The 57671-nt window shown below is 64.3% G+C and carries 46 protein-coding genes (1 of these 46 running past the window's edge); 28 read left to right on the plus strand and 18 right to left on the minus strand.

The genetic code is table 11. The annotated features are described in order from the left end of the window. Positions 1-32: 32 nt before the first annotated feature. The 4 genes from ccoP to ccoN are packed head-to-tail and all read right to left on the minus strand — an operon-like array spanning position 33 to position 3217. Positions 33-974: a cytochrome-c oxidase, cbb3-type subunit III gene (ccoP, locus tag HU766_RS12715; protein WP_033699343.1), complete on the minus strand. Its 942-nt coding sequence runs from the start codon at positions 972-974 to the stop codon at positions 33-35. Further along, positions 971-1165, minus strand: coding sequence for a cbb3-type cytochrome c oxidase subunit 3 (locus HU766_RS12720; protein ID WP_033699341.1), 195 nt, complete (start codon positions 1163-1165; stop codon positions 971-973). Before HU766_RS12720 ends, ccoP begins: the two co-directional genes overlap by 4 nt. Before the next feature lie 5 nt (positions 1166-1170). Further along, positions 1171-1779, minus strand: a complete 609-nt coding sequence (gene ccoO, locus HU766_RS12725; protein ID WP_033699340.1) for a cytochrome-c oxidase, cbb3-type subunit II — start codon at positions 1777-1779, stop codon at positions 1171-1173. 13 nt (positions 1780-1792) lie between these two features. Then, on the minus strand, positions 1793-3217 hold the full coding sequence (ccoN, locus tag HU766_RS12730; protein ID WP_027592920.1) for a cytochrome-c oxidase, cbb3-type subunit I: 1425 nt from the start codon (positions 3215-3217) through the stop codon (positions 1793-1795). Positions 3218-3266: 49 nt separating this feature from the next. Here ccoN and HU766_RS12735 point away from each other — a divergent pair, with 49 nt between their 5' ends. Beyond that, on the plus strand, positions 3267-3959 hold the full coding sequence (locus HU766_RS12735; protein WP_186657181.1) for an alpha/beta family hydrolase: 693 nt from the start codon (positions 3267-3269) through the stop codon (positions 3957-3959). Between the two features lie 110 nt (positions 3960-4069). On the opposite strand, the gene HU766_RS12740 is transcribed toward HU766_RS12735, so the two are convergent. Together HU766_RS12740 and HU766_RS12745 are read right to left on the minus strand one after the other, a co-directional pair. After that, the gene (locus tag HU766_RS12740; RefSeq protein WP_186657184.1) at positions 4070-4354 is read right to left on the minus strand and encodes a pyrimidine/purine nucleoside phosphorylase; all 285 of its coding nucleotides are present in this window, start codon (positions 4352-4354) and stop codon (positions 4070-4072) included. Between the two features lie 74 nt (positions 4355-4428). Further along, positions 4429-4980 carry an exonuclease domain-containing protein gene (locus HU766_RS12745; RefSeq protein WP_186657185.1) on the minus strand — a complete coding sequence of 184 codons (552 nt, stop codon included), beginning with the start codon at positions 4978-4980 and terminating at the stop codon, positions 4429-4431. A 171-nt stretch (positions 4981-5151) separates the two neighbouring features. Between HU766_RS12745 and HU766_RS12750 the strand changes: the two genes are divergently transcribed. Together HU766_RS12750 and HU766_RS12755 are read left to right on the plus strand one after the other, a co-directional pair. Continuing rightward, entirely contained in the window at positions 5152-5952 is an 801-nt protein-coding gene (locus HU766_RS12750) for a transporter substrate-binding domain-containing protein (RefSeq protein ID WP_186657186.1), read from the plus strand. A 63-nt stretch (positions 5953-6015) separates the two neighbouring features. Further along, positions 6016-7029 carry a GNAT family N-acetyltransferase gene (locus HU766_RS12755; RefSeq protein WP_186657187.1) on the plus strand — a complete coding sequence of 338 codons (1014 nt, stop codon included), beginning with the start codon at positions 6016-6018 and terminating at the stop codon, positions 7027-7029. Between the two features lie 38 nt (positions 7030-7067). Here the strand turns inward: HU766_RS12755 and HU766_RS12760 are convergent, their stop codons facing one another. Beyond that, a complete protein-coding gene (locus HU766_RS12760) occupies positions 7068-7598 on the minus strand; it encodes an RNA polymerase factor sigma-70 (RefSeq protein WP_033699331.1) in 531 nt (176 codons plus the stop codon). Between the two features lie 304 nt (positions 7599-7902). Between HU766_RS12760 and HU766_RS12765 the strand changes: the two genes are divergently transcribed. Further along, on the plus strand, positions 7903-20856 hold the full coding sequence (locus tag HU766_RS12765; RefSeq protein WP_186657188.1) for a non-ribosomal peptide synthetase: 12954 nt from the start codon (positions 7903-7905) through the stop codon (positions 20854-20856). A gap of 72 nt (positions 20857-20928) precedes the next feature. Here the strand turns inward: HU766_RS12765 and dsbG are convergent, their stop codons facing one another. The 3 genes from dsbG to dsbD are packed head-to-tail and all read right to left on the minus strand — an operon-like array spanning position 20929 to position 24240. After that, positions 20929-21690 (minus strand): thiol:disulfide interchange protein DsbG, encoded by a 762-nt coding sequence (gene dsbG, locus HU766_RS12770; RefSeq protein ID WP_186657189.1) that lies wholly within the window; start codon positions 21688-21690, stop codon positions 20929-20931. Position 21691: 1 nt separating this feature from the next. Then, positions 21692-22528, minus strand: a complete 837-nt coding sequence (locus tag HU766_RS12775; RefSeq protein ID WP_186657192.1) for a TlpA family protein disulfide reductase — start codon at positions 22526-22528, stop codon at positions 21692-21694. Continuing rightward, positions 22528-24240 carry a protein-disulfide reductase DsbD gene (dsbD, locus tag HU766_RS12780; RefSeq protein ID WP_186657200.1) on the minus strand — a complete coding sequence of 571 codons (1713 nt, stop codon included), beginning with the start codon at positions 24238-24240 and terminating at the stop codon, positions 22528-22530. Before dsbD ends, HU766_RS12775 begins: the two co-directional genes overlap by 1 nt. Before the next feature lie 162 nt (positions 24241-24402). Here dsbD and HU766_RS12785 point away from each other — a divergent pair, with 162 nt between their 5' ends. From HU766_RS12785 to HU766_RS12795, 3 genes are all read left to right on the plus strand, one after another. Next, positions 24403-25086 carry a response regulator transcription factor gene (locus HU766_RS12785; protein WP_033699321.1) on the plus strand — a complete coding sequence of 228 codons (684 nt, stop codon included), beginning with the start codon at positions 24403-24405 and terminating at the stop codon, positions 25084-25086. Next, positions 25083-26405, plus strand: coding sequence for an ATP-binding protein (locus HU766_RS12790; protein ID WP_186657202.1), 1323 nt, complete (start codon positions 25083-25085; stop codon positions 26403-26405). The genes HU766_RS12785 and HU766_RS12790 overlap by 4 nt, the downstream gene beginning before the upstream one ends. Before the next feature lie 175 nt (positions 26406-26580). Next, positions 26581-27972 carry an aspartate aminotransferase family protein gene (locus HU766_RS12795; RefSeq protein ID WP_186657204.1) on the plus strand — a complete coding sequence of 464 codons (1392 nt, stop codon included), beginning with the start codon at positions 26581-26583 and terminating at the stop codon, positions 27970-27972. Between the two features lie 162 nt (positions 27973-28134). Here the strand turns inward: HU766_RS12795 and HU766_RS12800 are convergent, their stop codons facing one another. Next, complete coding sequence (locus HU766_RS12800) at positions 28135-29256, minus strand: cupin-like domain-containing protein (RefSeq protein WP_186657206.1); 1122 nt, start codon at positions 29254-29256, stop codon at positions 28135-28137. A gap of 142 nt (positions 29257-29398) precedes the next feature. Between HU766_RS12800 and HU766_RS12805 the strand changes: the two genes are divergently transcribed. Next, positions 29399-30367 (plus strand): alpha/beta hydrolase, encoded by a 969-nt coding sequence (locus HU766_RS12805; RefSeq protein WP_186657208.1) that lies wholly within the window; start codon positions 29399-29401, stop codon positions 30365-30367. Between the two features lie 35 nt (positions 30368-30402). Here the strand turns inward: HU766_RS12805 and HU766_RS12810 are convergent, their stop codons facing one another. Together HU766_RS12810 and HU766_RS12815 are read right to left on the minus strand one after the other, a co-directional pair. Beyond that, positions 30403-31683: an aminotransferase class V-fold PLP-dependent enzyme gene (locus HU766_RS12810; RefSeq protein WP_186657211.1), complete on the minus strand. Its 1281-nt coding sequence runs from the start codon at positions 31681-31683 to the stop codon at positions 30403-30405. A 16-nt stretch (positions 31684-31699) separates the two neighbouring features. Continuing rightward, positions 31700-33046 (minus strand): dipeptidase, encoded by a 1347-nt coding sequence (locus tag HU766_RS12815; protein WP_186657213.1) that lies wholly within the window; start codon positions 33044-33046, stop codon positions 31700-31702. Positions 33047-33244: 198 nt separating this feature from the next. On the opposite strand from HU766_RS12815, the gene HU766_RS12820 reads away from it, so the two are divergent. Next, positions 33245-34870 (plus strand): PvdJ/PvdD/PvdP-like protein, encoded by a 1626-nt coding sequence (locus HU766_RS12820; RefSeq protein WP_186657215.1) that lies wholly within the window; start codon positions 33245-33247, stop codon positions 34868-34870. A gap of 58 nt (positions 34871-34928) precedes the next feature. Here the strand turns inward: HU766_RS12820 and HU766_RS12825 are convergent, their stop codons facing one another. Genes HU766_RS12825 through HU766_RS12835 form a run of 3 tightly spaced genes read right to left on the minus strand, consistent with a single transcriptional unit; the run spans position 34929 to position 39473 of the window. Continuing rightward, entirely contained in the window at positions 34929-36332 is a 1404-nt protein-coding gene (locus HU766_RS12825) for an efflux transporter outer membrane subunit (protein WP_186657217.1), read from the minus strand. Positions 36333-36335: 3 nt separating this feature from the next. Beyond that, positions 36336-38300 carry a MacB family efflux pump subunit gene (locus tag HU766_RS12830; RefSeq protein WP_033699307.1) on the minus strand — a complete coding sequence of 655 codons (1965 nt, stop codon included), beginning with the start codon at positions 38298-38300 and terminating at the stop codon, positions 36336-36338. Then, positions 38301-39473 carry an efflux RND transporter periplasmic adaptor subunit gene (locus HU766_RS12835; RefSeq protein WP_047581288.1) on the minus strand — a complete coding sequence of 391 codons (1173 nt, stop codon included), beginning with the start codon at positions 39471-39473 and terminating at the stop codon, positions 38301-38303. It lies immediately after the preceding gene. Positions 39474-39704: 231 nt separating this feature from the next. Between HU766_RS12835 and HU766_RS12840 the strand changes: the two genes are divergently transcribed. The 5 genes from HU766_RS12840 (at position 39705) to HU766_RS12860 (ending at position 43012) form a co-directional block, all read left to right on the plus strand. Further along, a complete protein-coding gene (locus HU766_RS12840; RefSeq protein WP_033699303.1) occupies positions 39705-40181 on the plus strand; it encodes a sigma-70 family RNA polymerase sigma factor in 477 nt (158 codons plus the stop codon). A 167-nt stretch (positions 40182-40348) separates the two neighbouring features. Then, entirely contained in the window at positions 40349-40822 is a 474-nt protein-coding gene (locus tag HU766_RS12845; protein WP_033699301.1) for a response regulator, read from the plus strand. 69 nt (positions 40823-40891) lie between these two features. Further along, entirely contained in the window at positions 40892-42217 is a 1326-nt protein-coding gene (locus HU766_RS12850) for an MFS transporter (protein ID WP_186657219.1), read from the plus strand. Between the two features lie 94 nt (positions 42218-42311). Continuing rightward, positions 42312-42608, plus strand: a complete 297-nt coding sequence (locus HU766_RS12855; protein WP_186657222.1) for a type II toxin-antitoxin system MqsR family toxin — start codon at positions 42312-42314, stop codon at positions 42606-42608. A 53-nt stretch (positions 42609-42661) separates the two neighbouring features. Further along, positions 42662-43012, plus strand: coding sequence for a type II TA system antitoxin MqsA family protein (locus HU766_RS12860; RefSeq protein ID WP_186657244.1), 351 nt, complete (start codon positions 42662-42664; stop codon positions 43010-43012). Between the two features lie 70 nt (positions 43013-43082). On the opposite strand, the gene HU766_RS12865 is transcribed toward HU766_RS12860, so the two are convergent. Beyond that, positions 43083-44765 carry an electron transfer flavoprotein-ubiquinone oxidoreductase gene (locus tag HU766_RS12865; protein WP_186657247.1) on the minus strand — a complete coding sequence of 561 codons (1683 nt, stop codon included), beginning with the start codon at positions 44763-44765 and terminating at the stop codon, positions 43083-43085. 538 nt (positions 44766-45303) lie between these two features. Here HU766_RS12865 and HU766_RS12870 point away from each other — a divergent pair. The 9 genes from HU766_RS12870 to HU766_RS12910 all read left to right on the plus strand — a co-directional run bounded on the left by HU766_RS12870 (position 45304) and on the right by HU766_RS12910 (position 52386). After that, entirely contained in the window at positions 45304-46053 is a 750-nt protein-coding gene (locus tag HU766_RS12870) for an electron transfer flavoprotein subunit beta/FixA family protein (protein WP_033699291.1), read from the plus strand. Further along, the gene (locus tag HU766_RS12875; RefSeq protein ID WP_033699289.1) at positions 46054-46983 is read left to right on the plus strand and encodes an FAD-binding protein; all 930 of its coding nucleotides are present in this window, start codon (positions 46054-46056) and stop codon (positions 46981-46983) included. Between the two features lie 88 nt (positions 46984-47071). Further along, positions 47072-47893, plus strand: a complete 822-nt coding sequence (locus HU766_RS12880) for a transporter substrate-binding domain-containing protein (protein WP_186657249.1) — start codon at positions 47072-47074, stop codon at positions 47891-47893. A gap of 9 nt (positions 47894-47902) precedes the next feature. Continuing rightward, positions 47903-48256 (plus strand): DUF4398 domain-containing protein, encoded by a 354-nt coding sequence (locus HU766_RS12885; RefSeq protein ID WP_033699285.1) that lies wholly within the window; start codon positions 47903-47905, stop codon positions 48254-48256. Further along, complete coding sequence (locus tag HU766_RS12890; RefSeq protein WP_186657251.1) at positions 48253-49065, plus strand: OmpA family protein; 813 nt, start codon at positions 48253-48255, stop codon at positions 49063-49065. Before HU766_RS12885 ends, HU766_RS12890 begins: the two co-directional genes overlap by 4 nt. A 303-nt stretch (positions 49066-49368) precedes the next feature. Beyond that, positions 49369-50811 (plus strand): PLP-dependent aminotransferase family protein, encoded by a 1443-nt coding sequence (locus HU766_RS12895; protein ID WP_033699281.1) that lies wholly within the window; start codon positions 49369-49371, stop codon positions 50809-50811. 62 nt (positions 50812-50873) lie between these two features. Beyond that, complete coding sequence (locus HU766_RS12900) at positions 50874-51362, plus strand: hypothetical protein (RefSeq protein ID WP_186657491.1); 489 nt, start codon at positions 50874-50876, stop codon at positions 51360-51362. A gap of 130 nt (positions 51363-51492) precedes the next feature. After that, on the plus strand, positions 51493-51747 hold the full coding sequence (locus HU766_RS12905) for a YkgJ family cysteine cluster protein (protein WP_033699278.1): 255 nt from the start codon (positions 51493-51495) through the stop codon (positions 51745-51747). A 33-nt stretch (positions 51748-51780) separates the two neighbouring features. Continuing rightward, positions 51781-52386 (plus strand): START domain-containing protein, encoded by a 606-nt coding sequence (locus HU766_RS12910; protein ID WP_186657253.1) that lies wholly within the window; start codon positions 51781-51783, stop codon positions 52384-52386. A gap of 73 nt (positions 52387-52459) precedes the next feature. Here HU766_RS12910 and gltA read toward each other — a convergent pair whose 3' ends face one another. Then, on the minus strand, positions 52460-53749 hold the full coding sequence (gene gltA, locus HU766_RS12915) for a citrate synthase (RefSeq protein WP_019472041.1): 1290 nt from the start codon (positions 53747-53749) through the stop codon (positions 52460-52462). Between the two features lie 351 nt (positions 53750-54100). Here gltA and sdhC point away from each other — a divergent pair, with 351 nt between their 5' ends. The 5 genes from sdhC to HU766_RS12940 all read left to right on the plus strand — a co-directional run. Next, on the plus strand, positions 54101-54487 hold the full coding sequence (gene sdhC, locus HU766_RS12920; protein ID WP_077068487.1) for a succinate dehydrogenase, cytochrome b556 subunit: 387 nt from the start codon (positions 54101-54103) through the stop codon (positions 54485-54487). Next, positions 54481-54849, plus strand: coding sequence for a succinate dehydrogenase, hydrophobic membrane anchor protein (sdhD, locus tag HU766_RS12925; RefSeq protein ID WP_027592876.1), 369 nt, complete (start codon positions 54481-54483; stop codon positions 54847-54849). The genes sdhC and sdhD overlap by 7 nt, the downstream gene beginning before the upstream one ends. 3 nt (positions 54850-54852) lie before the next feature. After that, positions 54853-56625: a succinate dehydrogenase flavoprotein subunit gene (sdhA, locus tag HU766_RS12930; protein ID WP_027592875.1), complete on the plus strand. Its 1773-nt coding sequence runs from the start codon at positions 54853-54855 to the stop codon at positions 56623-56625. 11 nt (positions 56626-56636) lie between these two features. After that, positions 56637-57341: a succinate dehydrogenase iron-sulfur subunit gene (locus HU766_RS12935; protein WP_033699275.1), complete on the plus strand. Its 705-nt coding sequence runs from the start codon at positions 56637-56639 to the stop codon at positions 57339-57341. Positions 57342-57586: 245 nt separating this feature from the next. Then, positions 57587-57671, plus strand: the 5' portion of a protein-coding gene (locus tag HU766_RS12940; RefSeq protein ID WP_033699274.1) for a 2-oxoglutarate dehydrogenase E1 component. It continues 2747 nt past the right edge of the window; the window shows 85 of its 2832 coding nt (coding positions 1-85); it begins with the start codon at positions 57587-57589; the stop codon falls past the right edge of the window.

Here is a 57671-nt window from a genome sequence, read left to right on the forward strand (position 1 = left end):
ACCCCCGGGGCTGCAGAGCAGCCCCGGGGGTACTACTTGGAGGTCACGGTTTCAGCAGCGCTATCCTGCGACAGGCTATACACGTAAGCCGCCAGCAGGTGCACCTTGTCATTGCCCTGGATCTCGGCCTGCGCTGGCATCTGACCCTGGCGACCATAGCGGATGGTCTGCTGCAACTGGGCAAAACTCGACCCGTAGATGAACGCCTGCGGATGGGTCAGGTCAGGCGCGCCCATGGCGGGGGTACCCTTGGCCTCAGGCCCGTGGCAGGCCACGCAGTTGCCGGCGAAGATCTCCTTGCCCTTGGCCGCGTCAGCCTTGACCCCTTCCGGCAGGCTGCGGCCATCGAGGTTGGTCAGCACGAACGCGGCCACATCGGCCACGCCCTGCTCGCCAATCACCTCGGCCCAGGCTGGCATCACGCCGTGCCGGCCGTTCATGATCGAGGCCTTGATGGTCTCCGGCTCGCCACCCCAGCGCCAGTCCTGGTCGGTCAGGTTGGGGAAGCCATAGGCGCCCTTGGCGTCCGAGCCGTGGCACACCGAGCAGTTGGAGGCAAACAGGCGGCTGCCCATTTTCAATGCTTGCGGGTCCTTGGCCACTTCTTCCACTGGCATGGCCGCGTACTTGGCGAAGATCGGGCCGAACCTGGCGTCGGCCTTGTCCATTTCCTTCTGCCACTCATTGACCCCGGTCCAGCCGTTGTCATAGCCCGGCAGGATGCCTTTCCAGTTGCCCAGGCCCGGATAGAGGATCAGGTAGCCCACCGAGAACACCAGGGTGCCGACGAACAGCCAGAACCACCACTTGGGCAGCGGGTTGTCGTATTCCTCGATGCCATCGAAGCTGTGCCCCATGGTCTGGTCGGTGGTGTCGTTGGCCTGGCCCTTGCGGGTCGACAGCAACAGCCAGGTGAGGCCGATCAAGCTGCCGATGGTCAGTACGCTGATGTACGTACTCCAGAACGTGGTCATTGCCCGGAACTCCTCTTGGCAGCAGGTGCCTGCCCGGCAGGGGGCAGGTGGTCGTCGACGAAGGGCAGCAGGCGCGCTTCGGCGAAATCACGGTCGCGGCGGCGGTTGAATACCCAGAGTGAGAGGCCGATGAAGGCGATCATCACCACCAGGGTACCCAGGCCACGGATCATGCCGATGTCCATGTCCATCGCAGTTACCTCTTGTTCTTGATCGCGGTGCCGAGCACCTGCAGGTAGGCGACCAGCGCGTCCATCTCGGTCTTGCCCTTGACTGCGTCACGGGCACCGGCGATGTCCTCGTCGGTGTACGGCACGCCGAGGGTGCGCAGGGTGCGCATCTTGGTTTCGGTGTGGCTGTTGTCGACCTGTTCGGCGACCAGCCACGGGTAGGACGGCATCTTCGACTCAGGCACCACGTTGCGCGGGTTGTACAAGTGCGCGCGGTGCCAGTCGTCGGAGTAGCGCCCGCCCACGCGGGCCAGGTCCGGGCCGGTGCGCTTGGAGCCCCACAGGAACGGGTGGTCCCACACGCTTTCACCGGCTACCGAGTAGTGGCCATAGCGTTCGGTCTCGGCACGGAACGGGCGGATCATCTGCGAGTGGCAGCCCACGCAGCCTTCGCGGATATAGATATCGCGGCCTTCCAACTGCAGCGCGGTGTAGGGCTTCATGCCTTCGACCGGCTTGTTGGTAACGTCCTGGAAGAACAGCGGGACGATCTGGGTCAGCCCGCCGATGCTGACGGCAAACACCATCAGCAGCGCCATCAGGCCGATGTTTTTCTCGATGACTTCGTGTTTCATCAGGCGTGTCTCCTCAGGCCAGCTGGGCGTTCGCAGGGGCGGCGTCAGTGGCCGGCGCGCGTACCGTGCGCCAGGTGTTCCAGGCCATCAGGAACATGCCACTGAGGAAGATCGCACCGCCGACGAAGCGCACGATGAAGCCAGGGTGGCTGGCCACCAGGGTTTCGACGAACGAGTAGGTGAGCGTGCCGTCGCTGTTGACCGCGCGCCACATCAGGCCCTGGGCGATGCCGTTGACCCACATCGAGGCGATGTACAGCACGGTGCCGATGGTCGCCAGCCAGAAGTGCGCGTTGATCAGGCCGATGCTGTGCATCTGCTCTTTGCCGAACACTTTCGGGATGGTGTGGTACAGCGCGCCGATCGAGATCATCGCCACCCAGCCGAGGGCGCCCGCGTGGACGTGGCCGATGGTCCAGTCGGTGTAGTGCGACAGGGCGTTGACCGTCTTGATGGCCATCATCGGGCCTTCGAAGGTGGACATGCCGTAGAACGCCAGCGACACCACCAGGAAGCGCAGGATCGGGTCGCTGCGCAATTTATGCCAAGCGCCGGAGAGGGTCATCATGCCGTTGATCATGCCGCCCCAGCTCGGTGCCAGGAGGATCAGCGACATCACCATGCCCAGCGACTGCGCCCAGTCGGGCAGCGCGGTGTAGTGCAGGTGGTGCGGGCCGGCCCAGATGTACAGGGTGATCAGTGCCCAGAAGTGCACGATCGACAGGCGATAGGAATACACCGGGCGCTCGGCTTGCTTGGGCACGTAGTAGTACATCATTCCCAGGAAGCCTGCGGTCAGGAAGAAGCCCACCGCGTTGTGGCCGTACCACCACTGGACCATGGCATCGGTGGCGCCGGCATAGACCGAGTACGACTTGGTCAGGCTGACCGGCAGCTCGAGGTTGTTGATGATGTGCAGCATCGCCACGGTCAGGATGAATGCCCCGAAGAACCAGTTGCCGACGTAGATATGCTTGGTGTTGCGCTTCATCAGCGTGCCGAAGAACACGATGGCGTAGCAGACCCAGACGATGGTGATCAGGATGTCGATCGGCCATTCCAGCTCGGCGTATTCCTTGGAGCTGGTGTAGCCCAGCGGCAGGCTGATGGCCGCGAGCAGGATCACCAGTTGCCAGCCCCAGAAGGTGAACGCGGCCAGTTTTGGTGAGAACAGGGTGGTCTGGCAGGTGCGTTGCACCGAATAATACGAGGTGGCGAACAGCGCACAGCCGCCGAAGGCGAAGATCACCGCATTGGTATGCAGGGGGCGCAGGCGGCCAAAGCTGGTCCAGGGGAGGTCGAAGTTGAGGGACGGCCAGGCGAGCTGGGCGGCGATGAAGACGCCGAGCCCCATCCCGACGATTCCCCACACCACCGTCATGATGGCGAATTGGCGGACCACCTTGTAGTTGTAGGCGGTACTGCTGGTTGTGTTCATGTATGGGTTCCCATCCACGGTTATTGGCAGGCTATAGAGCGAGGCAAGCATGATTAATGGGCAAAGTGCCGGTATTGACGGGGATCAATGGGCGAAGGTCGGAAATGTCCCAGGCTTGCGCTGCGATCCTCCGCAAATTCAAGGGGATGAGGGCTACAAAGGCTGCCTGATCCTGGCCCACGGCGCCGGTGCGCCGATGGACAGCGGGTTCATGAACGAGATGGCGCAAAGGCTTGCGGCGCTTGGGGTGGGGGTGATTCGCTTCGAGTTCCCGTACATGGCCGAACGCCGTGTGAACGGTGGCAAGCGGCCGCCCAATCCGCAGAAGGTTCTGCTGGAGTGCTGGCGCGAGGTATACCGGCAGGTGCGACCTTTGGTCGCGGGCACATTGGCCATTGGCGGCAAGTCCATGGGCGGGCGCATGGCCAGCCTGGTGGCGGACGAGCTTGGGGTGGACGCACTGGTTTGCCTGGGGTATCCGTTCTATGCGGTGGGCAAACCGGAGAAACCCAGGGTCGAGCACCTGGCGAGGCTGAAGACGCCGACCTTGATCGTGCAGGGCGAGCGCGATGCGTTGGGTAATCGTGAGGCGGTGGCGGGGTATGCGCTGTCACCAGCGATCGAGGTGAGCTGGCGGGTGGCGGGGGATCATGACCTGAAGCCGTTGAAGGCTTCGGGGTTCAGCCATGCCCAGCATATGCAGGCGGCGGCCGAGCAGGTGGCGGAATTCTTGTTGAGATAGTGCTGGCCTCTTCGCGGGGCAAGCCCGCTCCCACAGATACCTGACTGAGCCTGAGTACAGTGGGGTACTTGTGGGCGCGGCCCCGCGAAGAGGTCGATGCAGGCTATCGCTTAGTCGCGGTACTCGCACAGGTAAGCAGTGTCCACCACTACCTTCAGCTGGAACTTGCTGTCAGCGGCAACATTGAATTTGTCGCCCGCGTTGAAGGTTTCCCAGTTGTCGCTACCCGGCAGCTTGACGGTCAATGCGCCGGAAACCACATGCATGATTTCGCGCTTGGCAGTGCCGAACTCGTATTCGCCCGGTGCCATCACACCCACGGTGGCCGGGCCTTCTTCGCCCGCGAATGCGATCGACTTGACGGTGCCGTTGAAGTACTCGTTGACCTGGAACATGGGCGACTCCTGAAAAGAGGGGATGAAAAAGCGCTGGCCAGTATGCCCAAGGCCATCCCCGTCGTCATCTGCTTTCAGGTGCCCTTTGCCGGCAGGCTCAAGGGCAGCAGCCGCGCCGTGTTGCGCGCATCTTCCAGGGCCCGGTGCTGCTGCCCGCAGAAGTGCATGCCAGCCAGTTGCAAGGCACCATTGAGGCCAGTCGGCCGCTGCAGGTGGCGGGCCTTGGCGAAGCGCTGCTTGAGGTTGATGTGCGGCACGCTGCGCAGCAGGCTGTCGAGCCCGTGCTGCTGCCATTCCTGAAGCAGTTGCTGGCGGTCGTAGTCACCCCAGCTGACCCACGCCTGCAACTGCCCGCGGTGGTGCCCCAGCCAGTGCTCGAACCGCGCCCACACCTCGGGGAAGGCCGCAGCGCTGTCGACGCTGGCCTGGCTGATGTGCGTCAGTTCACGGCAGAACGGCGTCAGTTGCGGCCGTCGCCTGGGCCGCACGAAGCGCTGGAAGTGGTCGACTTCGCGGCCTTCGCGGGTCACCAGGCTTGCGCCGATTTCTATGATTTCCATCTCTGTGACCGGCCATCCACCATCGTCGGTGGTGGCTTCCAGGTCGATCACCAACCAATGGCCCATACCAGGCTCCCTTGCAGATCCTGCTAGAGCGTAGCCAATGTCGGGCCTTACGGCACCCCCTGGCAATTTGCCGCCTGCTTTGGCGCAAAGGCCAGCGACCAGCTGTTGTGCCCTGCCCGGAAAACGCCTAGCTTAGGCGCAACCAGGTACGAACCTTGATGAGTGTACGTCTTGACTTCAGCGTCCGGCCCAAAGGCCTTGTCCACTCTGCTGTTGCTGGCCGCTTTCTGGTTGGCGGTACCAGGCTGGGCTGGCGACGCGATCGAAGTGAAGATTGGTGCCGCGCATTTCCCGCCTTACACCGTTCGCCCCGAACAGGGGGCCGATACGGGTCTGTTGCCACAATTGATCGACGCCCTTAACCGCTCCCAGCAGGGCTACCACTTTGTCTTGGTGCCCACCTCCATTCAGCGGCGCTTTGGTGATTTGCAGCAGGGCCGCACCGACATGGCGGTCTTCGAGAACCCACAGTGGGGCTGGCAGCAGATTGCCCACCAGACAGTGGACATGGGCCTGGAAGATGCCGAAGTGTTCGTGGCCGCCAAGGCCAATGGCCGCGACCCGCATTACTTCGATGAGCTGCGCGGCAAGCGCCTGGCGCTGTTCAACGGTTACCACTATGCGTTCGCCAGTTTCAACGCCGACCCGGACTACCTGCGCAAAGCCTTCAATGCGACGCTGACCTATTCCCACGACAGCAACCTGCTGATGGTGCAGGCCGGCCGCGCCGACATCGCCCTGGTCACCCGCTCTTACCTCAGCGACTTTCTCGACCGTAACCCGGGCAGCCAGGCGCAACTGGTTGCCTCGCAGCGTATCGACCAGGTCTATCACCACTACGCCTTGCTGCGCCCCGGCGCGCCCATCGGTGAACAATCATTTGCGGCCTTGATGCGTGCCCTGCGCGAGAACGGTGAGCTGACGCGTATCTTTCAGCCCTACCGGATCACGGTACAGGCACCGCGCGACTAAATTCCTGCGCAGCGACAACGTTTTCAACAGTGTGCCTTTTCTTCATTTTCGTGAGCCAAGACCATGCCGTTCGATGCCGCTTCGCAGCCACTGTCAGCGCCACGCTGGCGCACCCTCAGCGCCGATGAGGGCGAGAGCTGGCTGAGCCTGACCCTTGCCGGTCGCCCGTTGATCCAGCTGCGCCTGGCCCAGGGCGCGGCCCTTGAGGTGCACCTTGAAAGCCTTTGCCCAGAGCGCCCTTACCAGGCGTTGTGGGCTGCCTGCTATTGGCTGCTGGCACGCGATGTCGCCCGCCAGCGCCTGGCCTGGCACTTGCCCGAGGTGCTGTCCGAAGCCCTCGTCAGCGGCCTGTTGGTGCCCGGCGAACAGGCGGGCGTGTACCTGTGCGAACGTACGTTGTTCTGGCAGTTGCCCCAACCCTGGCTTGGCGAGTCGATCGCCGGGGTGTACCCCCAGCAGATGCAGATCAGCAACGGCAAGCGCCACCCGCGCCGGGCGCCCAAGCCGCGTGGCGAAGTGTACCGACGTTTCGATGCACGCCTGGGCAGCTGGGTATCGCTGCGTACCCTGGAGATCGATCAGGACCTGGAACGCTTCAATCGCTGGCAGAACAACCCGCGGGTCGACAAGTTCTGGCAGGAGGGCGGCACCTTGCAGCAGCACCATGAATACCTGGCAAAGCTGCAAGCCGACCCGTATACCCTCACCTTGATCGGCTGTTTCGACGACGAGCCGTTCGCCTACTTTGAAGCGTACTGGGCCAAGGAAGATCGCATTGCGCCGTTCTACGCGGCCGATGATTACGACCGCGGCATCCACATGCTGGTGGGGGAGGAGGCGCACCGTGGGCCGCACAAGGTGGCCAGCTGGTTATCGGCGCTGGTGCACTACCTGTTCCTCGATGACCCGCGCACTCAGCGGGTGGTGGCCGAGCCGCGTGCGGACAACGGCAAGATGATCGGCTACATGCACGACCAGTGCTTCCATTGCGAGAAGGAATTCGATTTCCCGCACAAGCGCGCGGCGCTGATGATTCTGGGGCGGGAGCGGTTTTTCGCTCGGTGCACGCTGGTCTGAAAGTGCTGGGGGGCACTGCGCCCCCAACACTCAAAAATTCAAACCTGACGGTTAGCCGTCTTGCGGCAATGCACCAAGGCGTCGCGGATCATGAAGTTGACCAAGGTCGGCGACACGCCCAGTTCCTTGGCGATGTCCTTCTGCGGCACGCCGTGCAAACGGTACATCTCGAACGCGTAACGGGTGCGCTGTGGCAGCTCGTTCAATGCTTCGGCAATGTCATCGAGGGCGGCAAGGTTGATGTGCGTGGCTTCGGGCGAGGCGTTCTGGATGACCACGTTCAGGCCTTCCTCTTCGCTGCCGGAATACTTCAGCTCCATCGCCTGTTTGCGGTAGTGGTCGATGGCCAGGTTGCGCACGATCTGGAACAGGTAGCTCAGCTGCGCCTTGAATGACGAGGTGATCTGCGGGGCGGCACTGAGCCGGAAGAATGCATCCTGCACCACGTCTTCCGCGCGTGAGCGGCAGCCGGTGATGCGCGCAGCAATCTTGACCAGAATGCTGCGATTGTCGACGAAGGCCTGGAGTAATGGTGAATCGCACTTACTTGTGGATAGTTGTTCCGCCATGGAAATCACCTTGTCACAGAGAGGGGGGGAGGCACCCAACGTTGGGAAGCTTCCTGAGACGTGCGACAAGCTATTCAGAATGATAATGATTGTCAAATACGAAACGTAATTAGTATCTGTAAGTTTCGGTTCTAAGCAGCCCGCGTGAAACAGTTCACCTTTCGCCGTGCCTGCCACCGCGCAATCCGGTTAATTTCTTCCCCTGCCCATCCGTTCCCCTGTGTACATCCGGCCGCCGTGCGCTGCCCGCCGACGTTCGCGGAGCAGCCGGCCCGACTTCACCAGACACTGGCAGGAACACCCCATGACGGACGCCTTCGAACTCCCGCTCTCGCTGGTCCAGGCCCTCGCGCAACGCGCCGCGCAGACCCCGGACAAGATAGCCCTGCGCTTTCTGGCCGATGCACCCGGCGAGCAGGCCGTGCTCAGCTACCGGGACCTGGACCGCCGCGCGCGCACCATCGCCGCTGCCTTGCAGGCCCGCGCAGGGTTCGGCGACCGTGCGGTGCTGTTGTTCCCCAGCGGCCCGGACTATGTCGCGGCGTTCTTTGGCTGCCTGTATGCCGGCGTCATCGCCGTGCCGGCGTATCCCCCAGAGTCCACGCGCCACCATCACCAGCAACGCCTGCTGTCGATCATCGACGATGCCGAGCCGCGCCTGCTGCTGACCGTGGCCGCGCTGCACGACAGCTTGCAGGGCTTGGACGCGCTGGCGGCGGCCAATGCCCCCGCGCTGCTGGCGGTGGATGGCCTTGACCCGGCCCTGGCCGATGCCTGGCAAGAGCCTGCCCTGGCCGGCGATGACATCGCCTTCCTCCAGTACACCTCAGGCTCCACCGCGCTGCCCAAGGGCGTGCAGGTCAGCCATGGCAACCTGGTGGCCAACGAGCAGTTGATCCGTCACGGTTTCGGCATCGATGTGAACCCCGACGACGTCATCGTCAGCTGGCTGCCGCTGTACCACGACATGGGCCTGATCGGCGGCCTGCTGCAGCCGATCTTCAGCGGCGTGCCCTGCGTGCTGATGTCGCCTGGCTACTTCCTCGCCCGGCCACTGCGCTGGCTGCAGGCAATCAGCGAATACGGCGGCACCATCAGCGGCGGCCCCGACTTCGCCTACCGCCTGTGCAGCGAGCGGGTCAGCGAGGCCTCCCTGGCGGGGCTTGACCTGCGCCGCTGGCGCGTGGCCTATTCCGGCTCCGAACCGATCCGCCAGGACAGCCTGGCGACCTTCGCCGACAAGTTCCAGGCCTGTGGCTTCGACCCGCACAGCTTCTTCGCCAGTTACGGCCTTGCCGAGGCGACCCTGTTCGTCAGCGGCAGCCGCCGCGGCCAGGGCATCGGCGCGCTGGAGGTGAATGCCGAGGCCTTCGCCGCCAACCGCGCCGAACCTGGTAGCGGCAGTGTGCTGATGAGCTGTGGCTACCCGCAGCCAGGGCATGCGGTGCGCATTGTCGAGCCGCAGCGCCTGGAAGTGCTGGGCGACAACTTGGTTGGTGAGGTCTGGGCGGGCGGCCCGAGCATCGCCTTGGGCTACTGGCGCAACCCCGAGGCCAGCGCCCGCACTTTCGTCGAAATGGACGGCCAGACCTGGCTGCGCACCGGCGACCTGGGTTTCATGCGCGATGGCGAAGTGTTCGTTACCGGGCGCTTGAAAGACATGCTCATCGTCCGCGGCCAGAACCTCTACCCGCAAGACCTGGAAAAAACCCTGGAGCGCGAAGTCGATGTGCTGCGCAAAGGCCGCGTAGCGGTGTTTGCCGTGGACCATCAGGGCGAGGAGGGCATCGGCGTGGCGGTGGAAGTCAGCCGCAATGTGCAAAAAGCCGTCGAGCCTCAGGCGCTGATCAAGACCTTGCGCCAGGTCATCGCCGACGCCTGCCGCCAGGCGCCGGCCGTGGTCCTGTTACTCAACCCGGGCGCACTGCCCAAGACCTCCAGCGGCAAGCTCCAGCGCTCGGCCTGCCGCCAGCGCATGGACGATGGCAGCCTGGACTGTTACGCGTGCTTCCCGGAGGCCAGCGAGCAGCACCCAAGCGGCGCGCCGGCCGACGACCTGCAGGCGCGCATCGCCGCTGTGTGGCGTGATGTGCTCAAGGTCGAAGCCGTGGCGGCGGACGATCACTTCCTGCTGCTGGGCGGCAACTCCATCGCGGCCACCCAGGCCACGGCGCGCCTGGCCGATGAACTGGGCATCAACCTGAGCCTGCGCACCCTGTTCGAAGCCCCGCTGCTGGGTGAGTACAGCGCCGCTGTGGCGGCGATCGTTGCCGAAGGCGGGGCACAATCGGCCGGCATCGCCACCCTCGAGCGTGACCAGTCGCTGCCGCAATCACTGGCACAGAACCGCCTGTGGCTGCTCTGGCAACTCGAGCCGCAATCGGCGGCCTACAACATTCCGGCCGGCCTGCACCTGCGCGGTGAGCTGGACGTCGTTGCACTGGAGGCGACCTTCCAGGCCCTGGTCGCGCGCCATGAATCCTTGCGCACGGTCTTCAGCGAAGAGGACGGCCAGGCCCGGCAGCGGATCCTGGCACAGCAGCCGTTCAGCCTGCATCGCCTGGACCTCGAAGGCCAGGCGCCCGCGCAGGTTGCAGCATGCCGCGAAGAAGAGGCCCAGCAGCCGTTCGACCTTGGCCAAGGCCCCTTGCTGCGCGTGACCCTGGCGCGCCTGGACGATGACGAGCATCAGCTGTGGGTGACCCTGCACCACATCGTCGCCGATGGTTGGTCGCTGAACATTCTGCTCGACGAATTCGCCAGGCTGTACGCTGCGCACTGCCAAGGCCAAGCAGCCGACCTGGCGGCCCTGCCGCTGGGTTACGCCGACTACGGCACCTGGCAGCGGCAATGGCTGGCCGACGGTGAAGCCGAACGCCAGTTGCGCTACTGGAAGGCCAAGCTGGGCGATGCGCTGCCGGTGCTCGACCTGTGCACCGACCAGCCCCGCGCCAGCCAGCGTGACAAACGTGCGGCACGTTACAACCTGAAAGTGCCGGCCAAACTGACCGAGGCGCTCAAGGGCCTGGCCCGCGAGCAGCAGGCGAGCCTGTTCATGGTGCTGCTGGCCGGCTGGCAAGGGGTGCTGCACCGCTACAGCGGCCAGGCAGACATCCGTGTCGGCGTGCCCAATGCCAACCGCCCGCGCCTGGAAACCCAGGGCCTGGTCGGCTTCTTCATCAACAGCCAGGTGCTGCGTGCGCAGCTGCATGGCCGCTTGCCCTTCGAGCAACTGCTGGCCCAGGCACGCCAAGCCACCCTTGAGGCCCAGGCCAACCAGGACCTGCCTTTCGAGCAGCTCCTCGAAGCCCTGCCAGAAGCCCGCGAACAGGGCCTGTTCCAGGTCATGTTCAACCATCAGCAGCGCGACCTTTCGGCCTTGCGCCGCTTGCCTGGCCTGCTTGCCGAAGAGCTGCCCTGGCACAGCCGCGAAGCCAAGTTCGACCTGCAGCTGCACAGCGAAGAGGACCATCAAGGCCGCCTGACGCTGGCCTTCGACTATGCCGCCGAGCTGTTCGAGGCCAGTACCGTCAAGCGCCTGGCCGCGCACCTGCTGGCGTTGCTGGAGCAGGTCTGCGCCCAGCCGCACTTGGCGCTGGGCGAGGTGCAACTGCTCGATGAGCACAGCCGTGCGCAGGTGCTCGGCTGGGGCCAGGCAGCCGCCGCGGCGCCCGAGCGCCTGCTGGTCGAACAGCTCAACGAGCAGGCTCGGCTGACCCCACAGCGCATTGCGCTGGCCTGGCAGGGTGGCAGCCTCGACTATGCCGAGCTGCACCAGCAGGCCAACCGCCTTGCCCATTACCTGCGTGACAAAGGCGTTGGCCCCGACACCTGCGTGGCCATCGCCGTCGAGCGGTCGCCGCAGTTGCTGGTCGGCCTGCTGGCCATCCTCAAGGCCGGCGGCGCCTACGTGCCGCTGGACGTGGACTACCCGGCCGAGCGCCTGGCCTACATGCTCGGCGACTGCAACGCCAGCCTGCTGCTGAGCCACAGCGCCTTGCTGGGCAAGCTGCCGCAGGTCGAAGGTGTCAGCGCCATCGCCCTGGACCAGTTGCACCTGGACAGCTGGCCCAGCCATGCCCCAGGCCTGCACCTGCACGGCGACAACCTGGCCTATGTGATCTACACCTCGGGTTCCACCGGCCAGCCCAAGGGCGTGGGTAATACCCATGCCGCCCTGGCCGAACGCCTGCAGTGGATGCAAGCCACCTATGCGCTGAACGACGCTGATGTGCTGATGCAAAAAGCGCCTATCAGCTTCGACGTCTCGGTGTGGGAGTGCTTCTGGCCGCTGATCACCGGCTGCAAGCTGGTGCTGGCTGGCCCCGGCGAACACCGTGACCCCCAGCGCATCGCTGCGCTGGTGCAGCAGCATGGCGTGACCACGCTGCACTTCGTGCCGCCGTTGTTGCAAGTGTTCGTGCAGGAGCCGCAGGCCGCAGCCTGCACCAGCCTGCGCCGGCTGTTCTCCGGGGGTGAGGCATTGTCCGCGACCCTGCGTGACCGTGTGCTGCAAGTGCTGCCCCAGGTGCAGTTGCACAACCGCTACGGCCCGACCGAAACCGCCATCAACGTCACCCACTGGCACTGCCAGGCCGAAGACGGCGAGCGTTCGCCGATTGGCCGCCCGCTGGGCAACGTGCTCTGCCGCGTGCTGGACGATGAGCTGGAACTGACTGCCTCGGGCGTGCCGGGTGAGTTGTACCTGGGCGGCGCGGGCCTGGCCCGTGGCTACCTGGGCCGCCCGGGCCTCACCGCCGAGCGCTTCGTGCCCCTGGCCGATGGTGACGGCCAGCGCCTGTACCGCAGTGGCGACCGTGCCCGCTGGCAAACCCAGCTCCAGGCGCTGGAATACCTCGGGCGCCTCGACCAGCAGGTGAAGGTTCGCGGTTTTCGCGTCGAGCCTGAAGAGGTCCAGGCGTGCCTGTTGGCGCAGCCTGGTGTCGAGCAGGCGCTGGTGCTGATCCACAAGGATGCGCTGGGTGCACAGCTGGTCGGCTACTACAGCGGCGCGGCCGAGCCTGCCACCCTGTTGGCCGCTCTGGCCGAGCAACTGCCGGCCTACATGGTGCCGGCGCAACTGATCGCGCTGGCGCATATGCCTTTGGGCCCGAGCGGCAAGGTCGATCGCAAGGCGCTGCCAGCCCCTGTGTGGCAACAGCGCGAGCATGTGGCGCCGCAGAGTGCGTTGCAGCAACAGGTGGCGGCGATCTGGTGTGAGGTCTTGAACCTGCCGCGTGTCGGCCTGCAGGACGACTTCTTCGCCCTCGGCGGCCATTCGCTGCTCGCCACTCAGATCGTTTCGCGAACCCGCCAGGCGTGCGATGTCGAGCTGCCGCTCAAAGTCCTGTTCGAAGCCAGCGAGTTGGGCGCCTTCTGCGCCGAGATCACGCGCATCCGTGATGCCGGCGAGCGTAACCTGCAAGGCGAGATCGCCCGCGTCGACCGCCGCCAGGCCGTGCCGTTGTCGTACTCGCAACAGCGCATGTGGTTCCTCTGGCAGATGGAGCCAGACAGCCCCGCCTACAACGTCGGCGGCATGGCGCGCCTGCGTGGCACCCTGCACGTGGATGCCTTCGAGTGGGCGCTGCAGGCCCTGATCGTGCGCCACGAAACCCTGCGCACCACCTTCCCCAGCATCGACGGCGCAGCGTACCAGTGCGTGGCCGAAGACAGCGGCCTGCAACTTGGCTGGCACGACTTCAGCGCCTTGCCCGCCGAGGCCCGCGAGCAACGCCTGCAACAGCTGGCAGACGACCAGGCGCACCAGCCGTTCGACCTGGAGCGCGGGCCACTGCTGCGCGCCTGCCTGGTCAAGGCCCAGGAGCGTGAGCACTACTTTGTGCTGACCTTGCACCACATCGTCACCGAAGGCTGGGCCATGGACATCTTCGCCCGCGAGCTGGGCGAGCTGTACGAAGCCTTCGTCGATGATCGCGAGTCGCCCCTGGCGCCGCTGCCGGTGCAATACCTGGACTACAGCGTGTGGCAACGGCACTGGCTGGAAAGCGGCGAAGGCGCGCGCCAGTTGGCCTACTGGAAAGCCCGCCTGGGCGATGAGCACCCGGTGCTGGCATTGCCCACCGATCGCCCGCGCCCGGCAGTGCAGAGCCACCGTGGCGAGCTGTACCGCTTCGAACTCGACCCGGCGCTGGTGGCCCGTGTGCATGCCTTCAACAGCCAGCGTGGGCTGACCCTGTTCATGACCATGACGGCCACCCTGGCGGCCTTGCTGCACCGCTACAGCGGCCAGCGTGACCTGCGCATCGGTGCCCCGGTGGCCAACCGCATCCGCCCGGAAAGCGAGGGGCTGATCGGCGCCTTCCTCAACACCCAGGTACTGCGTTGCGAGCTGGACGGCCAGATGACCGCCGCCGCACTGCTGGAGCAGATGCGCCAGGCCGCCATCGAAGGCCAGTCGCACCAGGACCTGCCGTTCGACCAGTTGGTCGAAGCCCTGCAACCGCCGCGCAGCAGCGCCTACAACCCGCTGTTCCAGGTCATGTGCAACGTCCAGCGCTGGGCGTTCCAGCAAAGCCGGGAGCTGGCCGGCATGCAGGTCGACTACCTGGTCAACGACGCCAGCGCCACCAAGTTCGACCTGTACCTGGAAGTCACTGACCTCGATGGCCGCCTGGGCTGCTGCCTGACCTACAGCCGTGACCTGTTCGACGCGCCGCGCATCGCGCGCATGGCTGAACACTGGCAGCAACTGCTGGCCGGCCTGCTGGACGACCCGCAACAGCGCCTGTGCGAGCTGCCGATGCTGAGTGCCAGCGAGCAGCAGGTGCTGGTTGGCCAGTTGCAGGGCGCGCAGCATGGCGCGCTCGACCAGACCTTGCACGGCCTGTTCGCCGCCCAAGCTTCACGCACGCCGCACGCGCTGGCGCTGACCTTCGCCGGCCAGCACCTGAGCTACGCCGAGCTGGACCAGCAGGCCAACCGCCTGGCCCGCGCCCTGCGCGAGCGCGGGGTCGGCCCGCAGGTGCGCGTCGGTCTGGCCCTGGAACGTTCGCTGGAAATGGTCATCGGCTTGCTGGCCATCCTCAAGGCGGGCGGTGCCTATGTGCCGCTCGACCCGGAGTACCCGCTCGACCGCTTGCGCTACATGATCGAAGACAGCCGTATTGGCCTGCTGCTCGGCCAGCGCGCGCTGCTCGAAACCCTCGGCGAGCTACCTGAAGGTGTGGCCCGCTGGAGCCTGGAAGACGATGCGTCCAGCTTGTCGGCCTTCAGCGATGCCGCGCTGGATAACCTCAACCTGCCGCAACATCAGGCCTACCTGATCTACACCTCGGGCTCGACCGGCAAGCCCAAGGGCGTAGTGGTCAGCCACGGTGAAATCGCCATGCATTGCCAGGCCGTGATCGAGGCCTTCGGCATGCGCAGCGACGACTGCGAGCTGCACTTCTATTCGATCAACTTCGACGCCGCCAGCGAGCGCCTGCTGACGCCGCTGCTGTGCGGTGCCCGCGTGGTGATCCGCGCCCAAGGCCAGTGGGGCGCTGAAGAGATCTGCCAACTGGTGCGTGAGCAGCAGGTGAGTATCCTTGGCTTCACCCCAAGCTACGGCAGCCAGTTGGCCCAGTACCTGGCGGGGCAGGGCGAGCAGTTGCCGGTGCGCCTGGTGATCACCGGCGGTGAAGCGTTGACCGGCGAGCACCTGCAGCGCATTCGCCAGGCGTTCGCGCCGCAGCAGTTCTTCAATGCCTACGGCCCGACCGAAACCGTGGTCATGCCGCTGGCCTGCCTGGCCCCGCAAACGCTGTCGGCCGACATGGGCAGCGTGCCGATCGGCCGGGTGATTGGCGCCCGCAGCGCCTACATCCTCGACGAAGACCTGGCCCTGTTGCCACAAGGCGGTATCGGCGAGCTGTATGTCGGCGGTGCCGGCCTGGCCCAGGGGTATCACGACCGCCCGGGGCTGAGCGCCGAGCGCTTCGTCGCCGACCCGTTCTGTGCCGAGGGTGGCCGGCTGTACCGCACCGGTGACCTGGTCCGCCTGGGCACCGATGGCTTGGTCGAGTACGTCGGCCGTGCCGACCAGCAGGTGAAAATTCGCGGCTTCCGTATCGAGCTGGGCGAAATCGAAAGCCGCCTGCAGGCGCATGCCGAGGTCGACGAGGCCGTGGTGCTGGCCCTCGACCTGCCGGGTGGCAAGCAACTGGTTGGCTACCTGGTGTGCAAGCAGGCCGGTGCCAGCAGTGAGGCTCAGGCCGTGTTGCGCGAAGCGGTCAAGGCCGATGCCCGCCAGCACCTGCCGGACTACATGGTGCCCGCTCACCTGGTCCTGCTCGACAGCTTGCCGCTGATGGGCAACGGCAAACTCGACCGCCGCGCACTGCCGTTGCCGGACCTGGAGCAGGCGCGCCAGCATTACCAGGCGCCGAGCAATGAGGTGGAAGCGCAGCTGGCGCAGGTGTGGTGCGATGTGCTCAACCTTCCCCGCGTCGGTGTGCAGGACAATTTCTTCGAACTGGGTGGCGACTCGATCCTGTCGATCCAGGTGGTCAGCCGTGCCCGCCAGTTGGGCCTGCAGTTCACCCCGCGCGATCTGTTCCAGCATCAGACCATCCAGACCTTGGCCACCGTGGCCAGCCTGAGCGCCGCGCCAACTGGCATCGAGCAAGGCCTGCGCCATGGGCACAGCGGCCTGACGCCGATCCAGCACTGGTTCTTCGACAGCGAGGTGGCCCAGCCTCAGCACTGGAACCAGGCAGTGCTGCTGCAGGCGCGCCAGCCACTGGACGCTGCGGCACTGGAGCAGGCCCTGACCGCGCTGGTGCAGCACCACGACAGCCTGCGCCTGCGTTTCAGCCAGGCCAGTGGCCACTGGCAGGCCGAGTACGCCCAGCCTGCCCCTCAGCAGTTGCTGTGGGCCGCGACAGTCGCCGACTTCGATGACTGCCAGGCGTTGTACACCGACCTGCAGTGCAGCTTCGACCTGGAACAAGGCCCGCTGCTGCGCGCCTTGCTGTTGACGGACGGGCAGGGCAGCCAACGCCTGCTGCTGGCCATCCATCACCTGGTGGTCGACGGTGTGTCCTGGCGTGTGCTGCTCGAAGACTTGCAGGCGCTGTACCGTGGCCAGCCGCTGGCGGCCAAGACCCATGCCATGGGCGACTGGGCTGCGCGCCTGGCCAGCTATGCCGGCAGCGACTCGCTGCGCGACGAACTGGACTGGTGGCACGGCCAGCTTGGCGCTGTGCGCCACGAACTGCCGTGTGATCACCCGCAGGGTGGCAACCTGCACCGCCACGCCCGGACCCTGGCCATCGGCCTCGATGCAGAGCAGACCCGCCAGTTGCTGCAACAGGCGCCGGCGGCCTACCACACCCAGGTCAACGACCTGCTGCTGACGGCCCTGGCCCGTACCTTGTGCCGCTGGAGTGGTGACGCTGAAGTGCTGGTGCAGCTTGAAGGCCACGGCCGCGACGGGCTGTTCGAAGACATGGACCTGACCCGCAGCGTGGGCTGGTTCACCAATGCCTACCCGTTGAGCCTGCGCCCGGTGCTGGGTGAAGACGAGGCCGCGCGCGCCAGCTCGATCAAACGGGTCAAGGAGCAACTGCGCCAGGTGCCGCACAAAGGCCAGGGCTATGGCGTGCTGCGCTACCTGGCCGACGAGGCCGGGCGTGAACGCATGGCCGCGCTGCCGCAGGCACGCATCACCTTCAACTACCTGGGGCAGTTCGACCAGCAGTTTGACGCCGACGCGCTGTTCCAGCCGCTGGATGCAGCGGCGGGCCTGGCCCATGACCTCGATGCAGCGCTGCCCAACTGGCTGAGTGTCGACGGCCAAGTCTATGCCGGCGCCCTGCAGTTGCGCTGGACCTACAGCAGCGAACGCTACGATGAGCAGACCATCGCCACCCTGGCCGAAGGCTACCGCCGGGAGCTGCTGGCGCTGGTCGGCCATTGCCTGGCCGACGGCAGCGGCAGCTTCACGCCGTCTGACTTCCCGTTGGCGCACCTGACCCAGGAGCAGATCGACAGTTTGCCGGTCGCCGCCGCCGAGATCGACGACGTCTACCCGCTGACGCCGATGCAGGAAGGCATGCTGCTGCACACCCTGCTGGAGCCGGGCACCGGCATCTACTACATGCAGGACCGTTACCGCATCAACAGCGCGCTCGACCCCGACCGCTTCGCCCAGGCCTGGCAGGCGGTGGTGGCGCGGCATGAGGCACTGCGCGCCTCGTTCAGCTGGAACGCCGGCGAGGCGATGCTGCAGATCATCCACAAGCCAGGCAAGACTGCCGTGGATTATCAGGACTGGCGCGGCCTCGACGACAGCGCCCAGGAAGCGCGCCTGCAAAGCCTGCACAAACAGGAGCGCGAGGCCGGTTTTGACCTGCTCTGTGAAGCACCCTTCCACCTGCGCCTGGTGCGGGTTGCCGATGCGCGCTACTGGTTCATGATGAGCAATCACCACATCCTGATCGATGCCTGGTGCCGCTCGTTGCTGATGAACGACTTCTTCGAGGTCTACCAGGCCCTTGGCGAAGGCCGCCAGGCCCAGCTGCCGGTGCCGCCCCGTTACCGCGACTACATCGGCTGGCTGCAACGCCAGGACCTGGACGAGGCACGCCAGTGGTGGCAGGCCAACCTGGCCGGCTTCGAGCGGGCCACCGCTGTCCCCAGTGACCGCCCGTTGCGCCACGACCACGCCGGTGACGGGATGGTCGTCGGCGACTGCTACACCCGCCTGCAGGTCAGTGACGGGGTGCGCTTGCGTGAACTGGCCCAAGCCCATCAGCTGACCATCAACACCTTCGCCCAGGCGGCCTGGGCCCTGGTGCTGGCGCGCTACAGCGGCGACCGCGACGTGGCCTTCGGGGTCACTGTGGCCGGGCGCCCGGTGAGCATGCCGCAGATGCAGCGCACCGTCGGGCTGTTCATCAACAGCATCGCCTTGCGCGTGCAACTGCCAGCGGCAGGCGAGCGCCGCAGTGTACGCAGCTGGCTGCAAGGCTTGCTCGAGCACAACATGCAAGTGCGCGAATATGAGTACCTGCCGTTGGTGGCGATTCAGGAATGCAGCGAGCTGCCCAAGGGCCAGCCGCTGTTCAACAGCCTGTTCGTGTTCGAGAACGCGCCGGTGGAAACTGCGGTGCTCGACCATGCCCAGCACCTCAACGCCAGCTCGGACTCGGGCCGTACCCACACCAACTTCCCGTTGACGGCGGTGTGCTATCCGGGTGATGACCTGGGCCTGCACCTGTCGTTCGACCAGCGCTACTTCGACTACCCGACCGTCGAGCGTCTGCTGGCCGAGTTCAAGCGCCTGTTGCTGGCGCTGGTAAAAGGCTTTGAAGGGGAGGTGAGCGAGCTACCGTTGCTGGGCGCCGAGGAGCAACGCTTTTTGCTGGACGACTGCAACCGTACCGAGCGGGCTTATCCGCTGCAGCAGAGCTACGTCACGCAGTTCGAAGCACAGGTTGCGGCGCACCCGGAACGTACCGTGGCCCGCTGCCTGGAGGCCTCCTACGACTACGCCGGGCTGAACCTGGCGGCTAACCGCCTGGGTCATGCCTTGATTTCGGCCGGTGTAAAGGTGGACCAGCCGGTGGCGCTGCTGGCCGAGCGAGGGTTGCCGCTGCTGGGCATGATAGTCGGCAGCTTCAAGGCGGGCGCCGGCTACCTGCCGCTGGACCCGGCGCTGCCGGCTGCGCGCCTGCAAAGCATCATCCAGCTCAGCCGTACGCCGGTGCTTGTGTGCAGCGCGGCCTGTGCCGAGCAAGGTCAGCAGTTGCTGGGTGAGTTGGACGTTGCGGCACGACCACAATTGCTGGTGTGGGAAGACATCCAGGCCAGCCAGGTTGCCAGCCACAACCCAGGCATCCACAGTGGCCCGGACAACCTTGCCTATGTGATCTATACCTCGGGCTCGACCGGCCAGCCAAAAGGGGTAATGGTCGAGCAGCGCGGCATGCTCAACAACCAGCTGAGCAAGGTGCCTTACCTGGCCCTGAGCGAACAAGACGTGATTGCCCAGACCGCGTCGCAGAGCTTCGATATTTCGGTCTGGCAGTTCCTTGCCGCACCTTTGTTCGGCGCCAGGCTGGAGATCGTGCCGAATGCCATCGCCCATGACCCGCAGGGCCTGCTGGCGCATGTGCAGGCCACCGGCATCACCGTGCTGGAGAGCGTCCCGTCGCTGATCCAGGGCATGCTGGCCAACGATCATCAAAGCCTCGATGGCCTGCGCTGGATGCTGCCGACCGGCGAGGCGATGCCGCCGGAGCTGGCCGCGCAATGGCTGCAGCGTTACCCGGCGATCGGCCTGGTCAATGCCTACGGCCCGGCGGAGTGTTCGGACGATGTTGCGTTCTTCCGCGTCGATGTCGAGTCGACCCGCGGCAGCTACCTGCCGATTGGTACGCCGACCGACAACAACCGCCTGTACCTGTTCGGCGAGGACCAGGCCTTGGTGCCATTGGGTGCGGTCGGCGAGCTGTGTGTCGCCGGCACCGGTGTGGGCCGTGGTTATGTCGGTGACCCTGTGCGGACGGCCATGGCCTTCATCCCGCACCCGCATGGCGCACCGGGCGAGCGCCTGTACCGCACTGGCGACCTGGCGCGGCAACGTCCGGACGGTGTGCTGGAATACGTGGGCCGCATCGATCACCAGGTGAAGATCCGTGGCTACCGTATCGAGCTGGGCGAGATCGAAGCGCGCCTTCACGAGCAGGCAGAGTTGCGCGATGCCGCGGTGGGCGTGCAGGAGGGCGTCAACGGCAAGCACCTGGTCGGCTACCTGGTGGCGCATCAGGGCGTCAGCGCCGATGCGGCGTTACTCGAACAGGTCAAGCAGCGCCTGCGCGCTGCGCTGCCGGAGTACATGGTGCCCTTGCACTGGGGCTGGTTCGACAGCCTGCCGCACAACGCAAACGGCAAGCTCGACCGCAAGGCGCTGCCGGCCATTGACATCGGTGGCCAGCACAGCCAGGCCTATGAGGCGCCGCGTGACGAGCTGGAAACGGTGCTGGCAGGCATCTGGGCCGACGTGCTCAAGGCCGAACGGGTGGGGGTGCACGACAACTTCTTCGAGTTGGGTGGGCATTCATTGCTGGCGACGCAGATTGCCTCGCGGGTGCAGAAGCAATTGCAGCTCAATGTGCCGCTGCGGGCGATGTTCGAGTGCAGCACCGTGGCGGAATTGGCGGTGTACGTGCAGGGGCTGCAGGGCAGTGCGCTGGATGATGACAAGGTTGACCGGCTTAGTGACCTGATGGCGGAGCTGGAGGGGTTGTAGGGGTTTGGGTAGGCCGTGAGTTTTGTTGGGCGGCGCTCGATCTGCGCCGCCACCTTATACCCACGGCATGCACTACCGCTTCCCGAGAATCTTCCCAAGCATCTCCGGGCGCGGCGCCCCTTGCTGGCTCTGCAGGTTGCCCTGCTCATCCTGATAGAAGATCGCCGGGGTTGCTTGCAACCCCATTTCCTCCATCAACGCCATGTTCCCTTCCAGCTGCTTCTGCACCGCCTCTGGCACCTTCTCCAGCGCCTTGAGCGAACTGGCCTTGCCGGCCTTCTCGTGCTGTGCCAGCGCCTTGGCCGGGTCCTTGGCCGCCAGCAACGCCGCCGACTTGCCCGGGCTGTCCTCGCGAATGATGCCGACCATGATATGGCGCAATTGCACCTTGCCCGATTCCACCCATGGCCGCGCCTGCTGCCAGAACATATTGCAGTACGGGCAGTTGGGGTCGCTGAACAGGTAGACGATGCGCGGCGCATCGGCCTTGCCATCGGCGATCCAGGCGGTTTTTTCCATCTTCGCCCAGATGGCCTTGCTCATCGGCCCGTAGACCAGCTTGTCCAACGGAGCGGCGCTGAGGTCCTGGCCTTGTTCGTCGAACAGGCTGCCGACCAGCACATGCTTGCCGTCAGGTGTCAGGTACAGGGCGATGCCGTTGTTCTGGTACTCGGCGGCATAACCGCGCAGGCCATCGGGGGCATCGAAGCTGCCCTTGATCACGGCCCCCTTGGCTTGCAGTTGCTGGATCGCCTTGGGCAGCGCTTCTTCGGCGTGCAGCGGCGGGGTGGCCAGCAGGGCCAGGGACAGGGGCAGCAGTGCAGTCAATCGCATGTCAGTTTCCTTGTGCGGCAGGGGTGGGCGCGGCGGCCCGGTCGAAAGGTTCCAGGGCGTGGCGCAGGCTGGCCCGTGACAGCTCGCCTAGGTGGCTGCCGATCAGCCGCCCGTTACTGTCGTAGAACAGCGTGGTAGGCAGGGCCATCGAGCCGACCCGCTGGGCCAGTTGGCCGGCGCCGTCGAACAGCACGTGGGTCAGGCTCAGGCCGGTGGTGGCGAGGAAAGTGCTGACGTTCTCGGGCGTCTCACCCTGGTTGACGAAGAGGAAGGTTACGTGGGGGTAGTCACCTTGGGCCTGTTGCAGCACCGGCATTTCGCGCCGGCAGGGCGGGCACCAGGTGGCCCAGATGTTGATGACCAGTGGCTTGCCACGGTAGCTGTGCAGCGCCACGGGCTGCCCGCTGGCGTTGCGCAGGCTCAGCTCAGGCAGCTCGGTGCCTTTGCTGTACAGGTGGCCGCCCAGGCTGCTGAGGCCCCAGAACAGCGCACCGCTGAACAAGGCCCAACCCAGAGGACGGCGCAGGCCCGGGTGTCGCCAGCCTTGCCAGAGCGCACCGAGCACGATGCCGGCAAGGCCGGACCAGAACAGGAAGCCGCCGTCGCGGATGTCGATGACTTGCACCAGGTCATCGCGGTACATCGGCCAGTAGGCCACGACGAAGCCCAGGCGCGCGCACAGCACGCCAATCAGAAACAGGTTGAAGAGTGCCGACTCCGGGCTTTCGCCGCCGCGGCGGGCGACCCACCAGCCGACCACACTGGCGATCACCAGGGCAGTGAGCATCAGCAGGTGGTTGAGGGCCATGGTCAATGGCCCGAGGGTTACGGTCAGCATCAGCCTTGGCTCCTGGTCTGGGTCCAGTGTTGCAGGAACGCGGCAGCATCCACTTCACCGGTGATGCGTCGCGCACGGCGTTCGTCGCCTTCCGGGCCGACCCAGATGATGCTGGGCGGGCCGGGTACCTGGTAGCGTTGCAGCAGTGCCTGGCTGGCCGGGGTGTTGGCAGTGACGTCCAGGCGCAGCAGGTGCACGCCCGCCAGGCTGGCGTGTACGTCGGCACGGGCGAAGACCTTTTTTTCCATGACCTTGCACGACACGCACCAGTCGGCATAGTAGTCGAGCATCACCCATTGGCCACGGGCCTTGGCGGCGTCCAGCTCTCGTTGCAGGTCTTCGGGGCGGCTGACGGTCACGAATGCATCCTCTGCCGGTTGCACCGCCGCAGGCCCGCTACCCCCGGCGAACGGCCGCAAGGGTTGCCAGAGGTCATCGCCCCCGGCCGCTGCACCGACCAGCAACAGCCCGCCCCACAGCGCGCCCAGCAAAGGCAGCGCGCGCAGCGCAGGCATACGCTGCAGGGCCGGCCACGCGGCCCAGGCCAAGGCGATCAGCCAGGCGCCGCTCAGGGCCAGCAGCAGGGCCTGTGGCAGCAGGCTGCGCAGGGTATACAGGGCCATGGCCAGGAACACGAAGCCGAACACGCCCTTGACCAGGTTCATCCACGCACCTGGGCGCGGCAGGTAGCGATTGCCCAGCGTGACCAGCAACAGCAGCGGCACGCCCATCCCCAGGCCAAGGCTGAACAGCACCAGCGCGCCCTGCAGCACGTCGCCGCTCTGGGCGATGTACAGCAGCGCCCCGGCCAGCGGTGCGGTCATGCACGGGCCGAGCAGCAGGCCGGAGAGCGCCCCGAGCAGCGCGGCACCGTACAGGTTGCCGCCACGGGTACCTTGCCCGGCGCGGTCGAGACGGTCGCGCAGGGCGGCGGGCAGTTGCAACTCGAAGGCGCCGAACATCGGCAGCGCCAGCACCACGAACAATGCCGCCAGGCTGCCCAGCAGCCAGGGTTGCTGCAACCAGGCCTGCAGGCTGGCGCCGAGCAGCGCCGCCACCACGCCCAGGGCGGCATATACCAAGGCCATGCTCAGCACGTACACCCCGGCCAGCAACCAGCCGCGTCGGGCGCTGGCGCCATTGCCGAGCACCAGCCCGGCGAGAATCGGCAGCATCGGCAGCGAGCAGGGGGTGAAGGCCAGCAGCAGGCCAAGGCCGAAGAAGGCCAGCAGGCCCCACGCCAGGTTGCCCTGCTGCAGGTTGCTGGCCAGGGCCTGGTCGCTGGCCTGATCGGCGGCAGGGGCCACGCTGCCACCCAGGGCGATGGCGGTGGTCTGCGGCGGGTAGCACAGGCCGGCGTCGGCACAGCCCTGCCAGCCCAGGTGCAACTGGCCTTTTGCGTTGGCAGGGATCAGCAGTTCGAGCTGGTCGCGGTACACCGCACTGTCGCCGAAGAATTCGTCATGGTGGTTGAGTGCCGGCGGCAACTGCGGCTGCTGCTCGGCGGGCAGGCCGTCGAACTTCAGGCGCTTCTGGTAGAGGTAGTAGCCTTGCTTGATCTGGAAGAACAGACGCATCTGGCCATCGGCCTGGCGGTCATGGCTCAGCACAAAGGCCTGGTTGACCGGCAGGAAGTCGGGTTTGACGTCGAACGGATTGGCTTGCAGGGGGCCGGCCAGCAGCAGTGTCAGGAACAGAAAGAGGGCACGCATGTCTTCGCCTTGGCAGTACGTTGAAGTGGGCCATGCTGGCCTGGGTCGATTAACCCAAGGTTAACCCGGTCCTACATCCCCCAAACGCACGCGCCAGGTCCATAATCTTCACTTAATCCACCCGTGGTGCAGTATCTGCCTCACCCAACCCGGAGCCCCACCATGCACGTTCTGCTCTGCGAGGACGATGACCTGATCGCCAGCGGCATCTGCGCCGGCCTCACCGCCCAGGGCTTGACCGTGGACCGGGTCGCCAATGCTGCGGGTGCACGGGCGATGCTCCAGGCGGCGCAGTTCGATGTGATGATCCTCGACCTCGGCCTGCCCGATGAAGACGGCCTCAAGCTGCTGCGGCGCCTGCGTCAGCAGGGCGAGAGCCTGCCGGTGCTAGTGCTCACGGCACGCGATGCGGTCACCGACCGGGTCGATGGCCTGCAGGCCGGCGCCGACGACTACCTGCTCAAGCCGTTCGACCTGCGGGAGCTGGCGGCGCGCCTGCACACCTTGCTGCGCCGTGTGGCCGGGCGGGCAGTGAATGCCATCGAGCACGGCCCGCTGCGTTATGACCCCAGCAGCTGCGAAGCGACCCTGGCCGGCCAGCCGGTCGACCTTTCCCGCCGTGAGCAGGCGCTGCTCCAGGCCCTGCTGCAGAACCCAGGGCGGGTGCTGTCCAGCGAACAGTTGAAAGATTGCGTGTACGGCTTCAGTGACGAGGTCGAGAGTAACGCCCTCAATGTGCATATTCACCATTTGCGCCGCAAGCTCGGTAACAGCATCGTCGAAACCGTGCGTGGCCTGGGCTACCGGCTTGGCCCTGCGCAGGCACCGAAGGAGGTCGCGCCATGAGCCTGCGGGTACGCCTGAGCCTGATCCTGGGCAGTGCCTTCGTGATCATCTGGGTACTGGCTGCCGCATGGATGCTGCGCGACCTGCGCCAGCAGATGATGTTTTCCCTCGACCAGCGCTTGGTGGCTTCGGCGCGCATGGTTGCCGGGCTGATCGACCAGTTGCCGCAACCCTTGGCGGCCAAGGGCGAGGATGCGCATTTTTCCGCCGACCAGTTCAGCGTGCCGGACGGCATGGCCTGCCAGGTGAGTTCACTGCGGGGCGAGATCCTGGCCAGCAACCACAAGCATGACGGGGCCATGGATGATCAGCGCAGCGGCTTCCGTGACCAGACCATCGACGATGCGTTGTGGCGTACGTTTACCTACAACCACGGTGATGTGCGCATCACCACCGCCGACCGCCACATGGAGCGCGAGGCCCTGAACCAGTCGATCCTGCTGGCAGCCTCGGCACCGGTGCTGATGGCGTTGCTCGGCAGCCTCGGCCTGTTGTGGATCGGCCTGGGCAAGGGCCTGGAGCCGCTCAATAGAATGCGCGACGCCCTGCGTCGGCGGCGTGCCGACAGTGTCGAGCCGTTGCAGGTGGCCGGCATGCCCAGCGAGCTGCAACCGCTGCTGGAAACCCAGAACCAGTTGTTCCTGCGCATTGCCCAGACCCTCGAACGCGAGCGGCGCCTGACCGATGACGCCGCGCATGAATTGCGCAGCCCGCTGACGGCGATCAAGACCCACCTGCAGGTGGCGCGCATGACCGATGGCGCGGTGCGCGAGCAGGCGCTGGAGCATGCCGAACAAGGTGCCGACCGCATGCACCGCACGCTCGAGCAACTGCTGATGCTGGCGCGTGTCGAGGGCAGCCTGTCGTTCGAGGATGGCGTGCAGTGCAGCGCCGAGCAGGTCGCCCGGCAGGCGGTGCAGGATGCCGGTGGCGGCGACAACCGGCGGATCGTGCTGCGCCTGCCCGAGCAGGCCACGCAGATCTACCTGGGCATGCCCGCGCCGCTGGCGGTCGCGGCCTTGCGCAACCTGCTGGACAACGCCTTGCGCCACGGTGGCGAAAGCGCGGTGGAGCTGGAAGTGCAGATGGCTGATGGCCAGGTGGGCTTCATGGTGCGTGACCACGGGCCGGGGATTGCCGACGACGACTTGCAGCACCTGACCGAGCGGTTCTGGCGCAATGGCCAGAGTGGCGGGTGTGGGCTGGGCTTGGCGATCGTCCAGGCGATTGTCCAGCGTTGCGCCGGTAGCTTGCGTTTCGACAGCCGCAGCGATGGCTTGCGTGTGCTGTTGCAGGTGCCGGCGCGCTCGGGTCGTTGATTTTCCTGGCTTGGTGAACCAGATACAATCCCCAGGCATCACAACCCTGTACAAAAATCCCGCAGCAACCGCTAAATCCTCCCGGCGCTTAAGCGTTTCCCAAGCGACAACTACCCGCACACATCTGCTTACAGGGGCGTGGCGGGGCACTTTCGCTTGCTTGCGAGGATCTACCATGTCGACCGCTACCCGCCTTGCCCAGGTCTTGCCGGCCAGTGCGCCGCAACCCCTGTACGAGTTCACCGATTCGCCGCTGCTGCAACGCCAGCAGCAACAGGAATCCAACGCCCGCAGCTACCCACGGCGCATTCCACTGGCGCTCAAGCGCGCCCGTGGCATCCATGTCGAGGATGTCGAAGGCCGCCAGTTCATCGACTGCCTGGCCGGCGCCGGCACTTTGGCCCTGGGCCATAACCACCCGGTGGTAATCGAGGCGATCCAGCAAGTGCTGGCCGACGAACTGCCGCTGCACACCCTCGACCTGACCACGCCGGTCAAGGACCGCTTTGTCCAGGACCTGTTCGGCGTACTGCCCGAGGCGCTGCGCCGGGAAGCCAAGGTGCAGTTCTGCGGCCCGACCGGCACCGATGCTGTTGAAGCGGCGCTCAAACTGGTGCGTGGCGCCACCGGCCGCAGCACCGTGCTGGCCTTCCAGGGCGCCTACCATGGCATGAGCCAGGGCGCGCTGAGCCTGATGGGCAGCCACGGGCCGAAACAGCCGCTGGGTGCCCTGCTGGGCAACGGGGTGCAGTTCATGCCGTACCCCTACGACTACCGTTGCCCGTTCGGCCTGGGGGGCGAAGCCGGGGTCAAGGCCAACCTGCATTACCTGGAGAACCTGCTGCTCGACCCTGAAAGCGGCGTGCCTCTGCCGGCAGCGGTGATCCTCGAAGTGGTGCAGGGCGAAGGTGGCGTGGTGCCCGCCGATATCGCGTGGCTCAAGGGCGTGCGACGGATCACCGAGCAAGCCGGCGTGGCGCTGATCGTCGACGAGATCCAGAGTGGCTTCGCCCGCACCGGGCGGATGTTCGCCTTCGAGCACGCCGGTATCGTGCCGGACGTGGTGACCTTGTCCAAGGCCATCGGCGGCAGCCTGCCGCTGGCGGTGGTGGTGTACCGCGACTGGCTGGACACCTGGAAGCCAGGCGCCCATGCCGGCACCTTCCGTGGCAACCAGATGGCCATGGCCGCAGGCTCGGCGGTGATCCATTACCTGGTCGAACATCGCCTGGCCGAGCACGCCGAGGCCATGGGCCAGCGCCTGCGCCAGCACTTGCTGCACCTGCAGCGGGATTATCCGCAGTTGGGCGATATCCGGGGCCGTGGGCTGATGCTCGGGGTAGAGCTGGTCGACCCGCACGGCCTACGCGATGCCCTGGGGCACCCTGTGGCCAACCGCGCGTTGGCGCCCAAGGTTCAGCGTGAATGCCTCAAGCGTGGCCTGATCCTGGAGTTGGGTGGGCGCCACGGTGCAGTGGTGCGCTTCCTGCCACCGCTGATTATCAGTGGCGAGCAGATCGACGAGGTGGCGCAGCGGTTTGCCGAGGCCCTGAAAGCAGCGGTCTGACACATGCCGGGGCCGCGTTGCGGCCCCGGCCAAGGTGGGGCCGTTGACACCCTGCAGCGTGAAAGGGCAGGCGGGTGGGGGTGGCCATGCGGGCGCCCTCTTGCAAGCGGGTTTCTCTAGAAGCGAGCCGACGCCACCGCAAAGTAACCCCCGCAAGGGTGGCTACCAGCCGCGCCCGGAGTTCACCCAGAAGTTCACCGACAACGAGGTGGACACCGACTCCACCTGATGGAACCAGCCTTCTGGCAGGAACAACAGGTCACCGGCCTGCAGCACCACGCGCAGGAAGGGCACCTCGCGCGCCGCCGGGAAGCGTTGGTAGTCTGGCGCGTCGGGGTTGAAGTCACAGCCGTCCAGGCCCCCTTTGGGGCTGGTCGACCAGGTGCCCAGCGCTGCCCGATGGTGAGGTGCGGCGAGGATGAACGACTTCTGGCCCCAGACCTGGGCGAACAGGTTGTCGGTGTCGTCGCGATGCAGGGGCGTCAGGGTGCCCTTGGGGCCGATCCAGATACGGGGCGAGATGAAGCGCTGGCGCTCGAAGTAATCCGGAAAGCGGATCAGTGTCAGGAGTTTTTCCGGGACGATGTTGTTGCCCATGTAGGCCGGTGTCTCGCCAGGCTTGGCCGGTTTGTCCAGCGAAGCGATGAAGTCGGCCATGGAGGTCGAGCGGAAGTCGCGGTCGGTGGAGAAGGTTTTCTTGACGTAGTCACCATGCCGGGTAATGCCCTGCAGCTCGGCGAAATGCTCGAGCGAAGCCTCGCGGCCCATGCTGAACAGTGGCCAGTCCTGCAGGGCGTCGCCGAGTACCACAGGGGTGCCATGCAGCAGAAACTCGCTTTGAAAGCGCGACAGCGGCATGTCGGCCCGGGCTATGCGCAGCACCTCGCGCTGCACTGGCAGCGCCGCCGAAACCCGTTCGCTGAGGCGTGCCGGCGTGGGGTAGCGCTGGTTCATCGCCACCTTGGCCGGCGCCGCACCTTTGCGGGCGTTGTTGATGATCTGCGGCAGCAAGGTAGCCAGGCCCATGTTGCCGGTGATTTTCAGGCGTGCGCTGGCGAACAGTTCCTCGACATTGGCCGTGCCGCCCATGATGCCGAGGAAGTCGCGCTCGGCCACTTCGATGGTGACATCCGGGGTGCTGTGCCGGCCCGCGCCCGTGCGGCTGGTGTCGCGCACTTCCGACCAGAAGGCCCGGTCCTGGCCGAAGACGAACTGGAACACGCCTTCGATGCCGACGGCATGGGCGTTGGCGAACAGTTTGCTGAGGATGCTCTGAAGGTCCACGGTTAGCCTCTGACGGGGTTTCGTTGTGAAGGGATAACGAGTGTGTCCGTCGTCGATTTAGCCGTGCCTGCCGCTAATTTTCGCGGGGCCTTCTACGTTCCGTAGGGATAGCCGAGTCACATTGTTCAAGCAAGGATCCAACATGGCATTGCACCCTGATCTGGCGGGTTTTCTGGAGTTGGTCGAATTTGGCCGGTTGACGGGCAGAAGCCTGCCCATGCACGCGATGGATGTGGCCCAGGCCCGGGCGGAGTTCGAGGGCAGCTCGCAAGTGCTCGACCCCAGCCCGCCCGGCAGCCTGCAGGTGAGCGAGCTGAACGTCCCGGCGCGTGATGGCGCCAGCCTGCCAGCACGGCTGTACCGCGCGAACGACGCGGGCGGTGCTTTGCAGCCGGTGATTTTCTACCTGCACGGTGGCGGCTACGTTGTAGGCAGCCTCGACTCGCATGATTCGGTGTGCCGCCGTCTGGCAGCCATGGGCGCGTTCGCAGTGCTGGCGGCGGACTACCGACTGGCACCGGAACAGCCGTTTCCGGTGGCGCTGCACGATGTGCTGGATGCCGCCAACTGGCTGGCCGAACAGGCGCCAGCGCTGGGGCTGGACACCCGCCGAGTGGTGCTGGCGGGGGACAGCGTCGGCGCCAGCCTGGCTGCGGTACTGGCCATCACCGCGGTCGAACAGCCTGAGGCGTTGGCGTTCAAGCCGCTGGCGCAGTTGCTGTTCTACCCGGTGACCGATATTTCCTGCCAGCGCGAGTCCCATCGCCAACATGCCGAGGGCTACCTGCTGGAAACGCCTACCCTGGAGTGGTTCTACCAGCACTATGCGCCGCAGCCAGAGCAGCGCCTGGACTGGCGCGTGTCGCCCTTGCTGTCGACGCTGCGCGCGCCGTTGGCGCCGGCTTATCTGTTCGTCGCCGAGTACGATCCGTTGCATGACGAAGGGATTGCCTACCGTGATTGGTTGGTGGCGGGCGGGACCGAGGTGACGTTTGCCCGGGTCGAGGGGCTGACCCATGACTTTTTGCGCATGTCGGGGATTGTTGGGCAGGTGGGCGATATCTACCAGGATGTGGGGCGTTGGCTGGAGGGGGTTGGGGATAAGGCTTGAGATTGCCGGGGGCGCTTTGCGCCCCTTCCTGCAGCTCAGCGCACCCGCCGTCCCAGCACATCGACTAGCCGGTCGATCTCGGCTTCTGTATTGAGCAACCCAGGCGCGGTACGCACCACCGGCCCGGCATCACGCGACACGGCATCGACGACAATGCGCTGGCTGTTCAGGTGCCCAGCCACGTCATCTGCCTCCTGACCCTTGACCCTGAAGAAGGTGAAACCTGCCGAGTAATGAGCACTACGGGGCGTCACCAGCTCGACCGCCTCAAGCGCCTCAAGGCGTTGCTTCAGGTAGTCGTTGAGCCCATGAATACGCGCCTGGACCTTCGCCTTACCCTGCTGCAGGTGCAGTTCGAACGCCTTGCCCAGCGCCCAGCGGTGCTCGAAGGCATGGTAGCCGCCGGGGGTCATCACGGTGGCGAAGTCTTCATTCTCGGAAAACGTGGCGATGGTCGGGTTCAGGTGCTTGAGCTCGGTGGAGGCTGCGCAGATGATCCCGGTGCCGCGTGGCCCGAACATCCACTTGTGGGTGCCGGCGATGAAGTAGTCGCAGTTCAGGTCGGCAAAGCGCATGTCCTCGACGCCGAAGCCATGCACGCCGTCGATCACATAGATAATTTGATCGCGCTCGTCGCGCTGCCGATTGACCTCGCGCACCAGTGCGCCGATCTCGCCGACAGGCAGCTTCACACCGCTGCCCGAATGCACCCAGGTCATGCCCAGCACGCGGGTCTTGGGGCTGATGGCCGCAGCGAGGGTGCCCAGTACCTGGTCAGTGCTGACCAACGCGGGGTTTTCGAACAGGCGCAACCTGCGCACCGGCGTGCCATCGCGCGCGGTGCGAAAGCCAAGGGTATGGCGCGCCGCCGAATGCTCGTGCACGGTGGTGAGGATCTCCTGCCCCGGCGCAAGCTTCAGGCCGCCATAGATCAGGCCCAGGCCTTCTGTGGTGCTGCCGGTCAGGGCGATCTGCCGAGGGTTCACTTCCAGGTAGCGGCCCGCCCACTCGCGCACGGCGGCTTCGTGCTTCCACTCCGCCTGGCTGTCCCAGTCGACCATGCGAGCCGGGTGCCGGTCGAAGCTCGCGCGCAGGGCTTCGATGGCTTCGCGCACGGGCTTTGGGTGTGAGGTGATCAGGAAGTTGGCGAAGTGCGCGTACTCCGGGTCCAGCTCGAACAGGCTGCGAAAGCCTGCCCAGGCGTCGCCACCTGCAACTGGCGAGGCGGCGTGTGCGCCCGGCAGCCACTGGCTGGCCAAGGGCAGGGCGGCGGCCAGGAGGCCTGCCTGCTTGAGAAAGGTACGGCGATGGTTCATGAAGGCACTCGCAGGCTTATCGGGACGAGGTGGAGGCGGGTTGTGCGGCGTGCTGCACCTGTTCCCACACGCGCAGGAAGTTGCCGCCCCAGAGCTTGGCGATATCGGCCTCGGAATAACCGCGGCTGATCAGCTCGGCGGTCACGTTGCGCGCTTCGCTGGCGTCGTGCCAGCCGTCGATGCCGCCGCCTTCGTTGAAGTCCGAGCTCAGGCCTACATGGTCGATGCCGACCTTGCGCACCGTGTAGTCGATGGCGTCGCCAAAGTCCTTGAGCGTGGCCGCTGGTTCTTCGTCGAGGATCCCGTACAACGCGTTGGCGTACTGGCCCACTTTCTGTTCGGGCCAGCCGGCGATGACCGGGTCGCCCGGCATCAACGCGTAGTTGAGGTTGGCCAGTGGCGGCAGGTCGTAGCGGGCGCGCAGGTCGTTGAGTTTGCCCTGGGTCTTGGGGCTCAGCGGCCTGAGATAGGTTGAAAACGCCACCAGTTGGATCACGCCACCGCTGTCCTTGATCAGTTGCATCTCCTTGTCGGACAGGTTACGGGCGATATCGACCATGGCCCGCGGGGCCGAATGCGAAGCCACCACGGGCGCGCGGCTGAGGCTGATGGCCTGGGCCAGCGCCTTGCTCGACATCTGCGACACATCGATGATCACGCCCAGGTCGTTGAGCCGCTGCACGGCACGTTTGCCGACCGGCGAAAGGCCGTCCAGGGCATCGGCGGTGTCATTGAAGAACGGCAGCGGGCGCGAAGAGTCGGCCCAGCTGTTGTTGCCCACATAGCTGAAGCCGAACATGCGCACGCCGCGTGCGGCCCAGCGGTCCAGCTGATCAATGTCGTCGCCCAGGGCATAGGCATTGAGCATGCTGAGGAACACTGCGAACTTGCCCTCGCCATGCAGGCGCCGCATGTCTTGCGGGGTGTAGGCGATACCGACCTGCTCGGGGAAGTCGCGGACCATGGCGTCGATGGCGTTGTAGCGCACTTCCTGGGTGTGGCGCGCGGCTTCGACGAAGCCGGCGGTCGGCCGGTGCGGGCCATCGTCGCCGGTCCAGGATTCGGGCCAGGCGAAGATGGTCAGTGCGGCGCCGGACAACCGCCCGCGGGCGGCCTTGGCGAGGTCGAAGCGGCCGTTGCCGTCTTTGTCAGCCTCGCTGCCTTCGGTGCCGAAGGTCAGCGGCAGGGTGACATGGCTGTCGAACGAGATGATGCGTTCCTGCAGGTCGTTGGCCTGGCGCACCACTTCTCTGGAGTAGCCTGCCGGCGTGTTGAAGTAGTGCCAGGCGGCAAAACCGGCACCTGCGGTCACGGCCGCGGCCAGGCTGATAAACAGGGCTTTCTTCCAGCGTGGAGTCGTCATCTTGGTCTCAGTAGGTTCACCGTCGAGGGATGGGCACAGAGGCCGCCGCTACCTGGAGTGAACGAGCCTGCCGTGTGGAAATTTAGCCAGCGACGGCGGCTCGTCTGCGCCAGCAACGGTAAATTTTGCGCTGTGTACAACGTTCTAGCCTTGGACGGGCCGTGCTCCATGGCCGCAATCAATGCACAGGTAGTTGCAATGACGATTTCTCGACGTGGGTTCATCGCCGGTGTGGCATTGACGGGCGCGGTGGTGCCCGGTGCGTGGTATGCCCAGCGCCAATGGGCCGCCGAAGCGTTCCCGGAAACCCCCGGCGAGGCGGTCGTCGAACTGGCCGATACACCGTTGCAGCAGTTGGGTGACACCTTGCGTGGGATCTGGCGCTGGACCTTGCAGGGCAAGGACGCGGGCCTGCAAGGCTTGCCTGACGGCGAACTGGAGTTGTTCCTGGATGTTGCACCCAGTGGGCGGGCGCTGCGTGGTTATCTGGACACCCCCGAGCGTCTGCGCAGTGATGAACAGCCGCGCTACCGGGTGGTGGGCGACCTGCTGGCAGACAAACCAGGCACCTTGCGCTGGCGCTTGTTCTCGACCCAGCCAGGCGAAACGCAGGCCCGCTATGAATGCCATATCGTCATCGACGAGGTCTGGGGCCGCTTCGGCAATGCCGGGCCAGCAACCCTCAATGGGCGCATTGCGCAACTGGACCGTGCGCTGGCGTTGCCGGTGCAGGACAACCACTTTCTGGCGCTCAAGCACACCTTCCCCGAGGCGCGTGAGCGCACGCCACTGAGCCCGCAGTTGCTGGCCTGGCTGATCACCCCGGAGCACCGTCTGTTTCACCAGTTGTGGCATGCCTCGCGTGACAAATGGCACAAGCTGGACAAGGGCAAACATGCCGCCCTGCGCGGCTTGGGCTGGCAGCCGGGGCCGCGTGAGCGGGAGCGTGACGCGCGTGGCCGGCACAAGGACCGCAACGGCTCGGGCGAAGACTTCTTTTTCATGCACCGGCATATGCTCGGCAGCGCGCGAGCCTTGCAGGACCTGCCTTCATGGGCGCGGTTTCCGCAGCCACAGCCGGAGCTTGAGCGCGACCGCGCAGGCTTCGCCCGCTATTTCGACAACCACGACGGCAATGCCTTGCCGCCCACCTGGCTGGCGAGCGGCGACGCGCAATACACCCAGTGGGTGCGCGACATCAAGAGCCCGGATACCTACCATGGCAACTTCCAGGTCTGGGAGTCGCGTTACAGTGACCCTGAATACCTGAGCACGTTGACCTTGGGCCAGTTCGGTTCGGAAGTGGAGCTGGGCCTGCATGACTGGCTGCACATGCGTTGGGCTTCGGTGCCGCGTGACCCTGGCAACGGCATGCCGGTGCCGACGGCGCGCACGCCTGACGATTTCGCCTTGCGCTGGTTCGCGGCGGAGAACGACTTTCTTGGCGACCCGTTTTCATCCCACGTGAACCCGGTGTTCTGGCAGTTTCATGGCTGGATCGACGACCGCATCGAGGACTGGTTTCGGGCCCATGAGCGGGTTCACCCCGGTGAGGTGCGGCGCCTTGAGATCAATGGTGTGCCTTGGTTTGCGCCAGGGCGCTGGGTTGAAGTGGCCGACCCTTGGTTGGGGCCTGATACGCACGGGTGCTCTACGGTGCCGGGGTTGCGGCCGGGGCGCAGTGTGGAGATGGACCCGGAAACGATGAAGCTGGCCTTGCGCATTATCTATAGCGATGAGGACCTGTTTGGCACGTTGCGGCCCAAGGTGCCACAGCGGCCTTGGTATGCGCGGAATCTGAAGGTGGGCGTGCGGGGGCGTTGATATCGGTTGGGGGTAGCCTCGGGGCGTAGGCGGTAATTTTGTAGCGCCCTACGCCCAGCTACTGCCCAACCTTCCACCCACCCCCCAACGCCTTGTACAGCGCCACACTCCCTTGCAACCGTGCCAGCCGTAACTGCGCCTGCTGATCTTGCGCCAGGTACAACGTGCGCTGGGTTTCCAGCACGCTGAGCAGGGTCTCGGCGCCTGCACCATAACGCTGCTGGGCCAGATCAAAAGCCAGGCGCGCCTGCTGCACCTCCTCGTCCTGCCACTGGCGCTGGCGGTCCACGCCATGAATAGCGTTGAGCGCTTTCTCGACATCGGCGAAACCCGCCAGGATGCTGCCCCGGTAAGTCTCCAACAGTTCGACCTGTTCGGCTTCCGCCAGGTCGCGCGAGGCCCTTAACCGGCCGTTGTTGAAGACCGGCGCGACCAGCCCCGCAGTGAGGGTGTAGAACGAGCTGTCGAAGACACGCGCAAAGGTATTGGCGCCGCTGCCCAGATTGGCCCCCAGGGTCAGCTTCGGCAGCATGGCGGCCCTGGCCACCTGTACGTCGGCGCTTGCCGCTGCCAGCCGTGCTTCGGCTGCGGCGATGTCCGGGCGACGGCTTAGCAGCTCGCTGGGGATGCCACTGCCAATGGCTGGCCACTGCAGGGCATCGATCGCTTCACTGCTGGGCGGCAGGGCCTGGACCGGGTCGCCCAGCAGCGTGGCCAAGGTGACCTGGCTGTCTTGCCATTTCTGTTCAAGCAACGGCACCTGTCGCTCCTGGGCGGCCACCAGGCTGCGCTGCTGGGCCAGCTCCAGGCGCGTGGCCGAACCTGCGCGCTGGCGGGCTTCGACCAGGCCCAGTACATCACGCGCATTGCGCAGGTTGAGCCGGGCGATGTTCAACTGTTCTGCCAGGGCAAGGCCTTGCAGATAGCTGTCGGCCACGGCGCTGACCAGGGTCAGTTCGACGGTTTGCCGATCGAAGCGGCTGGCGTCGAGGCTGTGCATCGCGCTGGTGCGGGCGGCGCGCAGGCCGCCCCAGAAATCGATCTCGTAGCTGGCACTGAGTTTCAGGTCGAAGGAGGTACTGGTGCGCTCGTTGCTGCTGACGTCCAGCTGGTCGTTGCCTTTGCCATGCAACAGGCGTTGGCGGCTGCCATCCAGGCCCAGGTTCAGTTCGGGCAGCAACGGCGCGCCAGCGATAACAGCCTGGGCCTGGGCTTGGCGCACCCGTGCCGTGGCAGCCGCCAGGTCGTGGGCGTTGAGCCGGGCGCGCTCGACCAGGCGGTCCAGCTCGCTACTGGCGAAGGCACGCCACCATTGTGCTGACGGCAGTTGGGCAGATGACGGCTCGACCTCGCCTTGCCAGGCTTGCGGTGCAGTGATGCCGCTTTCGGGAGTAGGGGGCGTGCTGCAAGCGGCGAGGCTCAGGCACAAGGTCAACAGGCTGATACGGCTTGGCAGAGTCATGGGTTATTCGCTGGTAAGGGCTTTGACCGGGTCGAGTCGGGCGGCCTTGCGGGCCGGCATGAAGCCGAACACGATGCCGGTGACGACAGCGCAGGCGAACGCGCCGAATATGGCAGGCAGGGCAAAGGCCACGGCGATCTCGGCCAGCATCAGGCCGCCGCCAATGGCCAGGGCCAGGACGATGCCGGCAATGCCGCCCACCATCGACAGCATCACGGCCTCGCTCAGAAACTGCCGCAGGATGTCGCGCTGACGCGCGCCGGTGGCCATGCGGATGCCAATTTCACGGGTGCGTTCGCGCACGGTCATGAGCATGATGTTCATCACCCCGATGCCGCCCACCAGCAGTGAAATTGCAGCGATCGCCCCCAGCATCAGCGACAGGCTGTTCTGCGTGCGTGCTTCGGCCTGGATCAATGCTGCATCGTTGGTCAGCTCGAAGTCCTGACGGCCTTGGTGGCGCTGGCGCAGCAGCTGATCGATGGCCGCTTCGGCTTCGTTGACCCGTGTGGAGTCGAGGGCGGCAACGGTGATGTAGTCCGGGTCACGCTGGCCAAACAGGCGGATCGCCGCGGCGGAGTAGGGCACCGCGATGCGCCCGTCGCTGTCCTGGTCGCCGGAACTGGCGCCCTTGCCGGCGAGGATGCCAACGACCTGGAACGGCACGTTGCCAATCAGGATGTACTGCCCCAACGGGTCGCGCCCGGGGTCGAGCATCTTTTCCCGGACCTTTTGGCCGATCACTGCCACGGCCGCCGCATTGGCTTCGTCGGCCTCGGTGTAGAAGGCGCCCTCGACCGCTGGCCAGTTGAAGATCTCCGGGAACCAGGTGTTGTTGCCGCCGACATAGAACTGCTGGCTGTTGTTGCCGTGGCGCACCATCATCTTCTCGCCGATCACAGGCATGACGTGTTTGACCTGGGGCAGTTCGCCGATGGCGGCGACGTCGTCGAGGGTGATGGTGCCGGCCTGCTCGCCAAGCGTTGCCGGCTTGCCGTTGAGGTAGAGGATGTTCGAGCCGAATGCCGCCATTTGCGCCATGACCTGACGCTTGCTGCCTTCGCCGACGGCCAGCATGACCACCACCGAGGCCACCCCGATGACAATGCCGAGCAGCGTCAATGCGGTGCGAAAGCGGTTGACCCACATCACCCGCCAGGCCGCCTGCAGGGCTTCGATCAGTTCACCTTTCCATGCCCCGCGCAGGGTCGCGCCGCGGTCCAGGCGCTGGCGCAGGTCGTCGGCCTGCAGCCCTTGGTCGGTGTTGACGGGGGTATGCTCGGCGGCCGAATCGCTGATGATCAGGCCATCACGTATTTCGATGACCCGTTGCGCCCGCGCCGCCACTTCGCGGTCGTGGGTGATCAGGATGATTACATGGCCCTGGCTGGCCAGTTCGTCGAGCAGCGCCATGACTTCGGTGCCGCTGTGGCTGTCGAGCGCGCCGGTGGGTTCGTCGGCGAGGATGATGTGGCCGCCGTTCATCAGCGCCCGGGCAATTGACACCCGTTGTTGCTGGCCGCCGGACAACTGGTGCGGGCGGTTGCCGGTGCGGCTTGCCAGGCCAAGGCGGGTGAGCAGGGCGGTTGCGCGCGCGTGGCGCTCACTGGCGGCGATGCCGGCGTAAATGGCCGGCATCTCGACGTTCTCCTGCGCCGAGCCCGAGGGGATCAGGTGGTAGCCCTGGAACACGAAGCCAAAGGCTTCGCGGCGCAACCAGGCCAGCTCGTCGCTGTCCAGCTCGGCCACGTCCTTGCCGGCAAAGTGATAACTGCCGGCGGTTGGCCGGTCGAGGCAGCCGAGGATGTTCATCAGCGTCGATTTGCCTGAACCGGATGCACCGACGATGGCGACGAATTCGCCAGGGTGAATGCTCAGGCTGATGCCCTGGAGGATGTCGACCTTGGGGGTATCGACGCCGCCGTAGGACTTGCGGATGTCGATCAGTTCGATCAGGGGCGTCGTCATTCAACCTCCGCTGACGCTGGGGGCGCCGATGACCAGGCGTTCGCCTTCGCTGAGGCCGTCGAGCACCTGCACCCGCAGGCGGTCGCTCAGGCCGGTACGCACCTGGCGCTGTTCCACTTCGCCTTTGCTGTTGAGTACCCGGGCGAGGCGCAGGCCTTCGCTGTCGTCCAGCGCCGCAAGTGGCACGGTCAGCACCTGGCTGGCCTGGCCTGCGACAAAGAACACCTGGGTGGTCATCTCGGCCATCAGGGCGCCGTCCGGGTTGTCGACGTCCAGCAGCACGGTGTACTGCACCACTTGGCTGCCGGTGGTGCCATTGACGGCGCTGGCCGGGCTGCCACCGCCCTGGCTGGTCTGGTCCAGCGGCTTGGGCGGGATTGGCAGAATCTGCCGCACCGTGCTGGTCCAGCGGCGTTTGCCGCCGGCCAGGGTGGTGAAGTAGGCGGTCATGCCGGGTTTGACCTTGCCGATGTCGGCTTCCGATACCTGGGCCCAGACGGTCATGGGCGAAAGCTTGGCGATGCGCAGGATCAACGGCGTCTGCTGTTGCGCGTTGAGGGTCTGGCCTTCACGGGCATCGACCGCCACCACGGTGCCGTCCATGGGCGCATAGATCCGCGTATAGCCCAGCTCCGCCTCGTCACTGCGCAGGTTGGCCTGAGCCTGGCGGATCTGCGCCTGGAACATTTCGATGCGTGCCTGGGTCACCTTGAGTTGGGCATCGGCGGCCTGGACGTCTTCGTCGCGGGTTGCCCCGGCGGCGGCCAGGTCGCGCTGGCGCTTGAGCTGCTGCTGGGCCAGTTGAAACTGTGCGCGCTGCTCGGCCAGTTGGGCCTTGAGGTTGTCGATCGAATAGCGCCCGGCGTCGAGCCTGGCTTGCTGGGTGGAGGGGTCGATCTCGACCAGCAACTGGCCTTTGCGCACCGGGTCGCCGGCTTCGACGTGCAATTTATGGATCTGTCCGGAAGCCTGGGCACCCACGTCGACGTAGCGCCGCGGCTGCAGGGTGCCCAAGGCGGTGACGCTGCTTTCGATGTCGGTGCGGGTGACGGCGACCGTGCTGAACGGCTGCGCGCCGAAGGGCAGGGTCTTCCAGGCCAGCAAGCTGCCCAGGCTTAGCAGGGCCAAGCCACCGAGCAGTATCCGACGGCGGGTGTGGGGTAAACGTCTCATGCAGACTTCCAGCCAGGGGTGATGGCCACGCACAGCCAAGAAAGCGGCGCGCACTGAGGTCCCAGTTAGACGAAGGCTGACGGTGCGGATTTAGCGTGATCGGAGGGGAGGATGCCGTGTTGCTGAGAATAATTATAGTTTGTACTATCGCACGTTGACATCACTCAGTCCCGCGTAGCTGCCCGAAACGGCTTTCTGGCAAAGGCAGGCAGGACGACCTCAGGTAACGTCGTGGAACATTACTATCGCGAACTGGTGGGCTTCCTCTCCGCGCGCCTGGGCAGTCGTCAGGCTGCCGAAGACGTCGCGCACGATGCCTATCTGCGGGTACTGGAACGTACCGATGCCGAACGGATCGAGCATCCGCGTGCCTTTCTCTACCGCACAGCGCTCAACCTGGTGGTCGATCGTCACCGGCGCCACCAGGTGCGTCAGGCCGAACCGCTGGAGGTGCTCGACAGCGACGAGCGCTGGCACAGCCCGGCACTCACCCACGACATGCAGCTCGACCAGCGCCTGGCGCTGATGCAGCGCGCCCTGGATGAACTGGGCAAGGTTTGTCGCGACTGCTTCCTGCTGCGCAAGCTCGATGGCCTGTCGCATCAGCAGATTGCCGAGCATCTGGGGGTGTCTCGCAGTGTGGTTGAAAAGCACATCGTCAATGCCATGAAGCACTGCCGTGTGCGCATGCGCGAGTGGGAATCCTGAAAACGGGTGAAAGGCGGATGAAAATTCCGTCACCCCGTCACTTGATTTCTGCGGGTTTCCCGACAACTATCAAGAGAGACCCCAGCCAGGCATAGCTTTGGCGATTGCCGTTACTGGCGCAGTATGGTCAGGGAGTGTCCCTTTTCACCTACTGCCCAGGTCCGACAATGGCAAACAAGACCCTGCGCATCCTCATCGCCGACGAGCACCCTTGCCAGCGTTTGCAGCTGGAGAAACTGCTCAATGGCCTTGGCTATTACCGGATTGCACCCGTGGACAGCTTCGAGGAGCTGCAGCGCCTGGTGCAGTGCGCCTTGCAGCCCTTTCACCTGCTGTTGGGCAACATCGAGCTGGCCAGCCATGTTGGCGTCGACCTGGCGCGCTTCTGCCGGGTCAGCACGCAGATCCAGCATGCCCTGCTTTATCACTCCTCGCAGTTGAAAGTGCCCGCCGTGCCGCAGACCGAACGCCAGTCCGTCAGCCTGAGCCTGCCGCAGGCGCCGGATAACGAGGCGCTCGAGTCGTTCATGGCGATCATCGACGCGCCGCTGCTGGTCGGCAAGCTGCCACTGCCTGTGGCAGCTCCGGCCAGCACACTGCGCCCACGGGTGAACTTCGCGCAGACGGTGTTCAGCCGCTAGCGCCAAGGCGGGCGGGGGAAGGCAGGTATTTGCTATCCTCTTGCCCTTTGCCGATCTGCGGACCCTGCCATGACTGCCATCGATACCGCTCGCCCGCCCCGGTTCAGCCGTGGCGACCACCGGACCCTGGGCCTGGCGGCGCTGGGTGGCGCGCTGGAAATCTACGATTTCATCATCTTCGTGTTCTTCGCCCTGACCCTGAGCAAGTTGTTCTTCCCGCCCGAAATGCCCGAATGGCTGCGCCTGCTGCAAAGCTTCGGGATCTTCGTGACGGGCTACCTGGCGCGGCCGCTGGGGGGCATCGTCATGGCGCATTTCGCCGATCACTTGGGGCGCAAGCGGGTGTTCAGCCTGAGCATCCTGATGATGGCCCTGCCGTGCCTGCTGATCGGCGTGATGCCAACCTATGCCGACATCGGCTACGCGGCGCCACTGGTTTTGCTGGCACTGCGCATTCTGCAGGGGGCTGCGGTCGGCGGGGAGGTGCCAAGCGCCTGGACGTTCGTTGCCGAGCACGCGCCGCAAGGTCGGCGCGGTTATGCCTTGGGTTTCCTGCAAGCCGGGTTGACCTTTGGCTACCTGCTGGGGGCGCTGACCGCGACCTTGTTGGCCCAGGCGTTTACCGCGCAGGAAATTCTCGATTACGCCTGGCGTTACCCCTTCCTGCTCGGGGGGGTATTTGGTGTGATCGGCGTGTGGTTGCGCCGCTGGCTAAGTGAAACACCGGTGTTCATGGCCTTGCGCGAGCGTAAGGAGCAACCCGTGGCGTTCCCCCTGCGGCGGGTGCTGGGCGAGCATCGTGGGGCGTTGCTCCCGGCAGCGCTGCTGACCTGCGTGCTGACGTCGGCAGTGGTGGTGTTGGTGGTGATCACGCCGACGGTGATGCAGCAGCGCTTCGGCATGACCGCTGCGCACACCTTTGCCTTGAGCAGCGTAGGTATCGTGTTCCTGAATATCGGCTGTGTGCTGGCCGGGCTGCTGGTCGATCGCCTGGGCGCCTGGCGTGCGCTGATGATCTACAGCCTGCTGCTGCCGCTGGGTATCGGGGCGTTGTATGCGAGCCTGGTGGGGCAGTGGGGCACGACCTGGCTGGCCTATGCGCTGGCGGGGCTGTGCTGCGGCGTGGTGGGCGTGGTGCCGTCGGTGATGGTCGGGCTGTTCCCGGCGCAGATCCGGGTTTCGGGCATCTCCTTCACCTACAACATTGCCTATGCCCTGTGGGCGAGTACCACACCCTTGGCGCTGATCGCTCTGATGCCGTGGAGCCCGTGGGTGTGTGTCGGCTTTTGTCTGATCATGGGCGCGGTGGGGCTGCTCACGGCCCTGTATTTCGGGCGTCGTGAGCCTTTGGCGTTTGCGGCGGAGCGGATGCCGATCATGTGTGGTGACAAATGAGGCATTAGAGGCAGGTGGGGGGTGGGGCAGACTTCCAGGTGGGGGCTATTGGAATAACCTATTAGCCAAATTTAACCTGGAAGGTTAATTTCTCATGGAAAAGAGAACGCCTCATTGCCCGCTGGAGCGGATAAAAGCCCTGACTGCGGCAAGGCGCGTCAGCCCTACGGGCGCTGCATTAAGAGATGCTAAGGCGCTAGGAATGGATTTTCCGGGCATGCTTGAGGTAATCACTAGCGTGAAGCGCACTGATTTCTACAAAAGCATGACCAGCCATATTGATCACCGGGTTTGGCAGGACGTGTACCGCCCGTTTACAGCGGTTGGCTACGTTTACCTGAAAGTGTCCGTGGTCAACGACGTGCTTATCGTGCCCTTCAAGAAGTTGTAATCATGAGATGTCCAATTTGCGGGGGTGCCGAGCTTGCACCTGACACTTAGGGCATGCCTTATCGCTACAAGGGAGAGACGACCCTGATCCCGGACGTAAGTGGCGATTATTGTTCCGCATGCGGTGAGTGCGTGCTGAACCATGATCAAGCCATGCGTGTCAGCGATCTGATGACGGCATTCGAGCGCCAAGTCAATGCAACTGTAGTGGACCCTTCTTTCATTGCCTCCATCCGCAGGAAGTTCGACCTCGATCAGCGGCAAGCGGGGGAAATTTTTGGTGGCGGGGTCAATGCGTTCTCCCGTTATGAAAATGGCAAGACCACGCCACCCGTGGCGCTGGTAAAGCTGCTGAAGCTACTGGATCGCCACCCCGAACTGTTCGAGGAAGTGCGTACAGCCTGATGCGAGCAGGCAACAAAAAAGCCCCTGACTCCACGGAGGCAGGGGCTTTTGTTGCTGCAGGGGCATGGCCTTACATGTTCGGGTAGTTCGGCCCGCCGGCGCCTTCAGGGGTAACCCAGGTGATGTTCTGGGCCGGGTCCTTGATGTCGCAGGTCTTGCAGTGCACGCAGTTCTGCGCGTTGATCTGGAAGCGCTTGCTGCCGTCTTCCTGGCTGACCACTTCGTACACGCCGGCCGGGCAGTAGCGTTGGGCCGGTTCGTCGTACAGCGGCAGGTTGCTGGCGATCGGTACGTTCGGGTCGGTCAGCTTCAGGTGGCAGGGTTGTTCCTCTTCATGGTTGGTGCTGGAGAGGAATACCGAGCTGAGCTTGTCGAAGCTGAGCTTGCCGTCTGGTTTCGGGTAGTCGATTTTTTTCGAATCGGCCGCGAGCTTGAGGCAGGCGTAGTCCGGCTTGGTGTCGTGCAAGGTGAACGGCAGCTTGCCGCCGAACCAGTTCTGGTCGACATAGTTGAAGGCTGCGCCGAACAACGGGCCGAACTTGTGCATGGCCGGGCCGAAGTTGCGGCTGGCGAACAGCTCTTCATGCAGCCAGCTGGCCTTGAAGGCGTCGACATAGGTAGTGAGTGCGTCGCCACCCTCGCTGCCGGCAATCAATGCGTCGGCCACTGCGTCGGCGGCGAGCATGCCAGACTTCATCGCCGTGTGGCTGCCCTTGATCTTGGCCACGTTCATGGTGCCCAAGTCGCAACCGATCAGCGCGCCACCGTTGAAGACCATCTTCGGCAGCGAGTTGATCCCGCCCTTGGCCAGGGCGCGGGCGCCGTAGCTGATGCGCTTGCCGCCTTCGAGGTACTGGCTGATCACCGGGTGGTGCTTGAGGCGCTGGAACTCGTCGAACGGCGACAGGTACGGGTTGGCATAGGACAGGTCGACGATCAGGCCGACCACCACCTGGTTGTTTTCCAGGTGATACAGGAACGAGCCACCGGTGTTCTCGGTGCTCACCACGTCCAGCGGCCAGCCGGCAGTGTGTACCACCAGGCCCTGTTGGTGCTTGCTCGGGTCGATTTCCCAGATTTCCTTGAGGCCGATGCCGTAATGCTGGACGTCGGCTTCACTGTCGAGGTTGAAGCGCTTGATCAGCTGCTTGCCGATGTGCCCACGGCAGCCTTCGGCGAACAGCGTGTACTTGGCGCGCAGTTCCATGCCAGGGGTGTACAGGCCGTCTTTCGGGTTGCCTTCGCGGTCGACACCCAGGTCGCCGGTGACGATACCGCGCACCACGCCGTTTTCATCGAATAGCGCTTCCTGGGCAGCGAAACCTGGGTAGATCTCCACGCCCAGGTTCTCGGCCTGCTGGGCCAGCCAGCGGCACAGGTTGCCCAGCGAGATGATGTAGTTGCCCTCGTTGTGCATGGTCTTGGGCACGAACAGGTCCGGGACCTTGATCGAGCTGCCGCCATCCTTGAGCACGTAGATGTCGTCGCGCTTTACCGCAGTGTTGAGCGGTGCGCCGAGTTCTTTCCAGTCGGGGAACAACTCGTTCAGTGCGCGCGGTTCGAATACCGCGCCGGAGAGGATGTGGGCACCGACTTCAGAGCCTTTCTCGACCACGCAGACGCTGATCTCGCTACCGGCTTCGGCGGCCTTCTGCTTCAGGCGGCAGGCGGCGGACAGCCCCGCCGGGCCGGCGCCGACGATGACCACGTCGAATTCCATGTATTCGCGTTCCACTGGTTCTCTCCTACTCATCAAGGCTCGTGCTGTTGCTTGGTCTTATGGGTGTGGGGTGATCATGCGCACCGCGCTTCACGGGCGCGGAGCTGTAGCAGCGCAGAGGATGGACTACACCGTTTTGTCTTGGCCGCGCATTATATCTACACCACTTGGCGGGTCCAATACAAACGTTTGTTTGAATTTGCCGCAGGCCAGTAAAATCACAGGAGTGCGGCTGGAGGGTGACCGATTTGCCGTATTGACCGGATTGGGTGTTGCGGTCAAGATACGAGCGGTTTTACGTTCGCCGTAGGCTTGTCGCCGGGCGCAGGTACACCTCTAAAAACCAGGTGTGGAGTAAGGCTTTGCGGCCAATTCACGGTTTGTAGTGGAGTTTACACGCCACCACAGAAAATGACCCGCGGGTATTTACCGCAAGCGTCATGACAAGACTGCTCGGTCACCTTGAAGTTTGCTCTACCCGGTACGTTTTTAGAGGTGCCCTTGTACCCACGCGCATCGCCGGGCATGTCCCCAGGCGACTTTCTATTCACCGGAGAGTAACGAGGAATCCATGAAGGTTCTTGTAGCTGTCAAACGAGTGGTCGACTACAACGTCAAGGTTCGCGTCAAAGCGGACAACTCCGGCGTCGACCTTGCAAACGTCAAGATGTCCATGAACCCCTTCTGCGAAATCGCCGTTGAGGAAGCCGTACGCCTGAAAGAAAAGGGTATTGCGACCGAGATCGTCGTGGTTTCCGTCGGCCCGACCACTGCCCAGGAGCAACTGCGTACCGCCCTGGCCCTGGGTGCCGATCGCGCCATCCTGGTAGAAGCCGCTGACGAACTGAACTCCCTGGCCGTGGCCAAGGCGCTCAAGGCTATCGTCGACAAAGAGCAGCCACAGCTGGTCATCCTCGGCAAGCAGGCCATCGACAGCGACAACAACCAGACCGGCCAGATGCTGGCCGCGCTGACCGGTTACGCCCAGGGTACCTTCGCCTCCAAGGTGGAAGTCGCTGGCGACAAACTGAACGTCACTCGTGAAATCGATGGCGGCCTGCAGACCGTATCGCTGAACCTGCCAGCGATCGTCACCACCGACCTGCGCCTGAACGAGCCGCGCTACGCGTCGCTGCCGAACATCATGAAGGCCAAGAAAAAGCCGCTGGAAACCGTCACGCCAGACGCGCTGGGCGTTTCCCTGGCCTCCACCAACAAGACCCTCAAGGTCGAAGCGCCTGCTGCACGCAGCGCAGGTATCAAGGTCAAGTCGGTGGCAGAACTGGTCGAGAAACTGAAGAACGAGGCGAAGGTAATCTAAATGACTATCCTGGTTATCGCTGAATACGAAAACGGCGCCGTGGCCCCGGCCACCCTGAACACTGTCGCCGCTGCCGCCAAAATCGGTGGTGATGTGCACGTGCTGGTCGCAGGCCAGAACGTCGGTGGTGTCGCCGAAGCCGCTGCCAAGATCGCCGGTGTTGCCAAGGTGCTGGTGGCTGACAACGCCGCCTATGCCCATCTGCTGCCAGAAAACGCAGCGCCGCTGATCGTCGAGCTGGCCAAGGGCTATAGCCACGTGCTGGCCCCGGCCACCACCAACGGCAAGAACATCCTGCCGCGCGTTGCCGCACTGCTGGACGTCGACCAGATCTCCGAGATCATCGCGGTCGAATCGGCCGACACCTTCAAGCGCCCGATCTACGCCGGTAACGCCATTGCCACTGTGCAATCCAGCGCTGCGGTCAAGGTCATCACCGTGCGTACCACCGGTTTCGACGCAGTCGCGGCCGAAGGCGGTTCTGCCTCGGTTGAAACCGTCGCTGCCGCCCATGACGCTGGCAAGTCGTCCTTCGTGGGTGAAGAGCTGGCCAAGTCCGACCGCCCAGAGCTGACTGCAGCCAAGATCGTCGTTTCCGGCGGCCGTGGCATGGGCAACGGCGACAACTTCAAGCACCTGTACAGCCTCGCCGACAAGCTCGGCGCTGCTGTGGGCGCCTCGCGCGCTGCGGTCGACGCAGGTTTTGTGCCCAACGACATGCAGGTCGGCCAGACCGGCAAGATCGTCGCACCGCAGCTGTACATCGCCGTCGGTATCTCCGGCGCGATCCAGCACCTGGCGGGCATGAAAGACTCCAAAGTGATCGTTGCGATCAACAAGGACGAAGAAGCGCCGATCTTCCAGGTTGCCGATTACGGCCTGGTCGCTGACCTGTTCGAAGCGGTTCCGGAGCTGGAAAAGCTGGTCTGATCCGCCTGCTTCACTTATAAAGAAGCCCGGCCCTCGTACTGAGGGCCGGGTTTTTTTATGGATTTCAGTGTCACAGCCAGGAGTGAGCATGAGGTTTGGCAAAGCAGGCGGGGTGCTGGCGTGCATGGCGGCGTTGCTGTCGTCGGCGACAATGGCAGCAGGCAAGTGCGAGCGCCTGGTGGCGACCGGCAGCCCTGATGCGCCTCCCTACTCCTGGCAGGACCCGAAGGACCCAAAGCACCTGATTGGCGCCAATGTCGAGCTGTTGCAGCAGGTGGCCAGCGAGCTGGGGGTCAAGGTGGACGTGCTGAGTGCCGGTCGGCGCGACCAGGCCCTTGAGGAGGTTCGCAGCGGGCGTATGGACCTGCTGCTCGATACCCCGCTGCAGGTCGGGCAACTGACGGCGCTGGACTATATCCACCCACCTTTGCAGTTGAACGAATACCTGGTCTGGACCCGTCATGACGCTGAGCTGGCCTTCGATGGCCCGGCGGACCTGGCCAACTACCAGGGCAGCTTGTCCGAGCGCGCACGTCTGACCCCCGCCTTTGAAGCCTTTGCCAAATCGCACCTGAAGTTGCAGCCGGCGCAGAACCTGACCCAGGCGTTCCAGAAGCTGGTGCTGGGGCAGGTGGACTATGTGCTTGCCGGGCGCTACTCCGGCATGGCCATGACCCAGAGCCTGGGCATGAGCAACGACCTGATTGCCCGCGGCCTGCCGGTAGATCGCCCTGGGTTGTACCTGGCTGTGTCACACAACTCGGCATGCAATGACAGCTGGCTGCGTGGGCAATTGGCGAAAAAACTGACAGAATTGCCGATCTCCGGTGCGTCCGAGGCTGTGCTGCAACGTAATGTCGAGCGCTGGAAGGCGCAGATGCAGGTGCCGCTGGACGCCCCCAAACACTAGGAAGATTGCGTGAGAATCCAACCACTGATCCTTGCTCTGGCCGTGCTCGGCCTGGCGGGTTGCGCCAACGACCCGGCGCCGAACGAGCAACTGCGCATTTCCGAGCAGGCGCTGGAACAGGCCAAGGCTGTCGGCGCCACCGACCAGGTCGAAGCGCTGAAGCTGGCCGAAGACAAGCTTGCCCGGGCCAAGACCAACATGCTCACCGAAGACTTTCGCGATGCGCGCATGCGTGCCGAGCAGGCTGAGCTGGATGCGCGCCTGGCCGAGGCGCAGGTGTTGAACCAGAAGAGTGAAGAGCAGCTGCAACTGCTGCAGTCGCGGGTCAAGCGCCTGCGCAAACAGCTGGAGGTGCAGCCATGATGCGTTCTACACCCATGGCCGCGCTGGTATTGCTGGCGTTGACCGCAGGCTTGCAGGGTTGCGCCAGCCAGCGCAGCGAGGCGGCACTGGATGAGGCCAGTGCAACCTTCCAGAAGGTCAAGGACGATTCCGACGTGCTGCGCAGCGCGCCCCGCGACGTGATCCGCGCAGGTGAATCACTGGCGCGGGCCGAGCGCCTTTCCAGTTATGTCGGCACCGGCACCGATGTACGCCATTACGCCTACCTGAGTCAGCGCTACAGCGAAATCGCCAGCGAGCACGCCAAGCTCGCGCTGAACCAGGAGCGCCTGGCCAAGCTCGACCTTGAGCGTCAGCGTCTGCAGCTGGCGCTGCGTGAGGCGAAGCTGGCCAGCGTCCAGCAGCAAGGCAAGTGGGTCGAATCGCAGATTGCCGCGCTGGCTTCGGAGCAGACGGACCGTGGCCTGGTGATGACCCTGGGTGACGTGCTGTTCGATACCGGGCGTGCCGACCTGAAAAACTCGGCCAGCCGCACCGTGCTCAAGCTGGTGCAGTTCCTTCAGCTCAATCCGCGCCGGGTGGTGCGTATCGAGGGGTACACCGACAGCACCGGTGCGCCGGAAGACAACCTGAAGCTTTCGCGTGATCGCGCGCAGGCAGTGGCCGACATGCTGGCGGACTTGGGTATCGACGAGAAGCGTCTGCAGGTTGAAGGCTACGGTGACCAGTACCCGATCGAGGCCAACGCGTCGGAGCGGGGCAGGGCGCAGAATCGCCGGGTCGAGATCGTCTTCTCTGATGACAAGGGCAAGCTCGCGCCAGCGCGTTGATCCCCTCGATGATCGGCGAACAGTTGTAGGCGCGGCCCTGCGTCGCGAAAAGGGGGGCGAAGCAGGCTCCGGATTTTGCGCTGACACATAAAGCGCTGGGGCCGCGCTGCGGCCCTTTCGCGACGCAAGGCCGCTCCTACAACCAAGCGCGCAATCCTGGGAAATTGGCCGGGTGCTGTCACGCAACTGTATTGTTGGCTATTCTGCAATCTGTCCCCGTACACTTCGCAACTGTTACGGTATTCTCTGCCGTCAGTGTGTCGCACAAGAATAACGAGCCCGTCCGCGCGTCGAGATATCGCCATGACCAACCTGCTGCTATATCAGCGTATCGCCCAGCAACTGGCCGATGACATCCGTCGCGGTGTCTACCAGCCAGGCGAGCGCGTGCCGTCGGTGCGCAAGATGAGCGCCCAGCTCAATGTCAGCCACGCCACGGTGTTGCAGGCCTATGCCAATCTCGAAGACCAGGGGCTGATCCGCGCGCGCCCGCAGTCGGGCTATTACGTTCACCAGACCCCGGCCCTCACCGCGCAAACGCCGGATATCGCCCGGGTGGAGCGCCCGGGCCTGGTGACTCGGGCAAGCATCATCCAGCAGGTATTGACCGAGGCGCGCCGCGATGGCGTGTTTCCGTTCGGCGCAGCGGTGCCCCACGTGGACTACCTGCCGGTGCGCGCCCTGCATCAGCAGATTGCCAAGGTAACTCGCTTTCACAGCCCGCGCGCATTCAGTTACATGTTCAGCCCGGGCTTTGAGCCGTTGCGCCGGCAGATTGCCATTCGCATGCGCGATGCCGGCGTGTTGGTAGACCCGCGTGAAGTCATCGTGACCCATGGCTGTGTCGATGCGCTGCAGATGTCGCTGCGGGTGCTGACTCGTCCAGGCGACCTGATCGCCGCCGAGTCGCCGACCTACTACGGCCTGCTGCAGTTGGCCGATTTGCTTGGCCTGAAGGTGATCGAGATCCCCAGCGACCCGTCTACGGGCATCAGCCTCGAGGCCTTGCAGTTGGCCGCCAACCAGTGGTCGATCAAGGCGCTGGTACTGACCTCGCGCCTGAGCAACCCGTTGGGTGGCACCATCCCTGAAGAACGCCAGAAGCAATTGCTACGCCTGGCCTCGGACTTCGATATCCAGATCGTCGAAGACGACATCTATGGCGAGCTGATGTTCGAGCAGGGCAAGACCAAGGCGCTCAAGGCATTCGATCGGCTCGACCGGGTCATCTACTGTTCGAGTTTTTCCAAGACGTTGTCACCGGGTGTGCGGGTCGGCTGGATGGTGGCGGGGCGCTACCAGGATGAAATCCAGCGGCTGCAGACGTTCACCACCCATTCGGCGTGCAGCGTGACGCAGATGGGGGTGGCCGCCTATCTGGAGAACGGCGGCTATGACCGCCATCTGCGCTACATCCGCCAGGAGTACCGCAAGAACCTCAGTGCCTACCAGTTGGCGGTGCAACAGCACTTCCCTGAAGGCACCCAGATGACCCGGCCTACCGGTGGCTTCATCCTTTGGGTGAGCCTGCCGGGGCGGGTCAATACCCAGGACTTGCATGTGCGGGCGCTGGAGCAGGGTATCAGTATCGCGCCCGGGTTGATCTTCAGTAACACTGAGCAGTTCAACCACTGCATCCGGCTTAACTGCGGGATTCCGTGGAATAAAGAGGCCGAGCGGGCGGTGATCACCCTTGGCCTTTTGGCTCAGCAATTGTGCAGAGAGCCTACGGGTTCACTTTTGTAGGCTTGCCAGGCGCAGGCGGAACAGGGAGCATATGCATTTTTCCAGCCTGACTGTCGATGTCCATGAAACTGTTGCGCTGTATCGCCCTTAGTTTTTGCCTCGTGCCGCTCTGCCACTTTGGCGCAGTGGCGCAGGCTGCTCAGCCTGCCGCCGAGGCACAGGCTCGCCAGGCCAAGCCTGCGCAGAAGGCCCCTGCCAAGCCTGTGTCGAAGCAGGCTGTCAGCAAGGCCAAGCCTAAGCCCAAGCCAAAGCCAAAGCCAAAGTCTGCGCGCAAGCCGGTCAGCAAGGCGGTGGCCAAGCCGCTGCCCCAGCCCAAGCTCGACCTGAGCCTGCCTGTCGAAATGGTCAATGACCTTGAGCCGAATGTCGGCAGTTCGGCCACGCGGCGCAAACCTTTGCTGCCCGCAATGTTTACCGAAAAACCCCAGGGCCATGAAAGCCCGTTCCAGCTCAATGGCCGATTGATCAGCAATGAAATGCAGCTGCAGTTGCGCAATGAAAGCCGCCGCGATGTTGAAGGGGCAGCGATCGAATTTGAGTACCGCCAGTAGCCAGTGAACTGACTGCCGGGTCACGGCAGATTTCATCGGGCCAGCAATTTCAAACGCACGTTTGAGCGGTTACTATCCGGGGGCGTTCGTCCCGTTTTGCTCCACAGAGACCTGATTTTGATGAATAGCCATGAATTGCCGTGAGGGGTGTGGTGCCTGCTGCATCGCCCCGTCCATCAGCTCTGCCATGCCGCGCATGCCGCATGGCAAGCCGGCCGGTGAGCGCTGCCTGCACCTGACTGTCGACAACCTCTGCGACCTGTTCGGCAAGCCCGAACGCCCGGCGGTGTGCGGCGGTTTCAAGGCGGATGTCGAGGTGTGCGGCAGTGATCGCGATGAGGCAATCAGGATTCTCGGCTGGTGGGAGCAGATGACGGCGGCGTGACAGGCTGGATCTTCGACAACAAGGATAAAGATGATGAGATCGTTCAAGCGTATTGCACTGCTGTGTGGCATGGGTGTGTTGCTGGCGCCCGCCGCCTGGGCCGAGAACTGGCAGGTGGCCAAGGACGAGGAGGGCATCAAGATCTCCCTCAGTGAAGTGGCGGGCTCCGAGTACAAGGCCTATCGCGGTGTCACCGTGATTAAAGCGCCACTGGCCAAGGTCCAGGCGCTGCAGGAAGACGTGGTCGGGGCTTGTGCCTGGATTCACGAGTGCAAGTCGCAGAAGCTGCTCAAGCACGAAGGCGACCAGAGCTGGACCTACACCCAGTTCAATACGCCCTGGCCGGTGACGCCGCGCGATTCGGTGCTGCATGTCACCACGGTCAAGGGTGCGGATGGCAGCCTGACGCGTAACCTGAAGGGAGAGCCGACCTATATCCCGGAAGAGAAGGGCTTTGTGCGAGTGGCAAAGGTCGAGGGCTTCTGGAAGTTGGTACCCAAGGGGGGCAGCACGGAAGTGACCTATCAGGTGCACACCGAGCCGGGTGGCAGTGTGCCGGCGATGGTGGCCAACAAATTCGTGGTCGATGCGCCGTTCAATACCCTGAAAGCGTTGCGTGAGCGGGCTGAGAAAAACTGAATGAGTCGGGTTGCCTGCGAGGCAATAAAAAAGGCTGCCCGAGGGCAGCCTTTTTGCGTTCGGCTCGATGAGCTTACTTGCGATCCTTCAGTGCAGCGATGTCGCGCTTCTGCTCGCCGGTGTACAGCTGGCGCGGGCGGCCAATCTTGTACGGGCTGGAGAGCATTTCTTTCCAGTGCGAGATCCAGCCTACAGTACGTGCCAGGGCGAAGATCACGGTGAACATGCTGGTCGGAATGCCGATCGCCTTGAGGATGATCCCCGAGTAGAAGTCGACGTTCGGGTACAGCGAGCGCTCGATGAAGTACGGATCGGTCAGGGCGATTTCTTCCAGGCGCATGGCCAGTTCCAGCTGCGGGTCGTTCTTGATGCCCAGCTCGCGCAGGACTTCGTCGCAGGTCTGCTTCATCACGGTGGCGCGCGGGTCGCGGTTCTTGTACACGCGGTGACCGAAGCCCATGAGCTTGAACGGGTCGTTCTTGTCCTTGGCCTTGGCGATGAAGGTGTCGATGTTCGAGACATCGCCGATTTCATCGAGCATGGTCAGTACGGCTTCGTTCGCACCGCCGTGGGCAGGGCCCCACAGTGCGGCGATACCGGCGGCGATACAGGCAAACGGGTTGGCACCCGACGAGCCGGCCAGGCGCACGGTGGAGGTGGAGGCGTTCTGCTCGTGGTCGGCGTGGAGGATGAAGATCCGGTCCATTGCCTTGGCCAGCACCGGGCTGATCGGTTTGATCTCGCACGGGGTGTTGAACATCATGTGCAGGAAGTTTTCCGCGTACGACAGGTCGTTGCGCGGGTACATCATCGGCTGGCCCATGGAGTACTTGTAAACCATCGCGGCCAGGGTCGGCATCTTGGCGACCAGGCGCACCGCGGAGATTTCGCGGTGTTGCGGGTTATTGATGTCCAGGGAGTCGTGGTAGAACGCCGACAGGGCGCCGACCACACCGCACATCACCGCCATCGGGTGAGCGTCGCGGCGGAAACCGTTGAAGAAGGACTTCAGCTGCTCGTGAACCATGGTGTGGTTCTTCACGGTGCTGACGAACTGAGCCTTCTGCTCGGCATTCGGCAATTCGCCGTTGAGCAGCAGGTAGCAGGTTTCGAGGTAGTCCGACTGCTCGGCGAGCTGTTCGATCGGGTAGCCGCGGTGCAGCAGAATACCCTTGTCGCCGTCGATGTAGGTGATCTTCGACTCGCACGAGGCGGTCGCCATGAAACCAGGGTCGAAGGTGAAGTGACCTGTGGCCCCCAACCCGCGGACGTCGATTACATCAGGACCAACGGTGCCGGTTAAAATGGGCAGCTCGACGGGGGCAGCGCCCTCGATGACCAACTGCGCTTTTTTGTCAGCCATGTGGCCTCCTATTAATGCTTGAAATCATCAGACAGACCCCCCACGCAGGGCCCGCACCACTATAGAGGGATAAATTCAGATGTCAATTTGCCTAAAGGCTGGTTGAAACGGGCTCCGAGGCCTGATTTTTCTCGAAATTGTCGCCCATTTACGCCTTTTGCTGGCTAAAGGCAATGCGCTATTTGGGCTACCCCATCACGTTGTCATAAGCAGCCTAACTGTCTATACTCGGCACCCGACCGCCAGGGGCTTGCAAGCCCGAACTGCTGGGGGTCGCCGTTCCCTGGGTGGTGGGTACCTGACCAGTACACTTACCAACAACTTTGCCCTGTTCGCTAGGGGCTCTTCAGTGTGAAAAAAGCCGTGAAAAGCCAACGACCTGTAAACCTAGACCTAAGGACCATCAAGCTCCCGATCACCGCGTACACGTCCATTCTGCACCGTATCTCCGGCGTCATCCTGTTCCTCGGCCTGGCCATCATGCTTTATGCATTGGGCAAGTCCCTGGGTTCCGAGGAAGGCTTCGGTGAGGTGAAGGCGTGTCTGACCAGTCCGCTGGCCAAACTGGTGACCTGGGCCCTGCTGTCCGCCCTGCTGTATCACCTGGTGGCAGGTGTACGCCACCTGATCATGGACATGGGCATCGGTGAGACGCTGGAAGGCGGCAAGCTGGGCTCGAAAATCGTGATTGTCATCTCCGTGGTGGTGATCGTTCTGGTGGGAGTTTGGGTATGGTAACCAATGTCACGAACCTGTCGCGTTCGGGCCTCTATGACTGGATGGCACAGCGCGTCTCTGCGGTCGTTCTCGCGGCTTACTTCCTCTTCCTGATCGGTTACGTCGTAGCCCACCCAGGTATCGACTATGCCCAGTGGCACGGTCTGTTCTCCAACAACGCGATGCGGATCTTCAGTCTGCTGGCCCTCGTTGCCCTGGGCGCTCACGCCTGGGTCGGCATGTGGACCATTGCCACCGACTACCTGACGCCGATGGCGTTCGGCAAGTCGGCAACTGCGATTCGTTTCCTGTTCCAGGCGGTATGCGGCGTTGCGATGTTCGCTTACTTCGTCTGGGGTGTGCAGATTCTCTGGGGTATCTGATCCATGGCTAGCATTCCTACTATTTCCTTCGACGCCATCATCATTGGCGGCGGCGGCGCCGGCATGCGCGCAGCGCTGCAGCTGGCACAGGGCGGTCACAAGACTGCCGTGGTCACCAAGGTCTTCCCGACCCGTTCGCACACTGTATCCGCCCAGGGCGGCATCACCTGCGCCATCGCTTCGGCCGACCCGAACGACGACTGGCGCTGGCACATGTACGATACCGTCAAAGGTTCCGACTACATCGGTGACCAGGACGCTATCGAATACATGTGTCAGGAAGGCCCGGCTGCGGTCTTCGAGCTGGACCACATGGGCCTGCCGTTCTCGCGCACCGAAACCGGCCGTATCTACCAGCGTCCGTTCGGTGGCCAGTCCAAGGACTTCGGCAAAGGCGGCCAGGCTGCTCGTACCTGCGCAGCGTCCGACCGTACCGGTCACGCACTGCTGCACACCCTCTATCAGGGCAACCTGAAAGCGGGCACCACCTTCCTGAACGAGTACTACGCGGTTGACCTGGTGAAGAACCAGGACGGCGCGTTCGTCGGTGTGATCGCGATCTGCATCGAAACCGGCGAAACCCTGTACATCAAGTCCAAGGCCACCGTTCTGGCCACTGGCGGTGCGGGCCGTATCTACGCCTCGACCACCAACGCCCTGATCAACACCGGTGACGGTGTCGGCATGGCCCTGCGTGCCGGCGTGCCGGTGCAGGACATCGAAATGTGGCAGTTCCACCCAACCGGCATCGCCGGCGCCGGTGTACTGGTCACCGAGGGTTGCCGCGGTGAAGGTGGCTACCTGATCAACGCCCACGGCGAGCGCTTCATGGAGCGTTACGCGCCGAACGCGAAAGACCTGGCCGGCCGCGACGTGGTTGCCCGTTCCATGGTCAAAGAGATCATCGCCGGCAACGGCGTGGGCCCGAACAAGGACCACGTACTGCTGAAGCTGGACCACCTGGGCGAGGAAGTGCTGCACAGCCGCCTGCCAGGTATCTGCGAACTGTCCAAGACCTTCGCCCACGTCGACCCGGTTGTCGCGCCGGTGCCGGTCGTACCGACCTGCCACTACATGATGGGTGGTGTCGCCACCAACATTCATGGCCAGGCCATCACCATGGACGCCGAAGGCAAGGACCACATCATCCCGGGCCTGTTCGCCGTAGGTGAAGTGGCGTGCGTATCGGTCCACGGTGCCAACCGCCTGGGCGGCAACTCGCTGCTCGACCTGGTAGTGTTCGGCCGTGCTGCCGGCCTGCACCTGGAGAAGGCGCTGACCGAAGGCGTCGAGTACCGCGATGCCAGCGATACCGATGTCGACGTTGCCCTGAACCGCCTGAACAAGCTCAACGAGCGTACCACTGGCGAAGACGTGGCAAGCCTCAAGCGCGAGCTGCAAAGCTGCATGCAGAACTACTTCGGTGTATTCCGTACTGGCGAATACATGCAGAAGGGTATCGAGCAGCTGGCGGGCCTGCGTGACCGCATCGCCAACGTGAAGATCAACGACAAGTCCCAGGCCTTCAACACCGCGCGTATCGAAGCGCTGGAGCTGCAGAACCTGCTGGAAGTTGCCGAAGCTACCGCCATTGCGGCCGAAGCCCGTAAAGAGTCGCGCGGCGCTCACGCCCGTGAAGACTTCGAAGACCGTGACGACGAGAACTGGCTGTGCCACACCCTGTACTACCCGGGTGAGAAGCGCGTTGCCAAGCGTGGCGTCAACTTTGCGCCGAAGACCGTACCGGCCTTCGAGCCAAAAATCCGGACTTACTAAGGGTGGCTGCTATGTTGAAAGTCGAAGTTTACCGTTACAACCCCGACACCGACTCGGCGCCCAAGATGGAGTCGTTCGACGTCGATACCGGCGGCAAGGACCTGATGGTTCTGGACGTGCTGGCACTGATCAAGGAAAAGGACGAGGGTTTCTCGTACCGTCGCTCGTGCCGTGAAGGCGTGTGCGGTTCCGATGGCATGAACATGAACGGCAAGAACGGCCTGGCCTGCATCACCCCGCTGTCGGGCGTGGTCAAGGGCAACAAGCTGGTGCTGCGCCCGCTGCCGGGCCTGCCGGTCATTCGTGACCTGGTCGTCGACATGAGCATCTTCTACAAGCAGTACGAGAAGGTGAAGCCATTCCTGCAGAACGATACGCCGCCGCCGGCCATCGAGCGTCTGCAGTCGCCAGAAGAGCGTGACAAGCTGGACGGCCTGTACGAGTGCATCCTGTGCGCTTGCTGCTCGACTTCCTGCCCATCGTTCTGGTGGAACCCGGACAAGTTCCTGGGCCCCGCTGCTTTGCTGCAGGCCTATCGCTTCCTGGCCGACAGCCGTGACACCAAGACTCAGGAGCGCCTGGCGTCCCTGGATGACCCGTTCAGCGTATTCCGCTGCCGCGGGATCATGAACTGCGTAAACGTTTGCCCGAAAGGTCTGAACCCGACCAAGGCAATCGGTCACGTACGTAACATGCTGCTGCAAAGCGGCACCTGATTCATCGAGTTGTACCTGCAGTAAGCCGAGGTGCGGGTGGTGAGCCCGCACTGAGGTAAAACTCGAGCAAGGGCCCACAAAGCCCGCGCTCATTACCTATGAAGATATGAGACCAGCAGGGGCTTTCCGGGCTGGTACCCGGAAAATCAGCAGGATCCAAGTGGCGTGGTTCAGTCGCTGTGTTCGGACTTTTCCAGGTTTGCTGTGGCTCTCGCCGATCGTCCCCTAACCGAGGGTGACCAAGCATGCAAGAAAGCGTGATGCAGCGCATGTGGGAAAGCGCCCACCTTTCAGGTGGTAACGCTGCATATGTGGAAGAGCTCTACGAAC

The organism is Pseudomonas sp. SWRI77, from assembly GCF_014269105.1.
GTDB classification, from domain to species: Bacteria; Pseudomonadota; Gammaproteobacteria; order Pseudomonadales; family Pseudomonadaceae; genus Aquipseudomonas; species Aquipseudomonas capeferrum.

Coding starts and splice junctions, on each gene's coding strand:
- HU766_RS12855 (WP_186657222.1), top strand. CDS start 42,312: ATGGAAAAGAGAACGCCTCATTGCCCGCTGGAGCGGATAAAAGCCCTG.
- HU766_RS12825 (WP_186657217.1), bottom strand. CDS start 36,332: ATGACTCTGCCAAGCCGTATCAGCCTGTTGACCTTGTGCCTGAGCCTC.
- HU766_RS12755 (WP_186657187.1), top strand. CDS start 6,016: ATGCCGTTCGATGCCGCTTCGCAGCCACTGTCAGCGCCACGCTGGCGC.
- HU766_RS12900 (WP_186657491.1), top strand. CDS start 50,874: ATGAAACTGTTGCGCTGTATCGCCCTTAGTTTTTGCCTCGTGCCGCTC.
- HU766_RS12775 (WP_186657192.1), bottom strand. CDS start 22,528: ATGCTGACCGTAACCCTCGGGCCATTGACCATGGCCCTCAACCACCTG.
- HU766_RS12905 (WP_033699278.1), top strand. CDS start 51,493: ATGAATTGCCGTGAGGGGTGTGGTGCCTGCTGCATCGCCCCGTCCATC.
- ccoP (WP_033699343.1), bottom strand. CDS start 974: ATGACCACGTTCTGGAGTACGTACATCAGCGTACTGACCATCGGCAGC.
- ccoO (WP_033699340.1), bottom strand. CDS start 1,779: ATGAAACACGAAGTCATCGAGAAAAACATCGGCCTGATGGCGCTGCTG.
- HU766_RS12805 (WP_186657208.1), top strand. CDS start 29,399: ATGGCATTGCACCCTGATCTGGCGGGTTTTCTGGAGTTGGTCGAATTT.
- sdhA (WP_027592875.1), top strand. CDS start 54,853: ATGGCTAGCATTCCTACTATTTCCTTCGACGCCATCATCATTGGCGGC.
- HU766_RS12875 (WP_033699289.1), top strand. CDS start 46,054: ATGACTATCCTGGTTATCGCTGAATACGAAAACGGCGCCGTGGCCCCG.
- HU766_RS12870 (WP_033699291.1), top strand. CDS start 45,304: ATGAAGGTTCTTGTAGCTGTCAAACGAGTGGTCGACTACAACGTCAAG.
- HU766_RS12835 (WP_047581288.1), bottom strand. CDS start 39,473: ATGAGACGTTTACCCCACACCCGCCGTCGGATACTGCTCGGTGGCTTG.
- HU766_RS12720 (WP_033699341.1), bottom strand. CDS start 1,165: ATGGACATGGACATCGGCATGATCCGTGGCCTGGGTACCCTGGTGGTG.
- HU766_RS12820 (WP_186657215.1), top strand. CDS start 33,245: ATGACGATTTCTCGACGTGGGTTCATCGCCGGTGTGGCATTGACGGGC.
- dsbD (WP_186657200.1), bottom strand. CDS start 24,240: ATGCGTGCCCTCTTTCTGTTCCTGACACTGCTGCTGGCCGGCCCCCTG.
- HU766_RS12740 (WP_186657184.1), bottom strand. CDS start 4,354: ATGTTCCAGGTCAACGAGTACTTCAACGGCACCGTCAAGTCGATCGCA.
- HU766_RS12795 (WP_186657204.1), top strand. CDS start 26,581: ATGTCGACCGCTACCCGCCTTGCCCAGGTCTTGCCGGCCAGTGCGCCG.
- gltA (WP_019472041.1), bottom strand. CDS start 53,749: ATGGCTGACAAAAAAGCGCAGTTGGTCATCGAGGGCGCTGCCCCCGTC.
- HU766_RS12810 (WP_186657211.1), bottom strand. CDS start 31,683: ATGAACCATCGCCGTACCTTTCTCAAGCAGGCAGGCCTCCTGGCCGCC.
- HU766_RS12765 (WP_186657188.1), top strand. CDS start 7,903: ATGACGGACGCCTTCGAACTCCCGCTCTCGCTGGTCCAGGCCCTCGCG.
- HU766_RS12880 (WP_186657249.1), top strand. CDS start 47,072: ATGAGGTTTGGCAAAGCAGGCGGGGTGCTGGCGTGCATGGCGGCGTTG.
- HU766_RS12830 (WP_033699307.1), bottom strand. CDS start 38,300: ATGACGACGCCCCTGATCGAACTGATCGACATCCGCAAGTCCTACGGC.
- HU766_RS12785 (WP_033699321.1), top strand. CDS start 24,403: ATGCACGTTCTGCTCTGCGAGGACGATGACCTGATCGCCAGCGGCATC.
- HU766_RS12890 (WP_186657251.1), top strand. CDS start 48,253: ATGATGCGTTCTACACCCATGGCCGCGCTGGTATTGCTGGCGTTGACC.
- sdhD (WP_027592876.1), top strand. CDS start 54,481: ATGGTAACCAATGTCACGAACCTGTCGCGTTCGGGCCTCTATGACTGG.
- HU766_RS12850 (WP_186657219.1), top strand. CDS start 40,892: ATGACTGCCATCGATACCGCTCGCCCGCCCCGGTTCAGCCGTGGCGAC.
- HU766_RS12790 (WP_186657202.1), top strand. CDS start 25,083: ATGAGCCTGCGGGTACGCCTGAGCCTGATCCTGGGCAGTGCCTTCGTG.
- HU766_RS12735 (WP_186657181.1), top strand. CDS start 3,267: ATGATTAATGGGCAAAGTGCCGGTATTGACGGGGATCAATGGGCGAAG.
- HU766_RS12815 (WP_186657213.1), bottom strand. CDS start 33,046: ATGACGACTCCACGCTGGAAGAAAGCCCTGTTTATCAGCCTGGCCGCG.
- HU766_RS12935 (WP_033699275.1), top strand. CDS start 56,637: ATGTTGAAAGTCGAAGTTTACCGTTACAACCCCGACACCGACTCGGCG.
- HU766_RS12910 (WP_186657253.1), top strand. CDS start 51,781: ATGAGATCGTTCAAGCGTATTGCACTGCTGTGTGGCATGGGTGTGTTG.
- HU766_RS12745 (WP_186657185.1), bottom strand. CDS start 4,980: ATGGGCCATTGGTTGGTGATCGACCTGGAAGCCACCACCGACGATGGT.
- dsbG (WP_186657189.1), bottom strand. CDS start 21,690: ATGCGATTGACTGCACTGCTGCCCCTGTCCCTGGCCCTGCTGGCCACC.
- HU766_RS12860 (WP_186657244.1), top strand. CDS start 42,662: ATGCCTTATCGCTACAAGGGAGAGACGACCCTGATCCCGGACGTAAGT.
- HU766_RS12865 (WP_186657247.1), bottom strand. CDS start 44,765: ATGAGTAGGAGAGAACCAGTGGAACGCGAATACATGGAATTCGACGTG.
- HU766_RS12895 (WP_033699281.1), top strand. CDS start 49,369: ATGACCAACCTGCTGCTATATCAGCGTATCGCCCAGCAACTGGCCGAT.
- HU766_RS12845 (WP_033699301.1), top strand. CDS start 40,349: ATGGCAAACAAGACCCTGCGCATCCTCATCGCCGACGAGCACCCTTGC.
- ccoN (WP_027592920.1), bottom strand. CDS start 3,217: ATGAACACAACCAGCAGTACCGCCTACAACTACAAGGTGGTCCGCCAA.
- HU766_RS12760 (WP_033699331.1), bottom strand. CDS start 7,598: ATGGCGGAACAACTATCCACAAGTAAGTGCGATTCACCATTACTCCAG.